A 56794-nucleotide genomic window follows, 5' to 3' on the forward strand; every position below is an offset into this window, starting at 1 on the left:
TAACGGCATTTTTGATCAGCAGCTGATTGGCCTCGGACGACAAAATCATCGCCTGCCAGGCTTTATCACTCTGCTTTTTCTGTGGCGTACAGGTTTTCTTAATATCTTTAAGGACCTGCTGCTTTATTTGCGCCTCTTTCGCGGGGTCATCCTTTTCCTGAGCATGGACAAACGCGGCGAAGAGCAGACAAACCAGCAGGCAGACCAGGTGCGCAGCTTTCATCGAAACCCCCTTTAAGAGACACATGCTTCCCATGAAATATATCGTTACATTCAGTGTGGCGACGCCAGCCGAAAGTATGAATTTTCTCTTCACCGTCTGTCATGATCGCCCCAGTAAGCGCTACTGAATACCGCCGCCCAGCGACTGCCACAGCGTGATGCGGTTTTCCAGGTCGGTTTGCTGCAGCGCGATCAGCGATTCCTGCGCCGACCACAGCGACCGCTGCGCGGTCAGAACCGTCAGATAATCCCCCGCGCCCGCCTTATAGCTGCGCGTCGCCACGTCCAGCGTTTTTTGCTCCGCCGCGACGTATTCGCGCTGGGCTTCGAGCTGCTCGCTGAGGGTTTCTCGTCGCGCCAGCGCGTCGGCCACGTCCTTAAACGCGTTCTGGATGACTTTCTCATAGGTGGCGATCAGCCCCTTCTTCTCCGCTTCCGCGTAGCGCAGCTGCGCCAGGTTGTTTCCGCCGCTAAACAGCGGCAGGGTGATGGACGGCGCAAACGACCAAACCTTCATCCCGTGGCTGAACAGGGAGGAGAGCGAATCGCTGCCGACGCCCGCGCTGGCGGTGAGTGAAATGGTCGGAAAGAAGTTGGCGCGTGCCGCGCCGATGTTGGCGTTGGCGCTCAGCAGGTTATGCTCGGCCTCCTGAATGTCCGGGCGGCGCAGCAGCGCGCTGGAGCTGACGCCCGCCGGGATCAGCGTGATGGCGTTATCGCTCAGGCTCTCCAGCGTGCCGGGCAGCAGGTTGTCCGGCACCGTATTGCCCGCCAGCAGATTAAGGGCGTTTTTGTCCTGCATCACCAGCGTCCGGTAGCTCGCCACGCTGGCGCGCGCCTGCTGATACACCGCCATCGCTTCACTGACGTCCGTCGCCGCCGCCACGCCCACTTCCTGCTGGCGCTTCACAATCTTCAGCGAGTTCGCGGCGCTCTCCATCGTGGATTTCGCCAGCGCCAGGTTGCTGTTATCCGCCGCCAGCGTCACCCAGGCCGTGGTCAGCTCGCTGACCATCGTCAGGCGCGTGTTCTGCGCGGTGAACTCGCTGGCAAGCCAGGTTTCACGCGCGGCGCGGGAGAGGCTCTGGTTGCGGCCAAACAGATCCAGCTCGAAGCTTGAGACCGCGCCGTTGGCTTCGTCGCTTGTCGCGACGCCGCTTGCCAGCGTGCGGCTGCGGGTATGGCTCAGCTCGGCGTCCACCGTCGGGAACAGGGACGAGCGCGTTTCACCGTACTGGGCGCGGGCGGCGTCGATATCGGCAATCGCTTTTTGCACGTCGCGGTTGCTGTTAAGCGCCATCGTCACCACGCTTTTCAGCCGCGCGTCGTTCATTACCTGCTGCCACTGGCTCACCACGGCGGTGGCTTCGCCGTGCGCGCCGGGCAAGGTTGCCGGGATGGGGGCGTCCGGGCGTTGATACGTTGGGTCTAACGACACACAGCCTGCGCTCAGCAGGGCTAACGCTAAAACAGATACACGAAACATTATGACCTCCGGTTCGCGTGTTTACCGGAGAACAGACGTTTCACCAGTACAAAGAATAAGGGAACGAAGAAGATCGCCAGCAGCGTCGCGGCCAGCGTTCCGCCGATAATGCCGGTACCAATCGCCACGCGGCTGTTTGCGCCTGCCCCGGTTGCCACGGCCAGCGGCGTAACCCCTGCGATAAACGCCAGCGAGGTCATGATGATCGGACGCAGGCGCGTCTGGGCGGCACGCAGGGCGGCACGCGTCAGAGAGTACCCTTCAGCGACTTTGGCTTCGGCAAACTCGACAATCAGGATCGCGTTCTTCGACGACAGGCCGATAGTGGTGAGCAGCGCCACCTGGAAGTAGACGTCGTTGTTCAGGCCGCGCAGGGAGGCGGCGACGGCCGCGCCTAGCACGCCAAGCGGGATCACCAGAATGACCGAAATCGGCACCGACCAGCTCTCATACAGCGCCGCCAGGCACAGGAACACGACCAGGATCGAGAGGGCATAGAGGGTCATCGCCTGACCGCTCGCCAGTTTTTCCTGCAACGACAAACCGCTCCACGCCCAGGTGCTGCCGGACGGCAGGCTGTTTGCCAGCTGCTCCATTTTGCTCATCGCCGTGCCGGAGCTGGCGCCGCTGGCGTTTTCGCCCTGTATCTCATACGCCGCCGAGCCGTTGTAGCGCACCAGGCTTTCCGGGCCGTACTCCCAGCGGGTGGTGGCGAAGGCGGAGAACGGCGTCATGGTGCTGTCGCTGCCGCGCACAAACCATTTGTTGAGATCCGACGGTACGGCGCGGGTGTCGCTGTCGCCCTGGATGTAGACCTTTTTCACGCGGCCGCGGTCGATAAAATCGTTCACGTAGGTCCCGCCCCAGGCGCTGGAGAGGGTGTTGGTAACGTCGCTCAGGGACAGCCCCAGCGACACGGCCTTGTTGTTATCGATATCTACCTGAAGCTGCGGCATCTGCGGCAGATCATTGGCGCGCACGGCGTGCAGCGAGCTGTCCTGGTTGGCCTCGCCAATCAGCTGGTTACGCAGCTTCAGCAGCGCGTCGCGGTCGGTGCCGCCGCTCGCCATCAGCTCAAAGGTAAAGCCGTTGCTCTGGCCCAGGCCGTCCACCGCGGGCGGCGTCATGGCAAAGATGGTCGCATCGCGGATGGTGCTCAGCTCCTGCGTGGCGCGCAGGGCAATGGCCTGCGCGGTATTCTCATCGCCTTTACGTTCGGACCAGTTTTTCAGGGAGACAAACGCCATCCCGGCGTTCTGACCGCTGCCGCTGAAGCTGAAGCCTTCAATGGTGAAGATCACGTTGGTGTTGGCTTTCTCTTTCGTGAGGAACCACTCGCGCACCTGGCGGCTGACTTCGGCGGTACGTACCGTCGTCGCGCCGGCGGGCAGGGTGTACTGCACCATGATTTCGCCCTGATCTTCCGTTGGCAGGAAGCTGCCCGGCAGCTTAAGCATGGCGAAGCCCATCGCGCCGCAGAGCAGGGCATAGATGACCAGCATGCCGCCGGAGCGGCGCAGGGCGCGCAGCACCTTGTTCTGATACCCGCGCTCGGTCCTGCTGTAGAAGCGGTTAAATGCGCCGAAGAAGCCCTTTTTGTGCGGCGCCGTGTGGCTCAGAATCGAGCCGCAGAGCGCGGGCGTCAGGGTCAACGCCACCACCACGGAGAGGAACATCGCTGAAATGATGGTGACCGAGAACTGACGGTAAATCACCCCGGTGGAGCCGCCGAAGAAGGCCATCGGCAGGAATACGGCAGAGAGCACCAGCGCAATGGCGACCAGCGCGCCGGAGATTTCGCCCATCGATTTCTCCGTAGCTTCCCGGGCGGGCAGGCCTTCGTCGCGCATAATACGCTCGACGTTTTCCACCACCACGATCGCGTCATCCACCAGGAGCCCTATCGCCAGCACCATCGCAAACAGCGTCAGGGTATTGATGGAGTAGCCGAACAGCGCCAGCACGCCGAAGGTGCCCAGCAGAACGACAGGCACCGCCAGCGCCGGGATCAGCGTCGCGCGGATGTTTTGCAGGAACAGGTACATCACCACCACCACGAGGATAATGGCTTCGAACAGGGTCTGAATCACGTCCTCAACGGAGATCTTGATGAACTCGGTGCTGTCTTTCGGGTAGGCCACGTCGTAGCCTTCCGGCATCGACTTTTTGAACTCGGCGATCTTGTCTTTTACCGCCGTCGCAGTGTTGAGCGCGTTCGCACCCGGTGAGAGCATGACCGCCATACCCGCCGCCGGGTGGCCGTTGAGCTTCGCGGTGGCGGTGTAGTCTTCGCTGCCCATCTCCACGCGGGCGACGTCGCTGATGCGCACCACCGCGCCGCTGGACTGGCTCTTCACGATGATGTTTTTAAACTGATCGACCGTCTGCAGGCGCGACTGGGCGCGCACGGTGGCGGTCAGCTGCTGGGCGTTCGACGAGGGCAGCGCGCCGATTTTACCGGCGGAGACCTGCACGTTCTGGGCTTCAATCGCGCTCTGCACGTCGGACGGCATCAGCGAGTAGGACGCCAGCTTCGCCGGGTCGAGCCAGATGCGCATGGCGTATTCCGCCCCGAACACCTGCAGGCTCCCGACACCCTCGACGCGCGCCAGCGGGTCCTGCATATTGCTCACCAGCCAGTCGGCGATATCCGAGCTGCTGGCGGTGTCGGTTTTGTCGTACACGCCCATGATCAGCAGGAAGTTGCTCTGCGATTTCTCGACGGTAATGCCGGACTGCTGCACCTCGGTCGGCAGGCGCGATTCCGCCTGCTGAACCTTGTTCTGCACCTGTACCTGCGCGGTGTCCGGGTCGGTTCCCTGCTCGAAGGTGACGGTAATGCTCACCGACCCGTCCGAGCTGCTGGTGGAGGTGAAGTAGAGCAGGTTATCCAGCCCGGTCAGCTGCTGCTCGATCACCTGCGTCACGCTGTTTTCCAGCGTCTGCGCGGAGGCACCGGTGTAGGTGGCCGAGATTTTGATCGACGGCGGAGCGACGTCCGGGTACTGCGCCACCGGCAGCGTGCGGATCGCCAGCATCCCGGCGAGCATGATGAGAATGGCGATAACCCAGGCAAACACTGGGCGTCGCACGAAGAAACGGGAAAACATCAGACATTTCCTCCGCTGGCTTTCATCTCTTCGGCTTTCACTTCCTGCCCGGCGGTCACTTTGTCGGTGCCTTCCACAATCAGCTTATCGCCCGCCTTGAGGCCGCTCAGCACCAGCCATTTGTCGCCGTAGGTGTCGCCCGTCTCCAGCTGACGCTGCTCAACCTTGTTGCTGGCATTGACCACCAACGCGGTGGCGGTGCCTTTGGCATCGCGGGAGATGCCCTGCTGCGGCGCGAGGATCGCGTTGTTCATGATACCTTCATCCACCCTGGCGCGAACGAACATCCCCGGCAGGAGCTGGTGCTGCGGGTTCGGGAAGACGGCGCGCAGCGTGACCGAGCCGGTTGATTCATCCACCGCCACTTCGGTTAACGCCAGACGGCCTTTCTCGCTGTAGGTGCTGCCGTCTTCGAGGATTAGCGACACACTTAGCGTATCGCTATTGGTGGCGAGGGTTTGCCTGCGTAAACGCAGCAGATCGGCGCTGGAACGCGTGAGATCGACGTACATGCTGTCCAGTCCGCGAACGGTGGCGAGCGTGGTATCCTGCTGGGCGGTCACCAGCGCGCCGGGCGTGACGGAGGAGATGCCGATGCGTCCGGCAATCGGCGCGGTCACGGTGGTCCAGTTAAGGTTAATGCGCGCGCTCTCCTGCGCGGCCTTCTTTGACTCGACGCTGGCCTTGTCCTGCGCGCAGGTGGACTTCGCGTCCTCTGCGTCCTGGCGCGACACGCCGTCGTCTTTCACCAGCTGCGCATAGCGCTGGGCCTTCTGGCAGTCGGCTGCTACCAGCGCCTGCGCCTGCTTCAGCGCCGCTGCGGCTTCATCAAACGCCGCGCGGTAGCTGGAAGGGTCAATTTGATACAACGCCTGTCCGGCCTTGACCGTATCGCCTTCGGTGAATAGGCGCTTCTGGATAATGCCGCCCACCTGCGGGCGCACTTCGGCGCTCATGGCGGCGGCGGTGCGGCCGGTCAGTTCGCTGACGACGGAAACAGGCTGGCTCATGAGAGTGACAATCCCCACTTCCGGAAGAGGACGCTGGGGAGCAGATGTTTGCACATTATCGCACCCGGTCAGGAGAAATAATGCCGCGATGGAGGTTGTTATGTTTTTCATAATCTTTTTCCAGGGTGAACGACGCCTGCCCCGTTAATGGCTTAACAGGGAGGAGGGCTATTTAAAGGCACAGCGATACCGCATCTCTGGCAGAGCCAGAAATGTAAAAAAGGGGAATTACTTATTCCCGCTAATTATTCATATGCGATTACTTCGCAGAGAAAAGCATATTTAAAATATCCTGATAAAGGGGTTCTAATTGTTCTGACGGGACTTTTAACGGCGTGAGTCGTCGATAAATCGTCCCCTCAATCATCACGGCGGTAATCTCCACGCAGCAGCGAATATGCTCGTCGCTCAGGTGGGGAAACTGCTTTTTCAGGTGCTCGCAGGCGTTGGCGAACATGCGCGATTCGGCTTCGATCAGCATCGTCGCCACCTGCGGATTACGCGTGGCCTCCGCGGACATTTCCAGCATCAGTGCATCGTCATCTTCGTTGAGGGTCTGTCGCCAGGCGAGCGCCTGCGGCATACCTTCCACCAGGGTTTTACCCTGCATCTCCTCGATGCGCGAGTCGATGATGCGGCGGATCATCTCTTCGATAATCGCGTCTTTGTTGCTGAAATAACGGTAAATTTGCCCGACGCTAAGCTTCGCCTCGCTGGCTATCTGCGACATGCTGGCGGCGTGAAATCCGCTGGCGCGAAAGCAACGACGCGCGGCGGTGATGATTTCGTCCTGACGTTGTTTTTGTCGTTCTTCCAGCTTTGTGCTCATCGTCGGCTATCGTGTAAAAGTGAGAATGATCGTTCTCAGTATACGTTTTGGGTGCGTATTGGAAAGGCCTTTTTTATTTAGATATTGAGGGAATGTTTCCGTATTTAAAAAATGGAGGGAATGAGGAGTTTTTGTGGAGGTTAAGCTGTGAGATATTCAGATTGCATAGAAAATATGGAGAGAAAAATGCACCTGAGCATAACAAATAATGTAACGCCCGCTGAAAAAGAAGAGTTATTTGTGGGGTTAAGAGCCTATAACGGGCAATTTTTGGATATGACGACCTTTAGCGGCGACATTGGCGTTTACGTACGAGACGATAAAGGCGTCATGCTCGGCGGGCTAATTGGGGTGCGTAAAGGCGACTGGCTGAATATCGACTATCTCTGGGTCAGCGAGACCGTGCGCGGATCCGGCGTGGGCAGCCAGCTCATCAAAACGGCCGAAGAGGAAGCCAGGCGCAAAGGCTGCAAGCACGCGCTGGTCGATACCGCCAGCTTCCAGGCGCGCCCGTTCTATGAAAAACAGGGGTACCGGCTGCAAATGTCTTTGCAGGATTATCCTTATCCGGGCATGCAGCGGCATTATCTCGCGAAAGCCCTTTAAGCTCTGAATCCGTAGGCCGGGTAAGCGCACCGCTACCCGGCAATACCCGCATATAACTTATCCTTCTTATTGATTCTTTTTCGGTTTTTATTTCACCGCCTCGTTGTCGATATAGTCACTACAACATTTAGCAAAAGGAACTGTCTTGTGAAACGTCGATTGGGTGCTCTGGTACTTGCTGGCCTGCTGCTGGCAGGGTGCGATCAAAGTGGCAGCGATGCCAAACACATTAAAGTGGGCGTCATCAACGGCGCCGAGCAGGACGTGGCGGAAGTCGCCAAAAAGGTGGCGAAAGAGAAATATGGCCTGGACGTGGAGCTGGTGGGCTTCAGCGGCTCGCTGTTGCCTAACGATGCCACCAACCAGGGCGAGCTGGATGCTAACGTCTTTCAGCATCGCCCGTTCCTCGCTGAGGATAACAAGGCGCATGGCTACAGGCTGGTCGCCGTGGCGAACACCTTCGTGTTCCCGATGGCCGGTTATTCACGCAAAATCAAATCCGTCTCGGATCTGAAGGACGGCGCGACCATTGCCATTCCAAACGACCCGACCAACCTTGGCCGCGCGCTGTTGCTGCTGCAAAAAGAGAAGCTCATCACCCTGAAGCCGGACACCGGCCTGCTGCCGACGGCGCTGGATATTACCGCCAACCCTAAAAAGCTGAACATCATGGAGCTGGAAGGGGCGCAGCTGCCGCGCGTGCTGGACGACCCGAAAGTGGATGTTGCCATTATCAGCACCACCTATATCCAGCAAACCGGACTGTCGCCGGTGCATGACAGCGTCTTCATTGAAGATAAAAATTCGCCGTACGTGAACATCGTGGTGACGCGCGAAGACAACAAAGACGCGGAAAACGTGAAGGAATTTATCCAGTCGTATCAGTCACCGGAAGTGGCGAAAGCGGCGGAGACGATCTTTAACGGCGGAGCGGTTCCGGGCTGGTAAATTCTGCCTGAAAACGCCGGTTTTAAATTGGCCCGATTCCATCGGTAATCGCCCTTTAACCCACAGCGTGACCTGCGACGTCGGGCTATCCTCCTTATCACACCAACCGGAGGATAGCCCATGAACATTACCCACATTCGCAACGCCACCCAGCTGATTACCTACGCCGGCAAACGTCTTTTAATCGACCCAATGCTGGCGCCAAAGGGCGCTTATCCGGGCTTCCCCGGTACGGCGCATGCCGAACGCCGCAACCCGACGGTCGAACTCCCCGTTGACGTCAACACGCTGCTGGACGCCGACGCGGTGATTGTCACCCACACCCATGACGATCACTGGGATCGCGCAGCGGTAGAGCTGATCGCCAAAGACAAACCGATCTACGTGCAAAACGATCGTGACGCCGCGCTGCTGCGCAGCCAGGGGTTTAGCAACCTGACGGTCATGACCGACGCGACCTTCTTCGGCGATATTCAGATTACGAAAACCCACGGCGGCCAGCACGGTACCGATCGCGCTTACGCCGTGCCCGAACTGGCGGAGCGGCTGGGCGAGGCCTGCGGCGTGGTGCTGCGTCATACCGATGAGAAGACGCTCTATCTTGCAGGAGATACGATCTGGCGCGATGAGGTGGCGGCCGATATGCAAAAACATCAGCCGGATGTTGTGGTGCTGAACGCGGGCTATGCCCACGTCATTGGTTTTGGGCCCATCATTATGGGCCAGGAGGATGTGCTCAACGTCCATTTCCTGCTGCCGCAGGCCAACATTGTGGCGAGCCATATGGAGGCGATTAACCACTGCCTGCTGACCCGTAGCGCGCTGCGTGAGTACGTTGAAGCCAATCAGGTGAGTGACGCGGTGAGCATTCCCCAGGATGGCGAAACCGTTATATTCTGAGTGCGTTAAAGGGAAAGGAGAGACAGATGTCGCTAATCAACGTCGCGATTGTCGCGGTAGACGGGTTCAGCCCGTTCCACTACTCCGTTCCCTGCATTCTGTTTGGCGATTCCGTCTCCGGCGAAAAGCGCTTTAACGTAACGATCTGCGCCGAAAAGCCAGGCTTGTTGACCTCAAAAGACGGGTTCGCGCTCATCGCCACGCAGGATTATTCTGCCCTCGGGCAGGCCGATATCGTTGTCGTGCCTTACTGGCAGCACGTCCTGGAACGGCCGCCTCAGGCGCTGCTCGACGGCCTGGTGCAGGCAAGAGACAGCGGCGCGGAGATCGTCGGGCTATGCCTGGGGTCGTTTGTGCTGGCCTATGCGGGGATCCTCGACGGCAAACGAGCAGCCACCCACTGGGAATTCGAACATCAGTTCCAGTCGCTCTTCCCAAACGTTCGGCTGGATATCAACGCTCTCTACGTGGATGACGGCAATATCATCACCTCTGCCGGTACCGCCGCCGCGCTGGACTGCTGCCTGTACATCATTCGCCAGCGCTTTGGCAGCGTAGTCGCCAACCAGATTGCCCGGCGGATGATTGTGCCGCCGCACCGCGAGGGCGGTCAGGCGCAGTTCATTGCTCAGCCGGTACCGAAAGATACCCGGGACGGACGCATTAACTGCCTGATCGACTACCTGCAGCAGCACATTACCGAACCGCATAGCCTGGACTCGCTGGCGGAAGTCGTTTCGATGAGCCGCCGCACGCTGACCCGTCATTTTGTTAAAGCCACGGGGATGAGCGTTGCCGACTGGCTTACCGCTGAACGCCTGCGGCGCAGCCAGATCCTGCTTGAAGCCGGAAATATGCCCATCGAGAGCGTGGCGGAGCTGGTGGGATATCATTCCGCCGTGACCTGGAGGCAGCAGTTTAAGGCGCGTTTTGGGGTAAGTCCTGCGGAGTGGCGAAAGACGTTTCGGGCTCGATTGTAGGCCGGGAAAGCGTAGCGCCACCCGGCATTTACCCCAGCCTCTCCACCTTCGTCTCCCCCTCCGCCATCGACAGCTGGTACAGCGAAAACGATCGCTGCTTCTCAATCAACTTCGCCAGCTCCGGCGAGTGGCTGGTGAGCCAGATCTGCGAGTAGCGGCTGGCCTCGGCGATTAAGCTCGCCAGCGCGGGCAGCATCTGCGGGTGCAGGCTGTTTTCCGGTTCGTTCAACGCGATAAACGCCGGTGGGCGCGGGCTGAGCAAGGCCACCGCCAGGCACAGAAAGCGCAGGGTGCCGTCGGAGAACTCCGCCGGTTCCAGCGGCCTGCTCAGCCCCTCGCGCTGCATCATCATGCGAAAACGCCCGCCGGTGTTGTCGCTGTAAAACACGCAGCCGGGGAAGGCCTGGTCAAGGATGCGCATCAGCAGCAGCTCGTCGCCAATCTCAACGATGGTCTGAAACGCCGCCGCCAGGTTGGCACCGTCGCTGGCCAGCACCGGGGAACGGAACCCGACCTGCGGGGCACGCATCGCCGAGCCGGATGAGACGGAAAACTCATGATAAAAGCGCCAGTTACGCAGGGACTCGCGCATCTGCGACACTTCCGGGTAAAGATGCGGTTCGCCGAGCTGTCCGAATACCGATTCGTTCTCGTACAGCGTGCCGCTGTGGGTCACCTTCTCGTGATGCACGTTATTCAGAAACACGGCCTGATTCTTACGCTTCATCAGCTGTGACGACGGGCGTCGATGCTGGCCGCTCAGCCAGATGGACTCCTCTTTGATCACCGGGTCGAGCTGAAACTGCGAGGGATAGGGCAGCCTCTCTACAAACCCGACCTGCAGCTCGTATTCATAGGTCTCTGTTTCCACCGCCAGATTCATCCGCCGCAGCTGGTCGCTGCGGGTTTTGCCCGCCCAGAACACCTTCAGGATGCCGCCCTCGTTCGCCAGCGCCTGGGAGAACTGCCCCTGGGCGGCGCTGTGCATCAGGTGTATCGCCTTGTAAATATTGGATTTCCCGGTGCCGTTTGGGCCGAAGACGATGTTGAGCTGCTCCAGCTCCAGCGACATCTCGCGGATGGATCGGTAGTTTTGAATGTGCAGGGTGTTGATCACGGGCAGGCCCCTTTTTGCAGAATAAGCCTGTATATAATCACAGTCTTTGAGGTTAAATGCAAAAAAGAGACGACAGTGAGGATGTCGTCTAAACGGGGTACTGCTTTGGGCCTCTAAGGGTCAATGGGGCCTTCGCATTTTTATCATCACTTGACTGCCAGACGCAGACCCAAATCATCAGGATAGGGATCAAAGTAGTTTTGCGTCATCAGATACCGGTCGGGGTATTCGGCCAGGTAGTGCTTCAGCAGCGTGATCGGGGCAAGGATAGGCAACTGTCCGTTGCGATAGTGCAGGATCACGTCGCGCAGCTCGCCGCGCTGGCGGGTGTTCAGCTGGTTACGGAAGTATCCTTGAATATGCATCAGCACGTTGGTGTGGTTCTTCCGCGAAGCCGGTTTTTTCAGAATGGTCATCAGCTTTTCCCGGTACGCCACGAAGAAGGCGTCCAGATCTTCCCACTCGTGCAGCGTGGCAACGAACGGGCCGATTTCGCGGTAGCCCGCCTGATGGTGCGCCAGCAGCTGAAGCTTGTAGCGGCTGTGAAAGTCCAGCAGCGCGCGGCGGGTCAGGCCGTTGGCGCGAATCGTGTTCAGCTCATGCAGCGCAAAAACGCGCTCGACGAAGTTTTCCCGCAGCACCGGGTCGTGCAGGCGTCCATCCTCCTCCACGGGTAGCCACGGCCAGGTTTCAAGAAGGGCGGCGGTGAACAGCCCGACCCCCTCCTTGCGGCCCCGGTTGCCGTTTTCATCATACAGCCGCACGCGTTCCATGCCGCAGCTTGGGGATTTTGCGCAGACGATAAAACCGGCGAGATCGCCGATTTTCGGCAAGAAGTCTGCGGTAAAGTCCGCCATCTTCTGCGTAACGTCCTCGTGAGGCGCGTGGCTGAACCGCATCTGGGTTTCACCGCGGTCCGTCACGATCAGACGCAGCGCCGGGCGAGGCGTCGGCAGACCTATCGCCATTTCCGGGCAGACGGGGCGGAAATTCACCCACTGGGCCAGCTCATCCATGACGAAGCCCATACGCTTGTGTCCGCCGTCAAAGCGTACGGCGGATCCGGTCAAACATCCGCTAATACCGAGCACAGGTTTCGTTGTCATGGTGTGGTCCTCCCGTTCATATAATTAAAACTTACACAACATGACTAATTTGTCCAAGTATTCGCAGAACTATTTTTTTTATTCCTTTAAAATCAATGCGGCTTAACTGCCCTTATAGGTTGAGTAACCGTACTGGCTCAGCAGAAGCGGGATGTGCAGCTTTTCGTTGGTGCGGGTAACGGTAAACAGCACCGGGATCTCCGGGAAGAAGGTCTCCAGCTTTTTGCCGTGGAAGTACTCTGCGGTTTTGAAGGTCACTTTATACACGCCGGGCTGCATGTCCTGGTCCTGCGGATAGAGCGATTTGATGCGTCCGTCGCGGTCGGTTTTGCCGCTGGCAACCGGGGTCCATTTATCCTGCTGTTGCTTCTCCAGCGTAACGGTCACGTCGGATGGCGGCATCCCGGTTTGCTGGTCGAGAATGTGGACGCTTAGCGTGCCGACAGGGGCGCTAAAGGCAGCAGGGGCAAAGGCCATCGAGGCCAGGAACAGCAGAGGGGCAGTTTTTTTCATGGTGTTTTCCTGTGGAGTTGTTCGTCACAGGAAAACGTTAGCATCTGCGGCGCGGGAAAATATTCAACTTTTCGTGAAGATTCCCACAGCAGAAAATGATCAGAGGATAATCACTTCAAGCGATACCTGCTGCTGCCACTGCTCAAGCTGTTTTTTCCGCCCGGCGGTGAGCTTGCCGCTGGTGACCAAAAGCCATTTACGCTCCGGGAAAATTTCCGGTGCCAGCGCGTCGGGGGGAACCGGCAGGATGTCGATTCGGTGGCCCTGCCCGGTGCGCGCTAAGGCTTCGAGCCAGATCTCGCACGGGTCGTTGAGGTGCCAGCCGCTGAGGAGAATGTTGTCGCCCGGCGCTTTTTTATCGCCCTCAAGGCAAAACGAGGTGTAGGCGATGATGATGCCGTCGAGGATCGCGCGCAGGGTCATGGCGGCGGCGACGTTAGCCGAGACCTGGCTGCGCAGCGGACGCAGCACGTTCGCGACCAGCTCCGGCCTTGGGTACTCGCGTCCGGCGTCGTAAATCATCTGGCGCAGGGACTCGACTTTGCCGTCCTGCAGGCGTTGCAGCATGTTCTGCTGCAGGGTTTGCCAGTTGTTGGTCCGCCCCGGCATAGGGCGTTCCAGCAGCGGTTTAACCTGGCCAATCGGGACGCCTTTTTTGACCCAGTCGAGGATTTTCAGCGCCTGCTGGACGTCCGCATCGCTGTACTGGCGGTGGCCGCCTTCCGTGCGCTGTGGCTTGAGTAAACCATAGCGACGCTGCCACGCCCGAAGGGTGGTGGCGGTAATGCCGCTGAGTCTGGCGAATTCGCCGATGGAGTAAGCCATGTCCGTGTCCAGAGTGGAGGAATACTCTCAATATACTACGAATTTTCCCGAACGGGATGAAGCGCCGAAACGGTGCACTACACTTAACATCCAACCGTGCAAATGAAAGGAATTCTCATGAAGCTATGGCCTGTTGTGACCGGTGTTGCCATTGCCCTGACGCTGGTCGCCTGTAAATCCCCTACGCCGCCGAAAGGCGTGCAGCCGATATCCGGTTTTGACGCCAGCCGCTATCTCGGCAAATGGTACGAAGTCGCGCGCCTGGAAAACCGCTTTGAACGCGGTCTGGAGCAGGTGACCGCCACCTACGGCAAGCGCAGCGACGGCGGGATCAGCGTGCTGAACCGGGGCTTCGATCCGGTGAAAAACAAGTGGAACGAGAGCGAGGGGAAAGCGTACTTCACCGGCGAGCCGACCACGGCCGCGCTGAAGGTCTCCTTCTTCGGCCCGTTCTACGGCGGGTATAACGTGATCAGGCTGGACGACAAGTACCAGTACGCGCTGGTCAGCGGCCCGAACCGCGATTACCTGTGGATTTTGTCACGCACGCCGACCATCCCGGACGCGGTGAAGCAGGATTACCTGAACACCGCCCGCAGCCTGGGCTTCCGGGTTGACCAGCTGGTGTGGGTGAAGCAGTAAAGATCGTGCTTTCTTCGTAGGGTATTACGGGCTCGCCTGGATAGACTTCCGTTAAAAGCCCTACGGAGGGAAGACGACATGAACTGGCAGCCATTTCGCGGCAATACACCGGAAAATATGACGATTTTCAGCGCGTCCTTTCCCGACGTCAGCGACCAGTGGCCGATGAAAGACGATGCTGCCCGTGAAATCGCTGCGATCGATCGGGCGCTGAAAGCCGAGCCCGGACTCCGCCCTCCGCTGGTTGAGTACGAAGAAGGGGGGCAGGCCGTGCTCGTCCCGCAGAACCGCTATTCCGAACAGGCCTTTCGCAACCGTCCGGCGCTTGCCGCATGGCGCACCCGGCTGGTGCCCTCCGCGCTGGCGCTGTTTGTGGTGCAAAACCCGCTGGAGGATCGCCTGCCGGACGGCACAAAGATGGACAGCGACAGCCGCCAGTGGTTTATCCACGCGAACGATGCCATCGGCGTGCGTTCCCGCGCCCGGGTACTGGCCGCGCTGGTGGAGAAGTACATTCACAACGAAAGCGAGAACAACTGGGTCAGCCTCGCGAGCGGCGCCGCCATCCCGGTGCTGGAGGCGCTGCGCGAAGCAAAGCTCGATGGCCAGCAGGTCTATCTGACGCTGGTGGATAAAGACCCCGTGGCGCTCAGCTGGGCCGAAACCATGGCGGCGCAGGAAGGCATTGTGGTGGGCGAACAGCTGACGTTGCTCCGGCGCAACCTGGTGCACACGCTGGTGCGTAACGAGGACCTGCTGCTGGAGCTGGGCGAGCATCAGGCCGAGCTGGTCGACGCGCTGGGGATTTTCGAATACTTCAACGATGCCGATGCGGTGATTTTTCTCCAGCGCGCGCTGCGGCTGGTCAAGCCCGGCGGGGCGGTGATTGTCTCCAACATGCTGACCAGCAGCCCGCAGATTGACTTTGTGCTGCGCGGTATCGGCTGGGAGGATATCCACCCGAGGACGCTACAGCAGCTGCAGGATATTCATTTGGCGGCAGGCGTGCCGGTGGAAAACGTCACCGTGGTCGTGCCGAAGGACGGGGTGTATGCGGTGATGGAGATCAGGGTAGGGTATGAAAAACCGCACGGTCAGTTCCCTCTCCCTGAGGGAGAGGGCTAGGGTGAGGGGGAACAGAGCGCAAGGAGTGACTTGAATTAACGTCCTAAACCGCACATGATCCCCCCATGAAAATAGAAACCGCACTCCCCACACACTTCGAACGTCTGGTTGCGATCTGGGAATCCTCCGTCCGTGCCACCCATCACTTTTTACAGGAAAGCGATATCGCGGCGCTGCGCCCGCTATTGCTCAATGCCTATCTGCCTAATCTCAAGATCGTGATTGCTCGCGATGATGCAGGCATTATTCACGGCTTTTTAGGTGTGGATGAAAACCGCATTGAAATGCTGTTTGTTGACGATGCGAGCCGGGGTAAGGGCGTCGGGAAATTGCTGCTGCAACACGCCATCGCAGCGTTCGGCGCGAACGAAGTGGACGTGAATGAGCAGAATCCGCAGGGCGTCGCGTTTTATCGCCATATGGGGTTTGAGCAGGTCGGGCGCTCGGAAGTGGACGGGCAGGGGAATCCGTTTCCGTTATTGCATATGCGGTTGAATCGGGATTAGCGCTTAGCCTGCTTATCCCATTTTAATAAGCCGATGATATCTTTCTCACCTTCGGCTTCTTTTATCAGGCGCTGCTTCTTTTCATACTCAATGTATTCTGAGCACGCCTTTTCATCAGCCGCTTTCTTGCTGATTTTTCCTGCGCCTTCTAAAACGTCCCGGTCGTTAAATTGCAGGAACTGATCGAGCTTGGTTTGCCAGTCTCGTAAAAATACCTGCTTGCGGCGTTTGGCCTGATCTTCGGCAAAGTCGAGCCACATATTAACGACGCGATTAAGCTCGCTGACCTCATCCTGAGACAGATAATTTTTTGCAGTGGTGACATCGCTTTTACGGACTTCTTCGCCTTTATAGCTGGTCAGCCCCATATGCGGTTGCGTGGCGTCCGCACGCTGGTGAATCAACTCAGCAGCGGTAAGACCCGTGCAGGCAAAATGCAGTTTATTCTGGATGGTCTGGAAGAATTGCGTGGTTTCTTTGAGTGATGGCTGATAATCAGCGGCTAATGCAAAAATCTCCCTTACGCGGAGATAGACCCGGCGTTCGCTGGCCCGTATATCGCGAATGCGTTCCAGCATTTCATCGAAATAGTCAGGTACGGCAGACGATCCGACAGGCGGGTTTTTAAGTCGCTCGTCGTCCATAACGAAGCCTTTAACCAGGTATTCTTGCAGCGTTTGGGTGGCCCACTGACGGAACTGTGTACCTCGCGTGGAGCGGACTCGATAGCCGATGGCGAGAATGACGGGCAGGCTAAAATATTGAACGTTATATACTTTACCATCGCTGGCAGTTGTTCGGTAAAACCGAACAACTGAATTTTCAACCAGCTCACCCTCATCAAAAATATTCTTGATATGCCCGCTGATCGTTGCTTTGGCTTTGCCATATAACTCACAGATTGTTGCCTGTGACAGCCACAACGTATCGCTTTCGAAGCGGCATTCAATGCGAACTTTTCCATCCTTGCTGGCAAACATGACAAACTCACCGGCTGGTGAATTAATTAATTCTTCATATGTCATGCTGCCTCCGCGTCATAAGGTTGATGTCGTAGTATGCCAGAAACAGCCGCTAAGCCAGGTGATTTGTATTTGATTTTACGAGGCGCTTTCCAGGATGCTGAATTTGAATCGCTGCGAGTGCATTCTCTATCTCAACGAGCTTTGCTTTCGTCCGTTTATAATCGTCCTGCAACCGCTGCTCTTGCTCGTTATACGCCACCAGAACGATGCAACCCTTCATCACCTTGACCGTGACCTGCTGTCCGGTATCAAAGCCCGCGGCGCGCAGCCACTTGCCGGACAGAATGATATTGGGCGTGGATTTGTCGAAAACATTCGGGCGGTATCCCACAATTAACGAACGCTCGGTTCCGGATTGGTCAGTGTCTGGGGTAGAATGCGAATCAGCCATAATCAACTCCTTGATAGTTGGTGAGGTTAGACGCTCCGGTTGTGTTCCCGCACATCGGGGCGTTGCTAGTACAGGAGGTTTAGGTGGCCTCCTATATGTGTATGAGATTAAATGGATAGGTGGCCTCATGTCAATCATTTCGCGCGAAAAAAAACCAAAAGGCGGTGGGCAGTCTCCGCAGTTTAAGATGCGTATTGATCCGGCATTGAAAGAACAGCTGGATGCTGTGGCGGCAGAAGAAGGGGTGAGTCTCGCCAGCTGGTTGAAAGAGCTGGCGAGGGAGGCTTTGCGAGCTAAGGGTATCTCACCGAAAGCATGAACATATCAGCGTGTTTCTGTATTGAAATCAGTTGTAGTTTCAGGAACGACCTCATCATTCTGGTTAGCTTTATTTAGGGGGGCATTAGTTATAAACATCGGTAAGGCTGTATCGCCAGAGAAAACTTTTTCTAGCCCTTTTAAGATATTTGCTTGTGTTGTTTCTAAATCGCCATGAGCAATTGGCCTATAACAGTCTCTTTGTAATTGTACTTTATCAAAATCGTAATTCATCGCTTGAGAAAGAGCGTACAGTAAATCAGTAAAGAGATCATCGGATTTGGATACCCAAATGTTAATATCTGGATAGTCATGTATTTTGTTTAGATGGCTGTTATAACTTTTCCAGGCATGAGTTACAGTTTGTTCTTTCTTGGTTTGATATCTAATTTTTATTATTGGGATTTTTCTTCCATAGAATTCCAAATCGATCATATTTAATGCTTGCACATGTTCTCTATGTAATCTTTGAGCTCTGGTAGACATTAGAGTTCTAAAAATTGATAAGCGGCTTTGTTTTCTTTCTCTGAATTGCTCTAATGTTTTTTGTATTTGAACAGCAAGAACAGGGCCGACTATAACTGCTGCTGTCATAATTATATCTTTTGTTTCCATGCCAAATAATATGTTCATATAACACTTCCTAAGAGATAGTTATAAATATATTATATGCTTTAAGAAAGAATAATTGGGAAATTTAATTATATGAATTTTTGGCGGAGATCACAGGAGTAAGAAGGTTAAGGTAACATTATGTTTTTAAATGATTTATCTTTTTTGGAAAATAATTCTATACACATAGCTATACACATTGGCGAAAGCGTTCAAATTTCGCTCATCTCATCGTACATTGAAAACAGTTTTTCTTGAGAAAACCACTCACACTGTTCACCACCTGATTTTCTCATTAATTATCAGTAATATATATAAGAACACCAAATGAATAGTGAACGGTAAACTGTACACTATCTCACGGAAATTCAAAAACCATCATTTAGCAGAGCATTTTGTCAACTAACTGCGTGACTTGACTGATAAAATTGACTAAGTTCACACTTCTGATCGAGACTAGTTCTGGCAGGGCATCTTCATAAAAAATTTAGGGAATTCATCCTCATTTTACTGTATCACTACATACAGATTGGCAGTTTTAGAATCTCATTGCGGGACAAAAATGCGACTTTATATTATTGGAAATGGTTTTGATATAAGACACAACCTGCCTACTGGATATAAACATTTTAAAATTTATGTTCAAAAAAATGATAGGGACCTATTTAATGCAATTGAAAGTTATCTACCAGTAGGCGATCTATGGAATGAACTTGAAAGCGCATTAGGCGATATTGATTATGAACAAGTACTTGATGAAAATTCGATGTTTTTAGTTTCACCCGGCTCAGATGAATGGACAGATGCAAGTAATCATGATTTTCAGTATGAGGTTGAACAAACCACAGAGTTACTGTCCGAGCGACTTAAAGAAAAATTCGCAGACTGGATTAAAAGTATTGATTTAACTCCAGCACTAAAACCAAGCGAATTTATACCACCAATTCCTACAGAAAGTTTATATTTTACATTTAATTACACAAATACATTGCAACAAATATATCATATTAAAGACATTAACATTAAACATATTCATGGTAATTGCCTACATGATGATTTTCTAGAACTCGGTCATGCCTTTACCCCCGCCGGACCAATTAACAAGGGTGCAGGCCCTGACCAAGACATTAGGATAGCGGAAGCATATAGCTATATTGATAGATATTTCGGTGCTACATTCAAACCAGTAAACGAAATAATCTCCGATGAAAGTGATTATTTCTTATCACTAAGAAATGTCAATGAGGTGCATGTCTATGGGCATTCACTTTCTGAAGTTGATGGTGAATACTTTAAGAAAATATCACAAAGCATTTTACCTGATGCAAAATGGCTAGTTGCTCTATATAGTAACGAAAAGAAATGCGGTAATTTAGAAAACTACGGAATTGATGCTAGGAACATAAAGTCAATTCTTTATGAAAATATTTAAAGTAATATATAGTCAGTAACTAAACAAGGCCCGAAACTCGGGCCTTGTATCTACTTGAGTTATTCCCACCTAGCTAACTTGTTGTCTTACCATCACATTTAGGTAACCAGTCTGCATTACTTTCCTCTTTGAGAGTAAGGTTTGTCTGCATTCCTTGATTGGTCCGCCGCTTCTCGTAATGAAGCCCATACTCTTTCAGCATCAACGGCAACCCCTTGCCAAACATGGTCAGACTCAGCGTGTTTTTATAGCCATTGGCTTCCATGTATACGAGATAGGCATGGTAAAGGTACGTACGTTGCTGGCGTGGGACAATATTGGCGTTCCCCATAAACATGCCGTTGGTGTCAGGTAATGCCTCAAGATAGCCACAAAAATCAAATGCTGGATCAGCATCACGCTTGATGGTGAGAGCCTCATCAGAATTCTGCTGCGACTGAAGCAATGTTCTGGCGCTCATCGGATCGCTGAAACGCTGCATGAGCTGGCGAACAATCACAGCAAGTTCTCGTGCAATTTTATCTTTTAGCTGCGGATCGCGTTCTTCCGGTGCTATCTGCTCAGGAAAATGAAGAATAACTCTCCGGCGGGACACACCACCACTGCGATCAGTGAAGCGCATAGGATTATTATTTACGGCCAGGATAACCGCCGGAATATGTGTTGAATAAGCATTCTGATATTTGGGGTCCACAGATACTGCATCGCCACCGGTTATAGCCTTAAGCCCGGCGCCATCGCCGCTCCACTTCTCCTGATCAGGCAGGCGAATAAGAGAAAAACCGATCAGAGCCGCACGTTCTCGCGGGGACTCCAGAGTTTCAATTGTCGCTGAGGTGGCGTTATCCTCTCCTGCAAGCATGGTTGCAATTTCAGCCAGGATACTTTTACCACTTCCGCCAGGGCCAGTCACTTCAAGAAAGAGCTGCCAGTCATAGCGGTTCGCCAGCACCATAAATAGCGCTGCGAGAATAATGTCGCGTTTTGCTGGGTTGTGCCCGGCGGCCCTGTCCAGCCAGCGCCAGAATGCCGGGGCATGAGTTTCAAGCGTTTCCCCATTTACCGGTGGCGTGAAATCGACTTCACACAGGGTACGCAGCCAGTTCTCTTTACAGTGCGGACTAAACAGCCCTGTTCGCGTATCGAGGACGCCATTACGAAAACCGATCAGATGACGTGCCGGATTTTGCTGCTGCGGAACAATTAACTTTAATGTTTCCACCAGTGAGGCAATCTTTCCTGAGGAAAACGGTGCACCGAGGCGCTGGAAAAGGACTGCGATATCTCGGGCAAAATCAGACTGAGAAATCACTTTCCACGCTCCAGACTCATAGCGGGATAAAAGCTGCCCGTTCGGATCAACCGCCAGTGCATCCCTGTAATGCTCCCGAACCCTCTGAGCTTTTTCGCTGACACTCATCGCTGTGAATTCTGCTTCACTCATCGTGTCGAAAGGACTGGCATTATGTGGCTTCAAAGCCTCAAGAATTGCCTTCCGGGTGGATTCCTCTCCGTAATGGACAAGCGCATCATTCCAGTCACCAAAAACCGGTGGCAGCACAATGTCACACTGACACGCTTTTGCAGCAGTTTCAGCCCTGTTCTGGCCTGAACCATTCAGATCGCGGTCCGCTGCAATAATTAGCTGATACCCCGGATACTTATTATGGGCAACGCTGGTCAGAGAAAGAAAGTTGACCGCCGAAAATGCCACCATGACGGCTTCTCCTGTCAGATGATGAATGGTAAGCGCCGTGGCGTAGCCTTCCGCAATCCACATCCTTCTTACTGAACTTCCGCCCCCTTCTATCAGATGATAGGCCTCCTTAACCTGACCTCCTTTAAGAAAACACTTGCTACCATTGCCACTGATAAGCTGAATATTCACCAGCTCCCCGTCAGCGTTATAGAGCGGGACGATCAAATCACCGGGGCGGAACATCACCCCACCGGTTTTATGGCCTGAAGTCAGCTCATGGCAAATATGCTCCGGGAAACCTTTATGTGTAAGATAAGTGTTTCCGGCAGATTCACGCGAGGCTTGCAGCAGTCGCGCGGCAAGTGCTGCCGCTGCATCTTTCCCACTATCGGTATCGGCGGTTAACGTCCTGACTTCGGAAGTAGCTATAGACAGACTATGTGTCAGTCCATGTATCCTGTCAGCTGCTTCACTGATATCCACATTCAGTGCCTTGGTGACAAGCGCTAAACCATCCCCGGCTCCACACTGATTGCAGAACCATGTTCCGCGTCCTTCCTGATCGTCGAAGCGAAAACGATCTTTACCGCCACAGACCGGACAAGGCTGATGGCGATTTTTCAATATATTCACACCCAGCGCTGGCAGAAGCTGAGCCCAGTGACCGCGGGCAGCCTTCACGGCCTGACTGACTTTCATTCCTGACATGATGCAGTTCTCCCTCAGTGTAAAACCGGCTTTTTGATGTGACGGACGCATAACTCATCCATTACGGCTATTCCGAGTTGGGAGAGTGCGGGACAGGACATTAGAGGGCCGGATTCCATCAGGTCTGAAAGCAGGGCGCAGGCGATTTCCATGCCTTTTGTTTGCCCGTGTTGTCGCAGATAAAATCCTTCAAGCTCATGGGCAATAGCGGTTTCAATTTCCTCCAGAGTGAGCTGCAGGTGGTGGTTTTGCTGATGGCAGACACTCAGCCAGGCGCAGGCAACCGCACGGCGATATAAAGCCACCCGAAGTGAAAGGGAAAGAGTGCGTGATTTCATTGCACCACCTCCATGTTCATCAGGTCATCCTGGCAACGCTGTACCACGCCATCAAGCTGCTCTGTCATCAGATAAATCAGGGAAACCAGTTGCTCACATTGAGCACCGGCAGGTTTTTCGTAGCAATCCTGAAGAACAGCCATTCCGGTGACAAACTCACCCACGTTACGAAGATGCTTCAGGCGGACAATATCGTCATAAGAGATTTCGGCGTGATTCATCACATCACCTCCCGGACAGGCAGGCGAGCAGCAAGGCAAAGCACATATTCATGGACCAGTGAAAGACGCGCATGATACTCATCGCTGGCGACAATACGCAGCATACTGATACGTGGTTTACGTTCTGCACGACGAACGGCGGCAAAAACAAAGATAAATTGAGGATGTGATGGGGCGAGGATCGTAGCCATAAGGGCAATCTCCAATAAGTAGCGGTTATTGCCACCACCAGAGCTGCAAATCTCATGGGTGATGGCCCGGACGGGGTTTGCAGTACCGGCCTTATTGGAAACCGGCCAGCCCGAAGGCTGCCCCGCCCGGACCACCATTATCTGACAGGAGCCACGGTGTAAGCACCGCAGCCCGAAAAATAGGTGTGCCTGAGCAACGACATAAAAAAACACGCTCGACGCGTGCTGTGTCGCCAATAAGTTACACGGGCTGCAAATCCCGGCTGCCGATTTTGCGGCAGCGGAAAAACTATACCTGGAAAAGATATCAGGACGCAAGCCAGAAAAAAGGAGATGAGACTGCAAAGCCAGTTTCACGCATGGCCTCCTTGCTCGCGGGCAGCAATTCGCGCCGCCATCCATGCACTGACCTCCGACTGTACCCAGGCCACATTTTTTCCACCTAGGGATATCTGCTGCGGGAAGGCATCGCGGCTGATAAGGTCGTAGATGGTTGAACGGGATAGCCCGCAAAGGTGCATCACTTCAGGTAATCGTATGAAGCGCTCCTGCTGAGCCGGAACCGGGAGCACCGGAGCAGCTGGTGCCGGGGTGGAAACGGAAATACTATTCATCTGGCTACCTCTCTAATATGTTTACAACAGTCCGGGCAATTCCATCCGGATTCAGGTAGCTCCTTATTATGTTTATATAAGCGGCTCGCGCATGCTTTATTTATTTGGAGTGAAGTATTGATTTCTCAAAAAATAAAACAGCTAAAAACCGTATGAAACGGACAAAAACAAAACATTCTTTTATGGAATATAATAAGGAGCATCAAAAATAAAAAAGTCTATTACACCAGGCAGGATCACAACTCAATTATGAACCAGACCATATCATTCCGGGCGTTACATCATAAGTACGAAGACAATACCTGATGAATAAAAGAGCCAAAAACGACCAAAAAATAAACAGCTCATCATATGTATCAATCAAGCCAATGACTAAAGAAATTAAATTACCCTCTTCCTTCCGCATGTATCCGGATGTGTTTAATGAGCATCAGATAGATTCATTTTTATGAATATTTTCCTGAAATGCAACAGAGTGTAGAGAGGTTAAATGTTGAATTTTCAAATAGACATAAAACAAATTTTATCCTGTATATTGAATAGTGTTGAATACTTGTGAATAGTGGTGAGGAGAAAAAATCCAGTAATAAACTGAAATAAATATCGCGATTTATATGAAAAACAAATATAAGTTTAAATTTATCTCTGTGAACAGTCATGAACAGTAGATGACCACCTTGATTAAAACACTACACCACTTAACGACATGTATTTACTATATTTTTATTGAAGTGAACAGTAGTGAATAGTATGTATTAAAGGAAGCGTGTAGATCAGACATGACACCTTTCTCTGGCTAGCCAGAACAAGATCATTGTTCAGTCACTGACACAATCCTCCTCGGTAGTGCGCTTGTATGGGCCCCGGCACAATTGACACAACAACAAAACACTACCGGAGCAGCCATGACAACTGTTAACCAGATCTCTGATGCAAACACTACCCCCTCCCTGCCGCCGAAAATTCGCGAAGCGGTGGAAAAAGTTAAGGCAGCAAAAGCTGTCTAGCAGGAAGAACGGCGAAAACAAACCGAAGCCGCTGCAATGACTGAAACTATCCGTAAACGTCAGGAAGATACAAAAACGGAGACGCAGGCGCTTAATGATGAATGGCGAAACCTGTTTCGTGAGAATCAGGGGAATATGACGCCACGAATGAAAAAACTGCGGGCAGAAATCACACTGGGACGCGAAACGCTGGATGAGTTCGAAGAATTGATTGCAGCTCACGCCGCAGAAAATGAATTCCTGCCCTGGAAAACTGCGGATGCTGCAAACCGTTACATCAGCGAACATAACCGGCTGATTGAAACTCATGCAGTGTGGCTCTGGAATGAGTTTATGAAGGAACACGGCCAGAAACTTATTCAGATCCTTGGGTTGCTGAAAATGACTCTGGGGCGAAGCGCTTCTTCCGTTATCGGCGTAGTTCATACCGTAAACGACCCCGAAAGTGTGCTGAAGCAATTTATCAGCGAGCAACTCACCGCTCCGGCACTGTCCTATAACGTATCTTCAACGGATGATATGGCCCTACCGGGGATTAGCATTTATGCGGACGATAAAGCCCTCCAGGATGCCAGACAATCACCCAGCCCTGCAGCGCGTTCCCGGATGCTTAAACAGCGTGACATGGTTAAAGGGGGTGAGAAGGGATGAATACCGGAACCATTACTCAGGAAGCTCTCAACGACTACCGAGCGGCGATAAAAAGCTGGCTGACACTACGTAATGTGCAAAGTACCAGCCAGCTTCGTCTGGCGGCTCTGCTGGATACTGAAGAAAAACCTGCAGCACATGCCAGCAAGCTTGAGAATCTTCGTGAGCGTCTTGCACTCCTCGAATGGCAGATTAACTGCGCCGCCCGGGACGGTCTTTATGCTCACCAGATCGTGCTGGAAAGCTGTGTTACAAGCGCAACTGAAAACTTCATGAGCGAGCATGGTGATGCACTCACTGACGCTCTGGCTCCTTTTCTTTGCGCACCATACGGGCTTGAGGCGGCAATGAAAATATTACGCACAGCTGTAGTCCGACAAACCGAAGTCCGTACTCCTGTAATTCCAGCAGCATATAAGAGCATTATCGACGAAACAGGATTAAAGGTGGATGCATCAATGCGAGCTGATGCTTCAGCCACTTTCACTCCGGCAAAACATAAAGTTTTCCTGGCCCGCCTCAACAGGCTTAATGAAAAAGGAGAGTATTGATATGGCCCTGAAGTGTCCTGAATGTGGCACGGTCGCACACGCCAGAACCAGCGCCTATGAAGCTCCATCGGTTAAACGCTCATGGTATCAGTGCCAGAATCTTGAATGCTCCTGCACATTTACTGCCCTGGAAAGTGTGGACACGATAATTATGAAGCCCCATAAACCAGTGGCGCTTGAGCCTGAATCACAGAGCGATTCTCTTGTTCGTCAGCCGCATACACTGGGCCGCTACGGTTCAGCCTGTACCCTTAAAGACCGTCATGCAAAATAAAATGAGGAGGAACAACGATATGGCAGAACAACAATTGACTGAAAACCAGATTCAGGCCGCAACCGGACACGTAGTAACACTCCTCGCGAGGGCAAAAAAACCGCTTCAGGATGCGGATTGGCTCATGAATTTGCCTGCAAATGAAATAGCCCGGGAGACGGAAAAACTGACAAAAAGCCTTTCCTCCGACTGGCAGTCACGAATAATCGACCTTTACCAAAAAATGCAGGCCTGGGCGGAGGCCAGACAGGCCGAAGAAGCAGCCATTGAGAACCTCAGGGCTCTGCGCCAGCATCAGACCGAAACTGAGCAGGCCAGCAAAGACAATAGGGCGCAGTTCAGGGAATTGCTTAACCAGAGCGGCGGCATCGTAACACCGGAGATGAAAGCTCTTCGGGCTGAGTATCTGGAACAACAGGAAACAGCCACAGAACTGGCCGGGCTGATTACTGAAAAAGAAGAGCTACTGCCGGTACTGGCTGACGCGACCGCACGTAAGGCAAACGCCTATGTGAACTGCCATCATGGCATCACTGAGGAGCGTATCGATGAGCTTTTACGAGACTTTTTTATTTTCCACGGTGCCGAATTGAGCAGCCTGCTCAGGATGAAGTACAGACAATTTGAGCGGAATAGCTCAGCGCATATACCGGGCATTATTGAAGGGACAAATGATGCAGATACGTTATATCGTGAATTTATCCTGAATCTAATGCTGAAGTGGACGAATGAAATATTGCCGTTGAGATTCCGGGACGACGTGATGAGTCTGACCGGTTCAGCACCGGTATCAGGATCACATGACGCCAGAAAAAAAAGAAAGCTGTTCTGACCTGAACAGAAAAGCTCACTTAAGCCCGGCCAGTGCCGGGTTTTTTGATGTCTGTAGCCTGAGTGCATGTCTATACTGCATGAAATCGCATGACTTTATGCACTTGCATTTTTACTTCCCAGGCCAGATACGGCGCGGTTGAGAGCCTATCATGCACCTGCATGAAAACCACTCCATAAAGCGGGCAGGCGTGGCGGGGCTACGAGTGCGCGCTGTGGGGTCAAATGATGCCGAACGTACAAATCTCAAGAAGCAGGCTGGGTCAAGACAGGGGGAAATCACGCCTCATAGGTACGCTGTTGAAACGTAAGGCATGAGGGAGAAGAATAGCAGGTCAGAGTAGAACAACGCGGTAGAAAGCATTACATGCTTGATGCTGTTTAGTGGGTGAAAAATTTTGAAAAATTCATCGCTGAAGAGCGTAATTTACCTCTGTCAACGCACTGAACATGACGTGGGTAGTCGGTCAAAATACCACTTAAATCCATCATTTTCCCCGTTAAAGCATGCATCCTAAGGGTGCATCGTTTTGCACGCACTTTCCCGTTCCTGTACTACCTACCAGCACCAGTTCCAGCGAGTTTTGAGTCCACCTTTGCACAAGAGTTAAAAGAGCCTCCTTAAGCGGGCAGGCGTGGCGGGGAGAGTATTGTGCGCCGCGGTGGTGTTTATTATTGTTTGAGTGCGTTGTAACGGCGCGGGCGCGGTTGATATTGGTTTATTAGTGGTTGGTTGTAATCGTACGCGCGTGGTTCGTCTGAGGTGCGATTGTGGCGGGGTATGAAAAAGCCGCCTGCTGGCGGCTTTGATATGAAGGAACAGGACTATCAGGCAACTTTTAAAACTGGATAAAAAATAGTTTTAAAATCATCAGGAATCGCCTCTCTAAGTTGGCTGATAATCGAACTGTTCTTAGGCAACTGCGATGCCAAGTTACTGAGTAGTGCATCAAGCTTTTCACTGCGATCCCATTGGATTTTATAGCTTGAGGAATCAATTTTTTGAGCAATCGATAGTAATTGCTGTCTATCGTTATAGATATATTTCATTTTAATTAAATTGACACCATCATCATGAATGTCTGAATATGTTAAAATGAAATGAACTAGATCACCTTTCTTATAAGTTTCGATGTGTTGATATTCACGCTCAAAAATAGATGTAACTAACTCATGAGGCTGCACCCCTTTTACCATGCAAAAAGAAATTATTTTATTAATCTCTTTCATGATTTGAGTATAGCTTGTCATTTAATCATCCTCTCAACTTCTGCGAGAACCTTATCTAAATCATTAATCGACTGGAGAAGGGCTTTGTTATCTCGCTTATCAACTGGGCCATAAGCTTTGGCTAGCTTTATAAAAACATATCGCACTAATATAGCATCATTAGCCTCATTTGTCTTTAAATATGGTATGTAACGGCTAAAAATCGGATAAAGCTCTGAGCTTTTCTCACCAATACCATTATCAATCAGTAGATTAGATACCGCATCTTGAGTGCGTGTTTTCAGAATATCTCTCATTAATTTTCTTGCTTGATGAGGTCTTTTCTCAATTAACTCAGGATCAATGTACTCAGCAGCTTTCTGAACTTCTTTTTCAGCCAATTTCTGGCGTAACTCTTCTAATGTATCCTCTGGAAGGTCTAGGCCAGCCAGTCTGATTTTTTCTATTTGCTGATTTACCGAATCGCTTATCTCATGGCGTTTTTGTTCGAATAACGCATTGAAGTCAATGTCATTTAAGTAAGAATCTTTATCGCTGACATAAGCACTTTCACTTTCGACTCCTGCTAATTCGTTGCCTCTTTCGACATAGTCTCTGTCAGTAAAGGTATACTCGCGTACAGTCGCTCTACGTGCTTTTTCTACCTCATTTTGGAAATTCTCCCACATTACATTTAGGCCTATTTCCTCATGAAATATCACTATGCCATTATTATCAATTTCGAAATGTGTGATTTCAGATTCAGGAATAACTCGTAAAATACGACCAACTACTTGAGCAAAAGCATTAAGGCTTCTATATGGCCTGAATATCGCTAGAACAGTTAAGTATTTATGGTCGTAGCCTTCCATTAACATATTTACGGAAATGACAACATCACACTGATGATGTTCAACTTTCATTAATGCATCAGCTAATTCACTTTGTTCCATTTCACTATGTACTATTACAGAAGTCATACCTCTGTCTTTATACCAAATAAGTAAATCTTCAGCATGAGCGATACTACAACCCACAGCTAAAATTTTGTGAGGAACGCTTGGCGAGGCCTCTTTAAGTTCTCTGAGTTTGCTAATACTGTGGTCTATAACATCTAAAGAGCACTCTTTAGATAATGCGATACTTTTTTCAATCCATTCTTTATCTTTGAGCATTAATATTTGCTCTTTAGATAATTTTACACCGGGTTGTTCTGGTGTTGAGAAAAATAACTCATGCGCATTCACTGTTTCTTTTCTTAACCATTTTACATATTTATCTCTCATGACCTCAGATAAAGGTGTTTCGTGGATTCTTACTCCCGGAATTTCTTGATTATCTCCCCGATAGGGAGTTCCTGTTACATGAAGTATTTTCGCATTAGAGAAATAACGGAGCGTATCACGCCAGCTCTGAGCAGGTGCATGATGAGCCTCATCAATGATAATTAAATCAAAGAAATCAGAAGGAACTCTATTGATTAATGCATTATCACGAGTAGATGCAACCTTTTGTATATTAGAGTAAACAATATGACTCCCTAAAAGATGCTCGTCGGATAACTCGGCAGAATATTCATTAACAATAGGTATGTCTTTACTGTTAAATACAATGTCGTAGTTTACCCAAAAATTATCAGCGAGAACTTCTTGGGTTTTTCTTATACTATCTTTTGTGATGAGTCCGGGGGTGATGATTAAAACTTTTTTTTGTGCCACGCCAAACGGAGCTATTGAGATAAGACCACTCTTTCCTGTACCTGTAGGCAATACGACTAGAGCCTCTTTATTCTCTTCATCACTGAAGAAATCTTTTATTTTTATATAGGCTTCGATCTGCGGAGCTCTAAGTTTGGTATTACCTTCGATATTTACTGCTGTGTCAAAAAAATAAGACATTTCAGTCGCCCTTAATTAGTTAGCTAATAATTACTTTTGGGGGTATAGTTTGTCGGCATAAAATTGAAGCATGCGGGCCCTGCCGTCAAGATACTGAGCATGGTTATAGATACCACGAATGCTATTCTTATCCACATGGGCAAGCTGCGTTTCGATCCATGCACTATCGAAGCCCTCTTCATGCAGTATCGTTGACATTGTGTGTCTGAAACCATGTCCAGTGGCTCTCCCTTTATAGCCCAACAGCTCAATCACTTGGTTGACGCTTTCCTTACTTATAGGCTTTTTACGGTTATTACGTCCAATAAAAATGTAGGGATAGTGACCAGTGATGGGTTTTAGCTGTTGAAACAAATCTATTACCTGTACTGAAAGCGGTACTAAATGAGGTCGGCGCATCTTCATTCGTTCTGCTGGTATCTCCCATACCCTCTTATCAAAATCTATTTCACACCATGTAGCAAAACGCATTTCTTGTGTCCTAACACCGGTAAGCATGACAATTTTTGTCGCGTTTTTAGTAATGATGCTTCCAGTGTACGCCTCTAAATCCTGAACAAAATGAGGCAGTTCTTCTGCAGATAGGAACGGGTGGTGTTTTTGCTTGGGAACGGCCAATGCGATAGCCAAATCAGGTGCAGGATTGTATTCAGCACGCCCTGTTATGATGGCATAGCGAAACACCTCTCCACACCTCTGTCGCACCTTTCTAGTTTTCTCTAAGGCCCCACGTTTTTCAATGCGTCGCAGCACTTCAAGCAACTCTAGTGGCTTAATCTCACCAATAGGTCGTTTACCAATGAAAGGGAAAACATCCTGCTCAAATGTTTTGATGATTTCCTCACGATAAGCAACTGTCCAACGATCGGCTTTAGTTGAGTGCCACTCACGGCTTACTGATTCGAAAGAGTTTTCTGTTGATAGCTTTTGAGCGAGTTTAAATGCCTTGCGTTCCTCTACTGGGTCAATGCCATTAGCAACTTGCTTACGGGCGGTGTCACGCTTCTCACGTGCTTCTGCAAGGCTCACCAAATCGTAGCTACCAAATGACATTAACCGCGCTTTCCCGGCAAAGCGGAAACGAAAACGCCAGCCCTTCGATCCATCAGGATTGATAAGCAATGACAGGCCTTGCCCGTCGTTCAATGTGTATGGCTTGTCTTGGGGCTTTGCTCGTTTGATTTGTATATCTGTAAGTGCCATGTGTATAAGCCAAAATGTGTATAAAAAATCTATACACATCACTATACATATTTTTCATGGATTCAGGGAGATCTTGTCGGATTACTACGGATGATTAACCCAAGATTATTATTGAAAATAAAGGGTTTTTAATACTTTCTCGGATAGGTGAGGAAGAGCTTTGGCGGAAGATCACAGGAGTCGAACCTGCCCGGGAACGCTGGCGTCCCCAACTGGATTTGAAGTCCAGCCACCTCACCGGAGATGACGATCTTCCGCGCCTCGATTGCTACATGGAGGCGGGGCGCATTATAGCTACTTTCAGGCATTTACCACATACCCCGACACACTTTTTTCACCCCTCTTTTGACCTGTACCCCCCTGTTTCAGTTAATTCTTAAGAAAATCCTCAGGTTAGCATTTCGTGCTCATCAACTTTTATCCCGATCACAAAAAACAAGAAACGTAATGTTCTAACCAGAAAACGCAATACCCGCTCATGAAACAATGGTTTAAAACCAATGCAACCGGTCTCAGCGCCCCCTACCGCGTGAAGGATGAATAAAATATGAGCGAAGTACTATCAGTAAAAGAGAAGATTGGCTACGGCATGGGAGACGCCGCCAGCCACATCATTTTTGATAACGTCATGTTGTATATGATGTTTTTCTACACCGATATTTTCGGTATTCCCGCCGGGTTTGTCGGCACCATGTTCCTGCTGGCCCGTGCGCTGGATGCAATCTCAGACCCGTGCATGGGGCTGATTGCCGACCGCACCCGCAGCCGCTGGGGCAAGTTCCGCCCGTGGATTTTGTTCGGCGCCATCCCGTTCGGCATCGTCTGCGTGCTGGCCTACACCACGCCGGACCTCAGCCTCAACGGCAAAATGGTTTACGCCGCTATTACCTACACCCTGCTGACCCTGCTCTACACCGTGGTCAACATCCCGTACTGCGCATTGGGCGGGGTGATCACCAACGACCCGACGCAGCGTATCTCCCTGCAATCCTGGCGCTTCGTGCTGGCGACGGCGGGCGGCATGCTTTCCACGGTGCTGATGATGCCGCTGGTGAACCTGATTGGCGGCGACGATAAGGCGTTCGGCTTCCAGGGCGGCATCGCCGTCCTGTCGGTGGTCGCGTTCCTGATGCTGGCGTTCTGCTTCTTTACCACCAAAGAGCGCATCCAGGTGCCGCCGAGCACCACTTCGATGCGGGAAGATCTACGCGACATCTGGCACAACGACCAGTGGCGCATCGTTGGCGTACTCACCATCCTCAACATCCTCGCCGTCTGCGTGCGCGGTGGCGCAATGATGTACTACTGCACCTGGATCATGGGCTCGCCGGAGGTGTTCGTCGCGTTCCTCACCACCTATTGCGTCGGCAACCTGATCGGCTCCGCGCTGGCGAAACCGCTCACCGACTGGAAGTGTAAGGTCAGCATCTTCTGGTGGACCAACGCCGCGCTGGCGGTGGTGAGCGTGGCGATGTTCTTCGTGCCGATGCACGCCACGGTGCTGATGTTCGCCTTTATCTTCGTTATCGGCGTGCTGCACCAGCTGGTGACGCCGATCCAGTGGGTAATGATGTCCGATACCGTCGACTACGGCGAATGGACCAACGGCAAGCGCCTGACCGGGATCAGCTTTGCGGGCACGCTGTTCGTGCTGAAGCTTGGCCTGGCGCTGGGCGGGGCGATGATCGGCTGGATGCTGGCTGGCGGCGGCTACGACGCGGCAGCCAAAACCCAGAACAGCGCGACCATCAGCATCATTATCGGCCTGTTTACCCTGGCCCCGGCGGTCTGCTACGTGCTTAGCGCCATTATCGCCAAACGCTACTACACGCTGAAAACCCCTTTCCTGACCAAAATCCTGGGCGAGCTGGCGCAGGGCGCGCGCCGCAATCAGCAGGAGTTTGAAAACCTGCCGGTCAGCAAAGAATTACAGAACTAAGAGGACGAAAGCATGAAAATCAGTGATGGAAACTGGCTTATTCAACCGGGCCTGAACGTAACCTATCCGGTTCAGGTGTTTGACGTGGAGCAGCAGGGAAATGACCTGGTGGTGTTTGTTGCCCCGCGCGACGTGCGCGAGCGCACCTGGCAGCTCGACACGCTCATGTTCACGGTGCGCCTGTTTGCCCCGCAGGAGGGGATTGTCGGGGTGCGCATCGAGCACTTCCAGGGCGCGCTGAATAACGGCCCGCACTATCCGCTGAACGTGCAGAAAGACGTGAAGGTCGAGATTGAAAACAACGCCGAATTTGCCGAGCTGAAAAGCGGCAGCGTCAGCGTGCGCGTCACCAAAGGCGAGTTCTGGGCGCTGGACTTCCTGCGCAACGGCCAGCGCATTACCGGCAGCCAGCTGAAAAACAACGGCTACGTGCAGGATACCAACACCGACCGCAACTATGTGTTTGAACGTCTTGACCTCGGCGTGGGCGAAACGGTCTACGGCCTGGGCGAGCGTTTCACCGCCCTGGTGCGCAACGGCCAGACGGTCGAAACGTGGAACCGCGACGGCGGCACCAGCACCGAGCAGTCTTACAAAAACATCCCGTTCTACCTGACCAACCGCGGCTACGGCGTGCTGGTCAACCATCCGGAAAACGTCTCGTTCGAAGTGGGGTCCGAGAAAGTCTCCAAAGTGCAGTTCAGCGTCGAGGGGGAGTACCTGGAGTACTTCGTGATCGACGGCCCGACGCCGAAAGAGGTGCTCAACCGCTATACGCGGTTTACCGGACGTCCGGCGCTGCCGCCCGCGTGGTCGTTCGGCCTGTGGCTCACCACCTCGTTCACCACCAACTACGATGAAGCGACGGTTAACAGCTTTATCGACGGCATGGCCGAGCGCGATCTGCCGCTGCACGTCTTCCACTTCGACTGCTTCTGGATGAAGGCCTTCCAGTGGTGTGATTTTGAGTGGGACCCGGTGACCTTCCCGGATCCGGAAGGAATGATCCGCCGCCTGAAGGAGAAAGGGCTGAAGGTCTGCGTGTGGATTAACCCGTACATCGGCCAGAAGTCGCCGGTATTCCAGGAGCTGAAAGAGAAGGGCTACCTGCTCAAGCGCCCGGACGGCTCTCTGTGGCAGTGGGACAAGTGGCAGCCGGGGCTGGCAATTTATGACTTCACAAACCCGGAAGCGTGCCGGTGGTATGCCGACAAGCTGAAAGGCCTGGTGGACATGGGCGTCGACTGCTTTAAGACCGACTTTGGCGAGCGCATCCCGACGGACGTGCAGTGGTTTGACGGATCCGATCCGCAGAAGATGCACAACCACTACGCCTACATCTATAACGAGCTGGTGTGGAACGTGCTGAAAGAGACGGTGGGCGAAGAAGAGGCGGTGCTGTTTGCCCGCTCGGCGTCCGTGGGCGCGCAGCAGTTCCCGGTGCACTGGGGCGGCGACTGCTACGCCAACTACGAGTCGATGGCCGAAAGCCTGCGCGGCGGGCTGTCGATTGGCCTCTCCGGATTCGGATTCTGGAGCCACGATATCGGTGGATTCGAAAACACCGCCCCGGCGCACGTTTACAAGCGCTGGTGCGCGTTCGGGCTTTTATCCAGCCATAGCCGCCTGCACGGCAGTAAATCCTACCGCGTGCCGTGGGCGTACGATGACGAGTCCTGCGACGTGGTGCGCCACTTTACGCAGCTGAAGTGCCGGATGATGCCGTATCTGTACCGTCAGGCGGCGCTGGCGCGCGAGTGCGGTACGCCGATGCTGCGGGCGATGATGCTGGAGTTCCCGGACGATCCGGCGTGCGATTATCTCGACCGCCAGTACATGCTGGGGGATGCGGTGATGGTCGCGCCGGTGTTCTCCGAGGCGGGCGACGTGCAGTTCTGGCTGCCGGAAGGCCGCTGGACGCACCTGTGGCATAACGACGAAATCCAGGGCAGCCGCTGGCATAAGCAACAGCATGATTTCCGGAGCCTGCCGGTCTATGTGCGCGATAACACCCTGCTTGCGCTGGGCAATAACAGCCAGAAACCAGACTATGCTTGGAACGAGGGCACGGCCTTCCAGCTGTTTAAACTTGAGGATGGCGCAACGGCGGTGAGCGAGGTGCCTGCGGCGGACGGTTCAGTGGCGTTTACGCTGAAGGCGTCGCGTCAGGGCGACGTTGTGACCCTGACCGGCGCGGGCGAGGCGCGAAACTGGTCGGTGTGCTTGCGCAACGTGCAGAAGGTGAGCGGCGTGAAAGGCGGTTCACACGCGGGCAGCGAGTGGGGCGTGGTGGTGAAAGCGGAGGGGAATGAGGTGGTGGTTCACTTCTGAGCTTGAAAAATGCCCGGTGGCGCTTCGCTTACCGGGCCTACGGTAATTAGTCGGTCTGTCTTCTACGGGGAGAGGGAACCAAAACCTCGTAGGCCGGGTAAGGCGAAGCCGCCACCCGGCTTTTTACTGTGCCGGCGCCATCGCCGACACCACCCCGCCCGTCATGGTCTGCTCTACCTGCTGTTTATCCATATTCACCGCGCTCAGCTTGCCGTTTACCGTCGGCTTCAGCGGTGCATTCGCCTGCATGCTGCCGCTGGCGGTGAGCTGAATATTGCCATCGCCCGTCACCGGTAGCGATGGCCAGCCCCACTGCTGCAGCACGTTGAGCGGCACGCCGCGCCCGTTCAGGCTTACGGTGGTTTGCCGCTGCGGCAGCTGCGAAACCGTCGCCGTCGCTTCCAGAATGCCTTTTTCGGTAAACGCGCTCAGGTCAGTAATATTCACCGTGGCAGCGTTGGCATTCAGCGCCAGCGACGGACGGCGCACGTCCACGCGGTTGAAGGTTGCCGCCGCGCCGTTCAGGGTTGCGCTGCCGCCCCACACGCCCCACTGGCGATCTTTCGCCAGCTGCAGGTTAGCGCCGTAGCCGTCCAGGGAGGTGATCTGCCACGGGAAGGCGGGATCGATGTCGATGACCAAGTTGCGGCTCAGGCCAAATTTTTGCAGCGTAACGCTGTTCAGCCATTCCGGCAGCGGCTCCATCCACAGCGTTTTCCAGTTCTGCGGCAGGGTGTACTCCAGACCGGCGATGGCGACATCGTCCAGCACCAGCGCTTTACCGTCGCGCAGCCAGTTACCGGAGGTGCGCACCATGCCGCCCTCCCAGCGGGAGGTGAACTGGCGCAGCGCCATACCCTGCGGGGAAAACTCCGCGTTCAGGATCGGGTCAAACAGATGCAGCGAGCCGTAGATAAACTCGCTGGCGTTCATGGACAGGCGACCCTCCTGGCTCTGCCAGTCGCCTTTGCTCAGCGTCAGGTTGCGCAGGCTTAAATCAAGATCGGTCACCGCCCAGTCCGGCCCCTGCAGCCGGGCGTCGGTCACGTCCAGACGGCCTATTTGCAGTGAAGGAAGGGTGGCCAGCGGCGCAAAGAAGTCTCTCAGGGTTTTATCGCTCTGCAGGCGAATCTCGTTCAGGCGCATCGTGTCGATAATCCAGCTTCCGTCGGCGTTGCGCAGGGCGGAGCCGGTGAGTGAGCCGCGAGCCATATCGGCACCGATGGTGTTAAGCACCACTTCCTTGCCGTTCAGCTGGCCCTCGATCAGCACGTTGGTGGCCGGTACGCCGTTGAGGGTCAGCGAGCCTGCGCTCATCTGAATCTGCGCGCTTTTCCCCAGTACGTTGCCTGCTTCCGGCTGCCATGGGCTGACGCCGCCCGTCACCTTCTGCGCGCTCAGGTCCCATTCGGTATTCGGGCTGTTAAAGGCCATGTTGTTCAGCTGCAGGCGATCCGCCAGGAAAGGCAGCGGCGCGGTCTGTGGGGAGAGATTCAGCGTGCCGTCGAACAGGGTAATGGTGTCCATGTGCAGCGGGTCGGTTATCTGACGGCTGCTCAGGCCAATATCGACTTTTTTGGCTACCAGCGTGGCGGGTTTACCGTCCCGACCAAAGGTGACGTTTTCCAGAATGATGTGGGAAGGCGACGAAAAGCGGTGATTCATCTTGTCGAAACTGAGTTCGTAGTCGGTATTCACCGTTACCCAGCTGCTGACCTGAGACGCGCCCCAGCGGGTCTGGAGCAGAATGTAGAACGCCAGCAACACAATGAGCAGGGCTACCAGAAGATAGACGAGCAGCTTTCCAATAAATTTCATGGTCTTCCATCCCGCAAAACGCACATAAGGGAGTTATGCACGATTTATGCGCAATCCTCAAGGCGGGAATGGTGTAATTAGATGTCACGGCAGGCATTGACTGCCTGCCGTGAAGGGGATCAGTTCTTTTCAGGCGGGAAAACGAGGTTCAGCACGATAGCGGTAATACCGCCTGCGGCAATGCCGGAAGAGAGCAGGTTTTTCACCCAGTCCGGCGCAAACTGCAGGATCAGCGGCTGCTGGGAAACGCCCAGCCCCACGGCCAGCGACAGCGCGATAATCATGATCGCGCGGCGGTTCAGCGGCTCGCGGGAAACGATACGCACGCCGGAGGCCGCGATAGTCCCGAACATGACCAGGGTTGCGCCGCCTAACACCGGCTCAGGGATGTGCTGAACAAAGCCGCTCACCGCCGGGAAGAGGCCGAGGACGATCAGCATCAGCGCCACCACAAAACCGACGTAGCGGCTGGCGACGCCGGTCAGCTGGATCACGCCGTTGTTCTGGCCGAAGCAGGAGTTCGGGAAGGTATTGAATACCGCAGAAACAAACGAGTTCAGGCCGTTCGCCAGCACGCCGCCTTTCAGGCGCTTCATGTACAGCGGGCCGGAAACGGGCTGCTCGGAGACGTCCGAGGTGGCGGTGATATCGCCGATGGTTTCGAGAGAGGTGATCATAAAGACCAGCATCAGCGGCAGGAGCAGGCCCCAGTCAATGCCCAGACCGTAGTACAGCGGCGTGGGGACGGTAATAAGCGCGCTGTTGGTCGGCGCGGTGTTCTCCGGCAGCATGCCCAGCGCCCACGCCAGCAGGTAGCCCGCCGCCATGGCGATCACCAGCGAGGCCACGCGCAGGTAAGGGTTACGCTGGCGGTTAAGCAGAATAATGATCGCCAGCACCACGCCCGCCAGCAGCAGGTTTTTCGGCGCGCCGAAGGTGTGGTCGCTCATGGCGGCATAGCCGCCGCCGATGGAGGTGAGGCCCACCTGGATCAGCGACAGGCCGATAATCATCACCACCACGCCGGAAACCAGCGGGGTGATGACGCGGCGCGCCAGATGCAGGACGCGGGAGATGACCATCTCCGTGCAGCTGGCCAGCATCAGCGTGCCGAACAGCGCCGCCATCATGGTTGGGACATCCGCACCGCCGGTTTTCAGCGCCGTACCGCCCATGATCAGCGGTGCCACGAAGTTAAAGCTGGTCCCCTGAATCGACAATAATCCCGACCCCACCGGACCCCACGCTTTAATTTGAATAATCGAGGCCACGCCGGAGGCGAAGAGGGACATGCTGATGATGTGCTGCGTGTCCTGCGCCGGTAAGCCGAGCGCCTGGCAGATCAGCAGCGCCGGGGTGATCACCGCGACAAACATCGCCAGAAGGTGCTGGCAGGCGGCGAAAAGCGTCTGCGGCAGCGGCGGGCGATCCTCAAGGCGGTAGATCAGTTCGCTATTTTGCTTCTGCGCAATCGGTTGCGCATCTGGCGACTCTATGGTGTTAACGGACATCGGCGGCAATCCCACGGTGGAAAAGCGGGCATTTTATCTGACCACCTGGTAAAAGCAAACGATTGCCAGCAAAAAAAGGGAAGAAAATCTGCCGCTGTGAGCAGGTTTTCTACAACGCCTCGGAAAAAAAAATTACACTTTTTCGCGCCGGGGCTCATGAAGAGCACAAACCGGCCCAGGATAACGCCGCGTGTGTATGGAACACGCGCAAAACAGGAGCCTTCTATGATTCATCTCGATACGTTGTCGACCCTTGTTGCCGCAACGCTGGTCTTACTGCTTGGCCGTAAGCTGGTACACAGCGTTTCCCTTCTTAAGAAATACACTATTCCTGAACCTGTCGCCGGCGGCCTGCTGGTGGCGCTGGCCCTGCTTATACTGAAAAAAAGCATGGGCTGGGAAATCGATTTTGATATGTCCCTGAAAGATCCGCTCATGCTGGCCTTCTTTGCCACCATCGGCCTGAACGCCAACCTGGCGAGCCTGCGTGCGGGCGGTAAGGTACTCGGGGTATTCCTGATTGTGGTGGTGGGGCTGCTGCTGATGCAAAACGCGATTGGCATCGGCATGGCAACGCTGCTGGGGCTGGATCCGCTGATGGGTCTGCTGGCGGGGTCAATTACCCTTTCGGGTGGTCACGGTACCGGCGCGGCGTGGAGCAAGCTGTTTATTGAGCGTTACGGCTTTGAAAACGCAACGGAAGTGGCGATGGCGTGCGCCACCTTTGGCCTGGTGCTGGGCGGCCTGATTGGCGGCCCGGTGGCCCGTTATCTGGTCAAACACTCCACCACGCCGGACGGCAGGCCGGACGATGAGCTGGTGCCGACCGCGTTTGAAAAGCCGGACGTCGGGCGCAGCATTACCTCCCTGGTATTGATTGAAACCATTGCGATGATCGCCATTTGCCTGACCGTGGGTAAAGTGGTTGCGCAATGGCTGGCAGGGTCCGCGTTTGAGCTACCGACCTTTGTCTGCGTGCTGTTTATCGGGGTCATTCTAAGCAACGGTCTGGCGCTGATGGGCTTCTACCGCGTGTTTGAGCGAGCGGTGTCGGTGCTCGGCAACGTCTGTCTGTCGCTGTTCCTGGCGATGGCGCTGATGAGCCTCAAACTATGGGAGCTGGCCTCGCTGGCGCTGCCGATGGTGGCGATTCTGGCGGTGCAGACCCTGTTTATGGCGCTGTACGCCATGTTCGTAACCTGGCGCATGATGGGCAAAAACTATGATGCGGCGGTGCTGGCGGCGGGTCACTGCGGGTTTGGCCTGGGGGCAACGCCAACGGCTATTGCCAACATGCAGGCGATCACCGAACGGTTCGGGCCGTCGCACATGGCGTTCCTGGTGGTGCCGATGGTCGGAGCGTTCTTTATTGATATCGTCAACGCGCTGGTGATCAAGCTTTACCTGATGCTGCCGATGTTCGCCTGAATCAGGCGTTGGAGTAGCGCTCGGTTTCCGGCATCCAGCGCTCAATTAACGCTGCCGCCTGTTCGGGGTAGCGTTCATGAATATGGCGGGCAAGGCGCTGAACTTCCGGGATCATGGCCTGATCGCGCAGCAAATCCGCCACTTTGAATTCGGCATTCCCCGTCTGACGCGTGCCCAGCAGTTCCCCCGGGCCGCGGATCTCCAGGTCTTTTTGCGCAATCACAAAACCGTCGTTGCTGTCGCGCAGCACCTGCAAACGCATCTGGGCGGTTTTTGAGAGCGGCGCTTTGTAGAGCAGCACGCAGTGGGACGCTACCGCACCGCGGCCAACGCGCCCGCGCAGCTGGTGGAGCTGGGCAAGGCCGAGACGCTCCGGGTTCTCGATGATCATCAGGCTGGAGTTGGGGACGTCCACGCCCACTTCAATCACCGTCGTCGCGACCAGCAAATGCAGTTCCCCCTGCTTAAACGACTGCATCACCGCCTGTTTTTCAGCAGGCTTCATGCGGCCGTGCACCAGGCCCACGTTCAGCTCCGGCAGCGCCAGCTTAAGCTCTTCCCACGTGGCTTCGGCAGCCTGCGCTTCCAGCAGTTCAGATTCCTCGATCAGCGTACAAACCCAGTAGGCCTGGCGCCCTTCGTGGGTGCAGGCGTTGCGCACGCGGTCGATGATATCGCTGCGGCGCGTGTCAGGAATGGCGACCGTGGTGACCGGCGTACGGCCCGGGGGCAGTTCGTCGATGGTGGAAGTATCCAGATCGGCGTAGGCGGTCATCGCCAGGGTGCGCGGAATCGGCGTGGCGGTCATGATTAGCTGATGCGGATGGAAGCCCTGCTGCAGGCCTTTTTCCCACAGCGCCAGGCGCTGGTGCACGCCGAAGCGGTGCTGTTCGTCGATAATCACCAGCGCAAGGCCGTTAAACTGCACCTGCTCCTGGAAGATAGCGTGCGTGCCGACAATCATCTGCACCTGGCCGCTGGCGATGGCCTCCTGCTGCGCAAGACGCGCTTTGCCTTTTTGCTTCCCGGCAAGCCAGCCCACTTCAATCCCGAGCGGCGCGAACCAGGCGCGGAAATTGTTGGCGTGCTGTTCAGCCAGCAGCTCGGTCGGCGCCATGAGCGCGACCTGTTTACCGTGGGCAATTGCGCGCAGGGCGGCCAGCGCGGCAACCAGCGTTTTACCGGACCCCACGTCGCCCTGCACCAGGCGCATCATCGGCACGTCGAGCGCCATATCGCGTTCGATCTCGGCCGTCACGCGCGCCTGCGCGCCGGTTGGCTTAAACGGCAGCGAGGCCAGCAGCTTATCCTTGAGCGCATCATTCTGGCTTAACGGCTGCGCGTGGAAACGCTGCGCGCCCGCGCGTAGCGCCAGCATGCTCAGGTTATGGGCCAGTAATTCCTCAAGGATAAGACGCCGTTGGGCGGGGTGTTTGCCACTTTCTAAGTCGCTGAGCTGCAGCGTTGGCGGCGGGCGGTGCAGGGTGCGCAGCGCCTCGGGCAGGCTCATCATGCCCTGCGCCAGCTCGGATGGCAGAAGTTCGGTAATGGCGCAGGTATCAAGCAGCTCCAGCGCCTGATCGGTGAGCTTGCGCAGCGTTGCCTGCTTGATGCCTTCCGTCGTCGGGTAAACCGGGGTGAGCGTCTCCTGCAGCTCCGGCGTGCTGAGATCGCCCTGCACGCGGTATTCCGGGTGGATCATCTCTGCGCCGTATTTCCCGCGTTTGGCTTCGCCATAGGCCAGTACCCTGCGGCCCGTCGCCAGGCTATTTTTCATCGCCGCGCTGAAGTTGAAAAAACGCATGGTGAGAATGCCGGTGCCGTCACTGATCTGGCAGGTCATCATCCGGCGTCCGCCGAAGGTGATGCTGCAGTTCAGGACTTCACCTTCAACGGTGGCGTAAATAGCGGGAAGGAGATCGCCAATCTTATAGAGCTGGGTGCGGTCTTCGTAGCGCAGGGGGAGGTGAAGCAGAAGATCCTGCACCGTGTGCAGGCCAATTTTTGCCAGCTTGTTGCTTTGCGCCGCGCCCACGCCCGTCAGGCTGTTCAGTGGGATCGCATCCAGCAGGCGGCCTTTCATCGCTTACCCGGCGTACTGCATGGTGGCCCACCACTCGGCATCGGCTTCAATTTCGCCCTGCGCGTTGACGTGGGGGTAAGGCAATTTTTTCTGCTTCGCAACGCGAGCCAGCACCGGATAGCCGCCTTCGAACAGCAGGCGCTGCTGTTCCTCTTCCGGCAGCATGCTGTTGCTGCGCTCGTACATGCCGGCGTTCTGACGCTGGCGCTGCGCTTCATACAGAATGAGCGCGGAAGCCACGGAGACGTTGAGAGACTGGACCATGCCGATCATTGGAATGATGATGTCCCGATCCGCCAGATCCAGCGCTTCCTGAGTGATCCCGGTTTTCTCCTGGCCCATCAAAATGCAGGTCGGGCGGGTGTAGTCGATCTCGCGGAAATCTACGGCTTTAGCGGAAAGGTTGGTCGCGAGGATCTGCATCCCGCGTCCTTTCAGCTGCGATACGGCTTCGCCAATGGTGTGATGATGTTTGACAGACACCCAGCTGTTGCTGCCTGCCGCCGCTGAGACCGTATTGCGCATACGGCCATCCGGCCAGACGGCGTGCACTTCATGCACGCCGACGGCATCTGCGGTACGGACGATAGCAGAGACGTTATGCGGTTTATGAACCTGTTCCATGCAGACCGTCAGGTCAGGCTGACGCCTGGCGAGCATTTCGCATATCCGCGCGTAGCGTTGTAAATTCATACCGCTAGTTTCGGTTACGGGTGACTTTAATCACATCCGGCATGACGCGGATCTTGCGCATAATGTTCGCCAGATGCACGCGGTCGCGGGCGGTCAGACGAATAAAGGCGCTGTACACGCGGCCATCTTTTTCTTCCGTATTCAGGCTCTGAATGTTGGACGAGGCCGTGTTGATCGCTGCCGTCAGGTTCGCCAGAGCACCCTGGTGGTTGAACATATCCACCTTAATTTCGGTGATAAATTCCTGCGCCGTCTCTTTATCCCACTCGACCGCCATAAACTTCTCGGCTTCTTTCTGATAGCCGCGAATGTTACGACAGGATTCGTGGTGGATAACCAGCCCTTTGCCAGGGCTGACGTGCGCAATAATCGGGTCGCCTGGGATTGGACGGCAACATTTTGCGAAGGTGATCAGCACCCCGTCCGCGCCTTTGATCGGCAGATGCGCATGGCCAGATGCGCCTGGAGCAGAAGGTATCGCTTCGCCCTGCTGCAGGTTTTTCGCTACCACGACGCTCATGGCGTTACCCAGGCCAATTTCCGCCAGCAGATCGTCCAGCGACGTGAGTTTCATGCGGTCGAGTTCGCGCTGAATATGCTCAGGTGGAATCTCGGCCAGCTTGCGGCTGCCGCCCAACGCGTGGTTGAGCAGACGACGCCCCAGGCTGACGGAATCATCACGCTTGAGGTTTTTCAGCAGCTGGCGAATTTTGGCGCGCGCTTTGGAGCTCACGACAAAGTTCAGCCAGGCCGCGTTCGGACGTGCGCCCGGCGCGGTGATAATCTCTACCGTCTGGCCGCTGGAGAGCGGCTGAGACAGCGGATAAGGCTGTCTGTCGACGCGTGCGCCGACGCAGGCATGCCCGATATCGGTATGCACGGCGTAAGCGAAGTCGACCGGCGTTGCGCCCGCAGGCAGTTCGACAATGCGGCCTTCCGGGGTGAAAACGTAAATCTCATCCGGGAAGAGATCGGATTTCACGCTCTCGATAAATTCAAACGAGCTACCCGCACTCTGCTGAAGTTCCAGCAGGCTTTGCATCCAGCGCTGGGCGCGGATTTGTGCGGTTGTGCTGCTTTCGCCACCGTGCTCTTTATAGGCCCAGTGCGCGGCGACCCCCATTTCTGCCATCTGGTCCATGTCTTCGGTGCGAATTTGCACCTCAACAGGGACGCCGTGCGGACCGATCATCGAGGTATGCAAAGATTGATAGCCGTTCGCTTTTGGAATGGCGATGTAATCTTTCATGCGCCCCGGACGCGGTTTGTAGAGGCTGTGCATTTGCCCCAGCACGCGATAGCAGGTGTCCGAGTCGTGGACGATTACGCGGAAGGCGTAGATGTCCATGATCGAGTGAAAACGCTGCTCTTTGAGCACCATTTTGCAGTAGATGGAGTACAAATGTTTCTCGCGACCGCTGACGCGGCACGGAATCCCCGCTTCCTGTAAGCGCCCTTCAATTTCCGAGAGGATCTTTTGAATCATCTCTTTACGGTTACCGCGTGCGGCTTTCACCACCTCTTTAATCACGCGATAGCGGTTCGGGTACAACGCTTCAAAACCCAGCTCTTCCAGCTCGGTTTTAATGTGGTGAATACCTAAACGGTGCGCCAGCGGACTGTAAATTTCGAGGGTTTCACGGGCAATGCGGCGACGTTTATCCGGGCGAAGCGAGCCCAGCGTGCGCATGTTGTGGGTACGGTCAGCGAGTTTGATGAGAATGACGCGGATATCCTGCACCATCGCCATAATCATCTTGCGGAAGTTTTCGGCTTGCGCCTCTTTCTTGTCGCGGAAATTCAGCTTATCAAGCTTAGAGACCCCTTCCACCAGTTCGGCAACGCTTTTGCCAAACAGCTGTTCCATGTCCTGGTAAGTGGCAGGGGTGTCTTCGATCACGTCGTGCAGCAGGGCGGCCATCAGCGTTTCGTAGTCGAGTTTCATCTCGGCCAGAATACAGGCCACCGCTACCGGGTGCGTGATATAGGGTTCACCGCTTGAACGTGTCTGGCCCTCGTGAGCGTCACGTGCAACGAGATACGCCTGCTGAAGACGCTTAATCTGGTCTTCAGGCAGGTAGGTTTGAATCAGTTGATTCAGGCTTTCAAACAGATACAAGGGCGACCCGCAGGTTTAATTAACGACGACCTTCAGCAATAGCGGTAACGGCCTGCAGTTCTGCGGCTTCCTGCTCTTGCTGCTCCTGGCGCTCACGTACGTCGAGGATCTGGTTGTTGATCAGACCTTCTTCGATTTCGCGAAGTGCAATAACGGTGGTTTTATCGTTTTCTTCCGGTACCAGCGGATCTTTACCGCCTACCTGCATCTGACGAGCGCGACGCGCGGCGACCAGCACCAGGTCAAAACGGTTACCAATTTTCTCTACAGCGTCCTGAACAGTTACGCGTGCCATACTTAAAATGCTCCACAGGTGAAGAAATGACTGGGCATGATACTGAAAGTGGGTTCAGTCTGCCAACAGTTTGGTGATTAATGCGTCATGTCGCTGCTTCTGGCGGCTCATACGCAGGCGTTCTGCTCGAAGGATGGTTTTGAGATCGCTCAGCGCGGCATCAAAATCATCATTCACAATAAGGTAATCATATTCCGCGTAATGGCTCATTTCTGCAACTGCCTGTTCCATACGCTTTGCGATCACGTCTTCGCTGTCCTGGCCGCGGCCACGCAGGCGGCGATCCAGCTCATCTTTCGATGGCGGTAAAATAAAGATACTGCGCGAGTCAGGCATTTTCTTGCGAATTTGCTGTGCACCCTGCCAGTCGATATCCAGGAACACATTCACGCCCGTGGCCAGAACCTGCTCAATGGTTTCACGCGAGGTACCGTAGTAGTTACCGAATACTTCAGCGTGTTCAAGAAACGCGTCTCTGCCGATCATCGCTCTGAATTCGTCGTGATCCACAAAGAAATAGTGTTCGCCGTGCACTTCACCCGGACGCGGCGCTCGCGTGGTGTGAGAAACAGAAACCTGTGTGTCGTACAGCGGTTGGGTTTTTAACAGTGCCTGAATAAGGCTGGATTTACCCGCGCCACTAGGGGCAGAAACAATATAAAGCGTGCCTTGAGCCATGAGAGTCTTTTGTATGTGTTAACGAAGAAGTCCTACATACGGGCTTATTATACACGTCACCGCCGTGTGACGTAGCCTTTGTCACACTTTTTCCCCTCGATTATTGAATTTTGCGTGCCGTTTTCAGGTTTTATCCGTGGTTTTCAGCAATCAAAAGAAATACCGGATAGCGTCTCGCATTGTGAAGCGTTGCCGTTAGCCTTGCTTCAGGCATCCGGGTATACCTTCTGCAATGCAAAGGAGGGGTGGCGATGTGGCAATGGATTAGCGGGTTAGTAATGCTGTGGTGTGGCTATAGCGCAGCGGTGTGTCCGGTGTGGTCACAGGCAAAAGCAGAGAAAGAGATGGCGTCGTTAAGTGCGCAAATCAAGCGCTGGGATGAGGCTTACTGGAAGCAGGGCGTGAGTGAGATCAACGATGAGGTCTACGACCAGCTTCACGGGCGGTTAACGCAGTGGCAGCGCTGCTTTGGCAGTGAGCCTTTAGAGGAGAAACTCCCCTCGCTGGCGGGAAGCGTAAAACATCCTGTTGCCCATACGGGCGTACATAAAGTGGCCAGCAAAGAGGAGTTGAGGCAGTGGATGGGTGCCCGACAGCACCTGTGGCTGCAGCCCAAAGTTGACGGAGTGGCGGTAACGCTGGTGTATCGTGACGGGAAGCTAGCTCAGGCCATCAGTCGCGGTGATGGCCTGAAAGGGGAAGACTGGACCGGAAAGGTGCGTTTAATCCCGTCTATTCCACAAACGCTCACCGGCGCGCTGGCGAACAGCGTCTTACAGGGCGAGCTTTTTTGGTTAAGCGACAACCACATTCAGCAACAGATGGGCGGAATGAACGCGCGCGCAAAGGTGGCGGGAGCGATGATGCGGCAAAAGGATGACGCGCTATTGAGCAAGATCAGCGTATTCATCTGGGCCTGGCCGGACGGACCGAAAGATATGCGAACTTCCTTAGCTGAACTGTCTCAGGCCGGTTTTACGCTCTCTGCACGGTATTCGCTTCCCGCCGAATCTGTAGATGTCGTTGAGAAACAGCGCGAGACCTGGCACGTGACCGCATTACCCTTTGCCACGGATGGCATTGTGGTGCGTTCGGAGGATGAACCTGCGGGCGAAGGCTGGTTACCGGGAGAAGGTCACTGGGTTGTTGCGTGGAAATATTCTCCTGCAGCCAAGGTTGCTGAGGTGAGCGGCATTCATTTTTCCGTGGGGCGAACGGGTAAAATTTCCGTTGTAGCAGCGCTGGAACCGGTGCAACTGGATGATAAACAGGTGCAGCGGGTGAGTCTGGGCTCGGTTGAGCGCTGGCAGAGGCTGGATATTGCCCCGGGGGATCAAATACAGATCAGCCTCGCCGGTCAGGGTATTCCCCGGTTTGATAAGGTGCTCTGGCGCGGGACTGACAGGCATAAGCCGGAGCCGCCGGCCACGCGTTATCATGCGCTTAGCTGTTTCTATGCTTCACCGGAATGTATGGAGCAGTTCTTTGCCCGGCTGACGTGGCTCAGCTCAAAGCAGGTATTCGATATCGAAGGATTAGGCGAGTCAGGGTGGCGAACCCTCTGGCAGGCGCATCATTTTGACCATCTCTTTTCATGGCTGTTATTAACTCAGGAACAGCTGCAGGCTACGCCGGGTTTTTCCTCTGCGCGCGGGCTCGCGCTCTGGCATCGATTTAATCTGGTGCGCGAGAAGCCGTTTACCCGCTGGCTTATGGCTTTGGGTGTTCCATTGACCCAGGCTTCGCTGAAGGCGATGGGAGACGTATCGTGGCAGACGATGATCGGACGTAACGTAAAGGACTGGCAGACCCTGCCGGGAACGGGCGAGGAGAAAGCGCGACAAATCGTTAACTGGATGCACGCACCTCAGATTGATGTGCTGGCGAAATGGCTCGCTGCACAGCACATCAACGGGTTCGGAAGCTAGTGTGCGCTGTGTTTGTAATGAAAAACGGGCAGCCCGAGCTTCAGACGCAGCGCCAGCATGCGGGCCGTAAAGCCAAACAATAGCGTGGAGATAACCACTACATCGTGGTTAGAAACGTAATGCTGCAGGGCGATATAGAGCACCGCTGCGGCGAAGGAGATCCCGGCATACAGCTCTTTTTGAAAGACCAGGGGAATGCGTTTGCAGAGCATATCGCGCAGTACGCCGCCGAACACCCCCGTGACCACCGCAGCAATGGTGGCGATAACCGGCCCTTCACCCATATCGAGCGCGATTTGCGCGCCGATGATAGAAAAGACGATCAGCCCCAGCGCATCCAGCACCAGGAAAAGGCGGCGCAGGTGGGGCATAACGGGGGCAACGATGGTAGTAAGTACGGCAGCCGTCGCCACGATAATCACGTACTCGGGGTGTTTAACCCAGCCGAGCGGGTAATGGCCAAGCAGGATATCGCGTACGGAACCGCCGCCCAGCGCGGTCGCGGTAGCAATAATGATGACGCCGAAGGTGTCCATACGGCGACGTCCGGCAGCAAGTGCGCCGGTCATGGCTTCTGCGGTGATGCCAATAAGATAAAGAATGTGAAGCAGCATAGACCCTCCGGTGTGAACGCGTGGAGGTTAGCGATTTGTGCGCAAGATCACGATTGAGATTTTCTAAGGCGAGTCGGTTTGCCTTATAAATTTTTATCACATTTTACTGTGTATGCTTGATGAAATAGGGCAGGGCGGAAAAGTGATAGCAGGGAAGGATTAGAAATAGTAATGGGTGGTGCGGCCGACACCACCCGAAAGGCATCACGTGGATCTGAACATAGAGTTAAGTCATAACATATTGTTATTATGTTGTTTTTATTTTCATAGCGAAAATTATGTTCACACTTAAGTACATGGAATTCCTGGGCTAATCTTCAGCTAAGGACTAATTTTAGGGAAGCAATAGTGGTGATTGGTTGCTCTTTTAAGTTCATTTATATTGCTGATCAACCCTTCAATAACAGATTCTTTACTGTTTTTAACACTGCGACCAAATATTATACTAAGTCCGGTATCGACATCATTTCTGCAACGAATTTTATTTGAGATTACATCAAAAGGATGGGAGTGAAGCATAGTTAGTATGGCTTCCTCAAGAGTTAGTACCCGTAACCATATGTCAAAACTCGAAATACTTATGAGGGATGATAAGGCCTTTATAGCTCGTTTATCACCAGTAATGAGTTTTTTATTAATGTCTAAAATAATAGCTGTGAAAAGAGTCGCCTCACCAGAGTCAATATCAGGAGCATTTAAAGTAGTTAGGACTTTATTGGTGAAGTCAGAGCTAGATATATTTATTTCGCGGCATTCCATAATCATTTTTCTAGCCGAATTATATGCTTCCTCACTACCCAATAATTTTATGGATTTCACAGAATCATTGATTTTTAGCTGAAACCTAAGCTGCGGAAGGATAAAAAAGTTACTCAGAGGCATCTCAGTGGATTTTGAAAGCTCATCTAAGATACCATATTGGCATATCTTCCTTGCAACATCACTGTCAAGTATGAACACAAAGCCCCCTCTTAGTTCGTGGCATAACCTTGTGCGGAAATGAGGAAGTCCCTATTTTCATCACTTATCTTACTTAAATCAGAGTTTGAGAAAAAATATTGTTCCATTAAATCAAGGGCTTTGTCTTGATTTGGAAGGAAGTTCATTGCGAGGCCTGCCTTAGGCCAATCATCATAGAGTTTCGCGTATGAAGTAATTAGATGCCCAGCATCAATTTTGAGTGTTTGTGATTTTATAATAGCTGTTGCAGCAAGCTCAGTGGAATTTATGTTTGCATCAAATTCTGACAAGGGATTGATTATGCCTCCTCTAATTAATTTTAATGCGAAAGAATCAGCTTCTTTTTCATCTTGATCTCTCTTAATGAGAGGGATGTCTTGAATGGTTTCATTTACTTCATTGATACTTTCATCAACTAATATTCCATTTTTAGAAATATGTCCACAAGCAATGTGGCCAATTTCATGAGCGAGAACAAATAATTGACGTGATATTTGTTTATTTTTAAAACCTAAAACAATGATAGGTCTGCTATCGACACATAATGCCATTCCGGTCATTCTTTTAGTCGACCGTGGCAAATCATCTAAGAAAAGAACTGGTATACCAGATTCCCAACAGAAACCTAAGAGCAACTCAAAATCGATGATCCCATTGTTACTTTTTTTTAAAATTTTATTACGTAATTGAATTGGGTCTGGATCAAGACGAATGTAATCCTTTTTTATACAGAACAAAGCATGATTGGAAAGCGCTTTTCCAATGTTTGCCGAAATATTTAACTCGCTAGCTTTTGTGTTTTTGGAGTGTTTAAATCTGAATAACTCGTTATTTTCTTCAATCATAAGTTCGCCATCTTCTGCAAAGAAGACGGTTATACCGAGTTTTTGGTTAAGAATTAAAGCGAATTGAAAAGCCCCAGCGCTTGTTTTAATAAGGCTATTATCCCACCACTCAGGTAATAATCGCTGTATGAATGACTTAGGATACCCTGCATCTTTTAATTTTGCATAAATTGTTTTTGCTGTTAATGATGGGGAATTATTTTTCTCCATGTTACACCCCTAAGATCAGACAAATATCTTTTTTAATATTACCATAAGTTGACTAAAATGGCAATGATGGTTATAATGAAAAGTTGTTTTCAGGCTGAGTTTTAGAGAGCATTGATTATGATCAGAGAAGCTGAAATAAAAAAAGCGTTATCAAATTATATCAAAGAAAAAAATAATTACACTGATAGTTGCATTGTTGAAGAGTTAAGGTTGAATGGTGGGGAAATTCGGGCAGATATAGTGGATTTGAATGAGATGCACTGCTATGAAATTAAAAGTGAGGGTGATTCGCTAAATAGATTAATCAGGCAAGGTACTCAATATGGGAAAACTTTTGATAAAGTTACTATTGTTGCTGCGCGCTGTCATCTGGAAAAAGTGATCGAAATTGTCCCTAGTTGGTGGGGGATTATTGTTATCAATGAGAAAGAAGAAAAATTTCTTAAAAGCTTTAGGCAAGCAAAAATCAATAAAAGAGTTCTATCTCCAGAAGATATAGCAACTTTATTCTCAAAGGAAGAAGCATTAAGCGTATTAGATAATTTCGACACATCAAAGGGATGGAAAAGCAAAAGTCTCTACAAAATCCAGTCGCACATTGCTGGCTTGCTTTCCCTCGATGAGCTAAAACACTCGGTGAAGGAAAGCCTACTTAAGAGATTAAATTCAGAATGTATTATTTAAATCAATACTGTTCTTTTACTACAAAGGCCATATGATGGCTCCATGCCTCCGTGAATTGGTAATGGCCGCATTTTTTATTTTTTAATGGAATATTAGTATTCGCTCTGTCATCGATCAAATCATCTCCATATGAATAGCCATGACCTTTAAAATCAGCTTTATGGATTGTCGTTAGTATTACGCTTAATGAAATAGAATCATTCGTTTTGTTACCCGCGGCACGAAGAACAAGCCAATCTTTATCTCGTGTATATTTTATAGCAACTCTTGAGCCTCTTCTTGTCAGTATCTTCTCAGTCCATGTTGGCGCAAGAATCCCATAATCGGCATAGCCAATTTTTGCATTAGCTGCAAGACTAGCTACCTTTTGCCATAATTCCCAATCATGGCGGATAAAATTACCAGAACCTGTTGCTATGCTCGCTATACTATCGGGAAATGCTCCTGAAAGTAACCTAACAGACATGAATCCAATCTTACTTATTGAGACTAATTTTTGGCTGAATACATTCAATGAATTTTGGTTTACATTAATTGGTGTCACACGCAGATCAATAATTAACTCTACATTGAACTGATGATCATGTGCAACCTTTAATATTTTTGTCAAATCAGTTATGTGATTTTCGCCAATCTCTAGCGAACTTAATCTTAATCTGAATGCAAGATTTCTACATTTTTTCAGTTGAATTAAATCTGCTTGATTTAATTTCGCGAACTCTTGAGGGCTTAGAGTAGGGGTAATTTGTTTGGAATTATGATAAGTGTTAACGAATACTAGTAACTCATTAAGGCGTGTTCTTACTAATAAACCATTATCTATTTTTGTTAACTTACCATCTGGATCTGAATAATCAACGTAGCATTTGTTACTCCATACAGATAAGAGTGAAGTTAAAATATCTGTATGTTGCTGTGAAGTTCTAATTTCTATACAAGGTGCGACACGAGGAATTATTGTGCTGTGTACATTCTCAAGCGCTTTTTTTTCCCACTTTTGCCATTTGATTACTGGCATGTAAGGAGGGTATTCGGAATACTTACTCTGCATAAGAAATCCTTCTTCAAAAGATAGAAAACCAATAGATTATCACGTAAATAGTTTCTTAGCGTTATGACTCATAGAGTAAACTGTAAAGCAAGGCGCGATTCTCAACGGTTCCATTAGTGCTGGGTCATGTTTAGTAGCACTCAGCATGTTCTATAGCGCTTTTCTGAGTGTTTTTCAATACATTATTGCTTTTTTTTAACGTCTATGAAGTAACGTATGATTTATAGTACGTTTTAAACTATTCCTTAGTGAAAAAGACCAGCTAAGCCGTTAACACAAACCATTCAAAAGATCGCCTAGATGCTGGTGGCATTTGCACCATTGACTCCATACAAGTGATTTATCGAACAAAGGGACTTCATATGCCTGTATTAATCTTTGATTACTCCTTGATATCCTAGACAATCTATCTTTTTGGAGAAATTGTTCTTGTGAAGCTATTATTAAAGATGGTGATGACAGATTAATAGAATATTCTTGGAGTTTAACAATCAATGATGGAGAATATGCAGTTAATCCGATAAAAGGATTTTTTATATTTGCAATGTCTTTAAGGAAAATTGTGTTATGATTCTTTTTATTAGGCTTGTCATTTGGCCTAATACGAGCTTCAATTCTTAAAAATGAATCAATATTTTTGTTTTTTATTTCAACATGGTTATCATTCACTTTGAAATTTTTCCCTACAAGATCCAACTTTTCATAGCATAAAAAATTAAGTTTAGATGTATGGCTACCTATCCTTAATCCAGGTAGTCCCTGTGGCTTTTCAAACTTTTTATGTGAGCTTGCATTTTTTAATCCCCATACATTATCTTTCAGTTTTTTGTTGTATATGTCTAATGCAATATCAAGTTGCGTTATCCATGATTTCTTTAATATCTTCAGGAAAATTTTCCCCGTATTTATATTTAACCAAGTAAGTAATTCATCAAACTGTCTATGGTTAAAATGTTGTGGCCTAAATTCTAACCTTATGAATCCTGTATTCTTTCTTAAAGGATGAAAATCGATGCGAAGAAGCATGTTTTTCTCTTTATTTTTCTCTCGAAAAATTAGAGATCTTGTATAGGGATGTTTTTTCTTGATGAAGACATGGTTTATGGTAAAAAAATTCTCCTTATCAGATTTAATATTCTGGATAGCATCAATGAAACTATTTTTATTTTTACGATTATTTAGATCACTAACAACCGTAAGTTTATCGATCCTCATTTTCATTACATCTCCATCCTTGCTTTTACCAATGTAAATGGACTTTCTATATTCGATATTGTTTTTGTTAATTAAGAGCATAATTAAACCTGGATATATTAAATACAAGTTAGGCATTAGAGTGTATATAAATGACTATTAGATAGTGTGTGTATAACTGGCTATTAGAGGAAACATATTATTCACATTGCAATGACAGAACATCTGGTGCGGCTTGCTATCCACTCCAAAACCTCTTCTTCTCGCCATGCAACTGCTCGTGCACCGGTTAGGCTGACTTGACGAGGAAATGCATTTGCTTCGATTAGTCGGTAGAGCGTTGCACGAGAAATTGCGCATAGTTCCAGAACAGTTTTCACCTTGATTAGACGTTGATTCGGCATCGTTTGAATCCACAAGAAAGCGCATCGGATTGATACCTCTACGATTTACAGTTTTGTAGATTGAAAGAGTGATAAACTTGTAACATATTGAATTACATGGTGTTTTATAGGGCTTCAAGGTGTTTGAAACTTTCGAAAGTTTCAAACGCCGAAAAGTTTCGGAATTTCTGGGTTTCAAAACAAAAGTTCAGCGGCGGAAAATTTCAGATTTCCATGTGAAAAGTTTCGCACCTACTGAGCAAAATAGGTGAGCTTGGTAGATCTTGAGAACAGCCTTTTTGGGCTGCTCTCAGCGAATACTATGATAAAAAGAATGACTATTTTTACTACATTAGATTGGTTTTTAAGGAGTGATTATTAATCAATTAACTCGAAATGATATAAATGTTATGGAATTAAAATAAGGAGATTTCATGGCATAGACATATTTATGTCTAAAAAGCTTCTTGAAAGATAGATTAATTATGTGTATTCATCTAGGAACATGATTAGAACCCTGCGTTGTTCATGTGTTAAACGAGGCCAAATTTGTTCAAATCTATTCTTTAAGTCTACATCTTTCACTGGAACAAATTCTGGTTGTTCGTTATTACCAGAGGAGTTCTCATCAAAGCAATCAATGAAAAACCAACCAATTGGCGTATTCATTTTTATGGCAATATTTACAAGATGTGCGACATTAATTTTATTGGCTCCTCTTTCATAACGTGAAAGTTGTTGCTGGGAAATATCCGCATACTCGGCTAATTGCTGTGCAGTCATGCCAAGTTCTTTTCTGCGCCTCTGGATACGTTGCCCTACCAACTTGTCTGTAGATTCAGATGAAAGCTTCGCCATTTTCCCGCCTCATTTCTAACGTATATGTCTATAAATGACATTTTGCGGGTGTTTTACTCTTGCATGAACATCAATAATGGACTATAAACTGATCTTTACTCCTTTATGGATGCTTTGATCTCAAGGACATCCATTTTTCTTTCTTTCAACCGCCATAAAGGGACTTAACTGAAATTTGTTCTTGCTCCATTAATCTAGCAAGTAACAGTTTTTTCTAATAACCTATCTTAAATGAGTGAAATATGAAAAATTTATCTGTCGCTAAAATGTTAAGTATATCTTTGTTTTTTTCTTGTAACATTGTTTATTCCTCTCCTAATAATATCCATTTACAGGAAACAGTAAGTTCAGTGTCAAATCAGCAAGATGGAGTGACAAATGATGATGTATTAAAACACTTGTCTGAAAAATACAGTAATGAAATCTCAAATTTGGGACTTACAGAAAATCAACTCAACTCTAATATTTATGTTCGCGCAAGTTTGAATGATAACTTTGTATTTTTCTCAAATCTGAAACAGTTTATCTCTGTTTTTTACGACCTTCCAAATCTTCAGTCGGTTAAAGTTGTTAAGTATAATAATTATATAGGTTTCAAAGTAAAACTTGCTGGCCGTCCTTCAGCTGGATTTGCACTCTATCAAGAGGGGAATGAGTTTTTCTTGAAGGGTGTTATAAATGAAAAAGGACTTATTGCGGCTGAGAATATAGAAGAGGAGGGGCTGGTATTTAACTCATATTATTCAGTCGCTTTTGTTGTATTTAATAAGAATGGTGTTAAATATTAATCTTATATATAGATGCAGATATGAAAATTTTGACGGCTCTACCACTGCTGATTTTGTGTTTTTCAGCCAAAGCGAGTGATTTTAAAAAAATAAATGGAACACTCTCTTTGTATCAAAGCAAAAATCACACTACCTTTAGTATTAATTCTTCACTTGGCACTACATCGGGAGTATGTGAAATAGGAGGTGAATTAACACTTATTGATGCACGTAAAGGGCAACGTAACCGTTGGGTTTATAGTGACCAGTCAAGCATGTGTGTTGTGTTGATTAGTGAATTAGATAATGGTGCCATGCAGGTTATCTCGAAGGATTGTGATAAACACTGTAGTGTAACATCTATAGGCTCTATAAACGGCACATATAAAAAATGAAAGATTACTTTAGCCTGAAACTAATCAGGCTAAAGTAAATATTAATAGATTAAAATATTACGCTATTTCTTTTCTTATTGGTTCTACGTTGTAATTATTACCCTTTTCCAATGTTGTAAGTAGCTCAGCCCATACAGTCAAAGCTTGCTTACGTTCTTCAAAGTATTGATAGCGATTATATATGCCTTCAACGCCTTTGATTTTATGATTTAAGCAGCGTTCTGCTATCACCGGATCTACCCCCAGCGCAGCTAAATGGGAGCGGGCTGTTCGCCGAAAATCATGAATCGTGAAATTTGGCACATCTGGCATATTTGATCTTATTTTAGCCAACGCTACTGGTAATGTACTTTCCTGAATATGAGGAATCATGCGGTGTTGCATTTTTCTTGCTGGGAGAACCCATTCACTGTTGCCGGCCATGATTTTTAATTCTTTAATCCAGCCAACAACGGGTACAGCCAGCGGGATATCAATCCCATCGCCGTTTTTAACGCGCTCAGCAGGTAAATGCCAGACGCCTTCATCCAGATCAAATTCTGACCATCTGGCACCACACAATTCCATCTTACGGCAGCATAGGGCTAAAATGAGCTTCATTGTTAGTTCATTTTGACGGGAAAACCCTTTGGTCAAAGGCATTACCTGAAAAAGCTGTACCAGCTCTTCTCGGCTTAACCAGCGTTCACGGCTTTGTTCTTGTCCTCCGGCATCAGAGATGTCAAATGCACTTGCTGGATTAGCAGCCAGCATGTGCCGCTTGATTCCATAATCAAAGATCCGTCGAGTCCATCTGAGGACGTCATTGGCAACGGTAGGCGCACCTCGTTGAAGGATCTTTTGCAACATATCATCAATATGATAGGGGCGAACGTCCTCTATTCGCAGGTTGCCTATGTTTGGATTTATATC

The 56794-nt window shown here is 51.7% G+C and carries 55 protein-coding genes and 1 tRNA gene (2 of these 56 running past the window's edge); 20 read left to right on the top strand and 36 right to left on the bottom strand.

The window, feature by feature from the left end:
• The 5 genes from FY206_RS00265 to FY206_RS00285 all read right to left on the bottom strand — a co-directional run.
• Positions 1 to 247, bottom strand: partial view of a YicS family protein gene (locus tag FY206_RS00265; RefSeq protein ID WP_341474259.1) — the 5' portion only. It extends 74 nt beyond the left edge of the window; the window shows 247 of its 321 coding nt (coding positions 1-247); the start codon lies at positions 245 to 247; its stop codon lies beyond the left edge, outside the window.
• 96 nt (positions 248 to 343) lie between these two features.
• On the bottom strand, positions 344 to 1708 hold the full coding sequence (locus tag FY206_RS00270) for an efflux transporter outer membrane subunit (protein WP_077064269.1): 1365 nt from the start codon (positions 1706 to 1708) through the stop codon (positions 344 to 346).
• Positions 1708 to 4818, bottom strand: a complete 3111-nt coding sequence (locus FY206_RS00275) for an efflux RND transporter permease subunit (protein WP_032644371.1) — start codon at positions 4816 to 4818, stop codon at positions 1708 to 1710. The genes FY206_RS00270 and FY206_RS00275 overlap by 1 nt, the downstream gene beginning before the upstream one ends.
• Positions 4818 to 5939: an efflux RND transporter periplasmic adaptor subunit gene (locus FY206_RS00280; RefSeq protein ID WP_032644372.1), complete on the bottom strand. Its 1122-nt coding sequence runs from the start codon at positions 5937 to 5939 to the stop codon at positions 4818 to 4820. The genes FY206_RS00275 and FY206_RS00280 overlap by 1 nt, the downstream gene beginning before the upstream one ends.
• Before the next feature lie 148 nt (positions 5940 to 6087).
• On the bottom strand, positions 6088 to 6657 hold the full coding sequence (locus FY206_RS00285) for a TetR/AcrR family transcriptional regulator (protein WP_032644373.1): 570 nt from the start codon (positions 6655 to 6657) through the stop codon (positions 6088 to 6090).
• Between the two features lie 186 nt (positions 6658 to 6843).
• On the opposite strand from FY206_RS00285, the gene FY206_RS00290 reads away from it, so the two are divergent.
• From FY206_RS00290 to FY206_RS00305, 4 genes are all read left to right on the top strand, one after another.
• On the top strand, positions 6844 to 7263 hold the full coding sequence (locus FY206_RS00290) for a GNAT family N-acetyltransferase (RefSeq protein ID WP_032644374.1): 420 nt from the start codon (positions 6844 to 6846) through the stop codon (positions 7261 to 7263).
• Positions 7264 to 7410: 147 nt separating this feature from the next.
• Entirely contained in the window at positions 7411 to 8211 is an 801-nt protein-coding gene (gene nlpA, locus FY206_RS00295; protein WP_032644375.1) for a lipoprotein NlpA, read from the top strand.
• Positions 8212 to 8331: 120 nt separating this feature from the next.
• Positions 8332 to 9111, top strand: coding sequence for an MBL fold metallo-hydrolase (locus tag FY206_RS00300; RefSeq protein WP_032644376.1), 780 nt, complete (start codon positions 8332 to 8334; stop codon positions 9109 to 9111).
• Between the two features lie 26 nt (positions 9112 to 9137).
• On the top strand, positions 9138 to 10091 hold the full coding sequence (locus tag FY206_RS00305) for a GlxA family transcriptional regulator (RefSeq protein ID WP_032644377.1): 954 nt from the start codon (positions 9138 to 9140) through the stop codon (positions 10089 to 10091).
• A 28-nt stretch (positions 10092 to 10119) separates the two neighbouring features.
• On the opposite strand, the gene FY206_RS00310 is transcribed toward FY206_RS00305, so the two are convergent.
• From FY206_RS00310 to FY206_RS00325, 4 genes are all read right to left on the bottom strand, one after another.
• On the bottom strand, positions 10120 to 11208 hold the full coding sequence (locus FY206_RS00310; protein ID WP_014881952.1) for an AAA family ATPase: 1089 nt from the start codon (positions 11206 to 11208) through the stop codon (positions 10120 to 10122).
• A gap of 146 nt (positions 11209 to 11354) precedes the next feature.
• Positions 11355 to 12314: a YbgA family protein gene (locus tag FY206_RS00315; RefSeq protein WP_032644378.1), complete on the bottom strand. Its 960-nt coding sequence runs from the start codon at positions 12312 to 12314 to the stop codon at positions 11355 to 11357.
• 102 nt (positions 12315 to 12416) lie between these two features.
• Positions 12417 to 12827: a hydroxyisourate hydrolase gene (uraH, locus tag FY206_RS00320; RefSeq protein ID WP_032644379.1), complete on the bottom strand. Its 411-nt coding sequence runs from the start codon at positions 12825 to 12827 to the stop codon at positions 12417 to 12419.
• Between the two features lie 99 nt (positions 12828 to 12926).
• Positions 12927 to 13652, bottom strand: coding sequence for a MerR family transcriptional regulator (locus FY206_RS00325; RefSeq protein WP_032644380.1), 726 nt, complete (start codon positions 13650 to 13652; stop codon positions 12927 to 12929).
• Between the two features lie 117 nt (positions 13653 to 13769).
• On the opposite strand from FY206_RS00325, the gene FY206_RS00330 reads away from it, so the two are divergent.
• From FY206_RS00330 to FY206_RS00340, 3 genes are all read left to right on the top strand, one after another.
• On the top strand, positions 13770 to 14294 hold the full coding sequence (locus FY206_RS00330; RefSeq protein ID WP_032644381.1) for a lipocalin family protein: 525 nt from the start codon (positions 13770 to 13772) through the stop codon (positions 14292 to 14294).
• Positions 14295 to 14372: 78 nt separating this feature from the next.
• Positions 14373 to 15419, top strand: a complete 1047-nt coding sequence (locus FY206_RS00335; protein ID WP_032644382.1) for a class I SAM-dependent methyltransferase — start codon at positions 14373 to 14375, stop codon at positions 15417 to 15419.
• A gap of 65 nt (positions 15420 to 15484) precedes the next feature.
• A complete protein-coding gene (locus tag FY206_RS00340; RefSeq protein WP_032644383.1) occupies positions 15485 to 15925 on the top strand; it encodes an acetyltransferase in 441 nt (146 codons plus the stop codon).
• Here the strand turns inward: FY206_RS00340 and FY206_RS00345 are convergent.
• Positions 15922 to 16950, bottom strand: a complete 1029-nt coding sequence (locus tag FY206_RS00345; protein ID WP_032644384.1) for a virulence RhuM family protein — start codon at positions 16948 to 16950, stop codon at positions 15922 to 15924. The two genes, FY206_RS00340 and FY206_RS00345, sit on opposite strands and share 4 nt — an antisense overlap.
• 49 nt (positions 16951 to 16999) lie before the next feature.
• Positions 17000 to 17341 carry a SymE family type I addiction module toxin gene (locus FY206_RS00350; RefSeq protein ID WP_032644385.1) on the bottom strand — a complete coding sequence of 114 codons (342 nt, stop codon included), beginning with the start codon at positions 17339 to 17341 and terminating at the stop codon, positions 17000 to 17002.
• 127 nt (positions 17342 to 17468) lie between these two features.
• Here FY206_RS00350 and FY206_RS00355 point away from each other — a divergent pair, with 127 nt between their 5' ends.
• Positions 17469 to 17660 carry a toxin-antitoxin system HicB family antitoxin gene (locus FY206_RS00355; RefSeq protein WP_032644386.1) on the top strand — a complete coding sequence of 64 codons (192 nt, stop codon included), beginning with the start codon at positions 17469 to 17471 and terminating at the stop codon, positions 17658 to 17660.
• A gap of 5 nt (positions 17661 to 17665) precedes the next feature.
• Here the strand turns inward: FY206_RS00355 and FY206_RS00360 are convergent, their stop codons facing one another.
• Positions 17666 to 18292 carry a DUF6680 family protein gene (locus FY206_RS00360; RefSeq protein ID WP_050488840.1) on the bottom strand — a complete coding sequence of 209 codons (627 nt, stop codon included), beginning with the start codon at positions 18290 to 18292 and terminating at the stop codon, positions 17666 to 17668.
• Positions 18293 to 18833: 541 nt separating this feature from the next.
• Between FY206_RS00360 and FY206_RS00365 the strand changes: the two genes are divergently transcribed.
• Positions 18834 to 19703: a bacteriophage abortive infection AbiH family protein gene (locus FY206_RS00365; RefSeq protein ID WP_077064267.1), complete on the top strand. Its 870-nt coding sequence runs from the start codon at positions 18834 to 18836 to the stop codon at positions 19701 to 19703.
• Positions 19704 to 19776: 73 nt separating this feature from the next.
• On the opposite strand, the gene FY206_RS00370 is transcribed toward FY206_RS00365, so the two are convergent.
• From FY206_RS00370 to FY206_RS00390, 5 genes are read right to left on the bottom strand one after another with little or no spacing between them, the layout of a single operon-like run.
• Positions 19777 to 22110, bottom strand: coding sequence for a primase-helicase zinc-binding domain-containing protein (locus FY206_RS00370; protein WP_077064266.1), 2334 nt, complete (start codon positions 22108 to 22110; stop codon positions 19777 to 19779).
• Positions 22111 to 22124: 14 nt separating this feature from the next.
• On the bottom strand, positions 22125 to 22448 hold the full coding sequence (locus FY206_RS00375) for a DUF5375 family protein (protein ID WP_063200568.1): 324 nt from the start codon (positions 22446 to 22448) through the stop codon (positions 22125 to 22127).
• Positions 22445 to 22669 (bottom strand): hypothetical protein, encoded by a 225-nt coding sequence (locus FY206_RS00380; RefSeq protein WP_063200565.1) that lies wholly within the window; start codon positions 22667 to 22669, stop codon positions 22445 to 22447. The genes FY206_RS00375 and FY206_RS00380 overlap by 4 nt, the downstream gene beginning before the upstream one ends.
• Entirely contained in the window at positions 22669 to 23217 is a 549-nt protein-coding gene (locus FY206_RS00385; RefSeq protein WP_077064265.1) for a host cell division inhibitor Icd-like protein, read from the bottom strand. The genes FY206_RS00380 and FY206_RS00385 overlap by 1 nt, the downstream gene beginning before the upstream one ends.
• Positions 23214 to 23474: a helix-turn-helix transcriptional regulator gene (locus FY206_RS00390; RefSeq protein ID WP_001084853.1), complete on the bottom strand. Its 261-nt coding sequence runs from the start codon at positions 23472 to 23474 to the stop codon at positions 23214 to 23216. The genes FY206_RS00385 and FY206_RS00390 overlap by 4 nt, the downstream gene beginning before the upstream one ends.
• 1043 nt (positions 23475 to 24517) lie before the next feature.
• On the opposite strand from FY206_RS00390, the gene FY206_RS00400 reads away from it, so the two are divergent.
• The 4 genes from FY206_RS00400 to FY206_RS00415 are packed head-to-tail and all read left to right on the top strand — an operon-like array spanning position 24518 to position 26789.
• On the top strand, positions 24518 to 25132 hold the full coding sequence (locus FY206_RS00400) for a phage polarity suppression protein (RefSeq protein WP_243144148.1): 615 nt from the start codon (positions 24518 to 24520) through the stop codon (positions 25130 to 25132).
• Entirely contained in the window at positions 25129 to 25683 is a 555-nt protein-coding gene (locus tag FY206_RS00405; protein WP_077064263.1) for a phage polarity suppression protein, read from the top strand. The genes FY206_RS00400 and FY206_RS00405 overlap by 4 nt, the downstream gene beginning before the upstream one ends.
• Before the next feature lies 1 nt (position 25684).
• The gene (locus FY206_RS00410) at positions 25685 to 25957 is read left to right on the top strand and encodes an ogr/Delta-like zinc finger family protein (RefSeq protein ID WP_077064262.1); all 273 of its coding nucleotides are present in this window, start codon (positions 25685 to 25687) and stop codon (positions 25955 to 25957) included.
• A 19-nt stretch (positions 25958 to 25976) separates the two neighbouring features.
• On the top strand, positions 25977 to 26789 hold the full coding sequence (locus FY206_RS00415; RefSeq protein WP_077064273.1) for a hypothetical protein: 813 nt from the start codon (positions 25977 to 25979) through the stop codon (positions 26787 to 26789).
• Between the two features lie 827 nt (positions 26790 to 27616).
• Here the strand turns inward: FY206_RS00415 and FY206_RS00420 are convergent.
• The 4 genes from FY206_RS00420 to FY206_RS00435 all read right to left on the bottom strand — a co-directional run bounded on the left by FY206_RS00420 (position 27617) and on the right by FY206_RS00435 (position 31354).
• Positions 27617 to 28039, bottom strand: coding sequence for a hypothetical protein (locus tag FY206_RS00420; protein ID WP_063200550.1), 423 nt, complete (start codon positions 28037 to 28039; stop codon positions 27617 to 27619).
• Positions 28036 to 29895, bottom strand: a complete 1860-nt coding sequence (locus FY206_RS00425; RefSeq protein ID WP_063200547.1) for a DEAD/DEAH box helicase — start codon at positions 29893 to 29895, stop codon at positions 28036 to 28038. Before FY206_RS00425 ends, FY206_RS00420 begins: the two co-directional genes overlap by 4 nt.
• 30 nt (positions 29896 to 29925) lie before the next feature.
• Positions 29926 to 31098: a tyrosine-type recombinase/integrase gene (locus FY206_RS00430; RefSeq protein ID WP_063200601.1), complete on the bottom strand. Its 1173-nt coding sequence runs from the start codon at positions 31096 to 31098 to the stop codon at positions 29926 to 29928.
• Positions 31099 to 31259: 161 nt separating this feature from the next.
• Positions 31260 to 31354, bottom strand: a tRNA-Sec gene (locus tag FY206_RS00435).
• A 291-nt stretch (positions 31355 to 31645) separates the two neighbouring features.
• Between FY206_RS00435 and FY206_RS00440 the strand changes: the two genes are divergently transcribed.
• Both FY206_RS00440 and yicI read left to right on the top strand, forming a co-directional pair.
• A complete protein-coding gene (locus FY206_RS00440) occupies positions 31646 to 33037 on the top strand; it encodes a glycoside-pentoside-hexuronide family transporter (protein ID WP_063957943.1) in 1392 nt (463 codons plus the stop codon).
• Between the two features lie 12 nt (positions 33038 to 33049).
• Positions 33050 to 35368 carry an alpha-xylosidase gene (yicI, locus tag FY206_RS00445; protein ID WP_077064261.1) on the top strand — a complete coding sequence of 773 codons (2319 nt, stop codon included), beginning with the start codon at positions 33050 to 33052 and terminating at the stop codon, positions 35366 to 35368.
• Positions 35369 to 35491: 123 nt separating this feature from the next.
• Here yicI and FY206_RS00450 read toward each other — a convergent pair whose 3' ends face one another.
• Together FY206_RS00450 and xanP are read right to left on the bottom strand one after the other, a co-directional pair.
• Positions 35492 to 37186 carry an AsmA family protein gene (locus FY206_RS00450; RefSeq protein WP_077064260.1) on the bottom strand — a complete coding sequence of 565 codons (1695 nt, stop codon included), beginning with the start codon at positions 37184 to 37186 and terminating at the stop codon, positions 35492 to 35494.
• 119 nt (positions 37187 to 37305) lie between these two features.
• Positions 37306 to 38697, bottom strand: coding sequence for a xanthine/proton symporter XanP (xanP, locus tag FY206_RS00455; protein ID WP_014881972.1), 1392 nt, complete (start codon positions 38695 to 38697; stop codon positions 37306 to 37308).
• Positions 38698 to 38922: 225 nt separating this feature from the next.
• Here xanP and gltS point away from each other — a divergent pair, with 225 nt between their 5' ends.
• The gene (gene gltS / locus FY206_RS00460; protein WP_032644390.1) at positions 38923 to 40125 is read left to right on the top strand and encodes a sodium/glutamate symporter; all 1203 of its coding nucleotides are present in this window, start codon (positions 38923 to 38925) and stop codon (positions 40123 to 40125) included.
• Position 40126: 1 nt separating this feature from the next.
• On the opposite strand, the gene recG is transcribed toward gltS, so the two are convergent.
• From recG to gmk, 5 genes are read right to left on the bottom strand one after another with little or no spacing between them, the layout of a single operon-like run.
• Positions 40127 to 42208, bottom strand: coding sequence for an ATP-dependent DNA helicase RecG (recG, locus tag FY206_RS00465; protein ID WP_032644391.1), 2082 nt, complete (start codon positions 42206 to 42208; stop codon positions 40127 to 40129).
• 3 nt (positions 42209 to 42211) lie between these two features.
• Entirely contained in the window at positions 42212 to 42901 is a 690-nt protein-coding gene (gene trmH / locus FY206_RS00470; protein ID WP_032644392.1) for a tRNA (guanosine(18)-2'-O)-methyltransferase TrmH, read from the bottom strand.
• Between the two features lie 4 nt (positions 42902 to 42905).
• The gene (gene spoT, locus FY206_RS00475) at positions 42906 to 45020 is read right to left on the bottom strand and encodes a bifunctional GTP diphosphokinase/guanosine-3',5'-bis pyrophosphate 3'-pyrophosphohydrolase (protein WP_032644393.1); all 2115 of its coding nucleotides are present in this window, start codon (positions 45018 to 45020) and stop codon (positions 42906 to 42908) included.
• Positions 45021 to 45039: 19 nt separating this feature from the next.
• Positions 45040 to 45315, bottom strand: coding sequence for a DNA-directed RNA polymerase subunit omega (gene rpoZ, locus FY206_RS00480; protein ID WP_000135058.1), 276 nt, complete (start codon positions 45313 to 45315; stop codon positions 45040 to 45042).
• Between the two features lie 54 nt (positions 45316 to 45369).
• Entirely contained in the window at positions 45370 to 45993 is a 624-nt protein-coding gene (gene gmk, locus FY206_RS00485; RefSeq protein WP_032644394.1) for a guanylate kinase, read from the bottom strand.
• Between the two features lie 251 nt (positions 45994 to 46244).
• Here gmk and ligB point away from each other — a divergent pair, with 251 nt between their 5' ends.
• On the top strand, positions 46245 to 47921 hold the full coding sequence (gene ligB, locus FY206_RS00490) for an NAD-dependent DNA ligase LigB (protein WP_032644395.1): 1677 nt from the start codon (positions 46245 to 46247) through the stop codon (positions 47919 to 47921).
• On the opposite strand, the gene FY206_RS00495 is transcribed toward ligB, so the two are convergent.
• From FY206_RS00495 to FY206_RS00505, 3 genes are all read right to left on the bottom strand, one after another.
• A complete protein-coding gene (locus FY206_RS00495; protein ID WP_032644396.1) occupies positions 47918 to 48535 on the bottom strand; it encodes a trimeric intracellular cation channel family protein in 618 nt (205 codons plus the stop codon). The genes ligB and FY206_RS00495 overlap by 4 nt on opposite strands.
• A 321-nt stretch (positions 48536 to 48856) precedes the next feature.
• Positions 48857 to 49495 carry a hypothetical protein gene (locus FY206_RS00500; protein WP_032644397.1) on the bottom strand — a complete coding sequence of 213 codons (639 nt, stop codon included), beginning with the start codon at positions 49493 to 49495 and terminating at the stop codon, positions 48857 to 48859.
• 11 nt (positions 49496 to 49506) lie between these two features.
• A complete protein-coding gene (locus FY206_RS00505) occupies positions 49507 to 50550 on the bottom strand; it encodes a M48 family metalloprotease (protein ID WP_032644398.1) in 1044 nt (347 codons plus the stop codon).
• Between the two features lie 117 nt (positions 50551 to 50667).
• On the opposite strand from FY206_RS00505, the gene FY206_RS00510 reads away from it, so the two are divergent.
• Complete coding sequence (locus tag FY206_RS00510; protein ID WP_032644399.1) at positions 50668 to 51234, top strand: sce7726 family protein; 567 nt, start codon at positions 50668 to 50670, stop codon at positions 51232 to 51234.
• Between the two features lies 1 nt (position 51235).
• Here the strand turns inward: FY206_RS00510 and FY206_RS00515 are convergent, their stop codons facing one another.
• The 4 genes from FY206_RS00515 to FY206_RS00530 all read right to left on the bottom strand — a co-directional run bounded on the left by FY206_RS00515 (position 51236) and on the right by FY206_RS00530 (position 54720).
• Positions 51236 to 52285 carry a beta family protein gene (locus tag FY206_RS00515; RefSeq protein ID WP_072001251.1) on the bottom strand — a complete coding sequence of 350 codons (1050 nt, stop codon included), beginning with the start codon at positions 52283 to 52285 and terminating at the stop codon, positions 51236 to 51238.
• A gap of 270 nt (positions 52286 to 52555) precedes the next feature.
• A complete protein-coding gene (locus FY206_RS00520) occupies positions 52556 to 53581 on the bottom strand; it encodes a hypothetical protein (RefSeq protein WP_045890249.1) in 1026 nt (341 codons plus the stop codon).
• A 101-nt stretch (positions 53582 to 53682) separates the two neighbouring features.
• Complete coding sequence (locus tag FY206_RS00525) at positions 53683 to 53883, bottom strand: helix-turn-helix transcriptional regulator (RefSeq protein ID WP_072001252.1); 201 nt, start codon at positions 53881 to 53883, stop codon at positions 53683 to 53685.
• A gap of 462 nt (positions 53884 to 54345) precedes the next feature.
• Complete coding sequence (locus FY206_RS00530; protein ID WP_032644401.1) at positions 54346 to 54720, bottom strand: helix-turn-helix domain-containing protein; 375 nt, start codon at positions 54718 to 54720, stop codon at positions 54346 to 54348.
• 242 nt (positions 54721 to 54962) lie between these two features.
• Between FY206_RS00530 and FY206_RS00535 the strand changes: the two genes are divergently transcribed.
• Both FY206_RS00535 and FY206_RS00540 read left to right on the top strand, forming a co-directional pair.
• Positions 54963 to 55508 (top strand): hypothetical protein, encoded by a 546-nt coding sequence (locus FY206_RS00535; RefSeq protein WP_131657970.1) that lies wholly within the window; start codon positions 54963 to 54965, stop codon positions 55506 to 55508.
• A 20-nt stretch (positions 55509 to 55528) separates the two neighbouring features.
• On the top strand, positions 55529 to 55882 hold the full coding sequence (locus tag FY206_RS00540) for a hypothetical protein (protein ID WP_071994445.1): 354 nt from the start codon (positions 55529 to 55531) through the stop codon (positions 55880 to 55882).
• Between the two features lie 57 nt (positions 55883 to 55939).
• Here the strand turns inward: FY206_RS00540 and FY206_RS00545 are convergent, their stop codons facing one another.
• Positions 55940 to 56794, bottom strand: the 3' portion of a protein-coding gene (locus FY206_RS00545; RefSeq protein ID WP_032644403.1) for a tyrosine-type recombinase/integrase. Its footprint extends 408 nt past the window's final position; only the last 855 of its 1263 coding nucleotides appear in the window; the start codon falls outside the window, past its right edge; the stop codon is at positions 55940 to 55942.

Source organism: Enterobacter chengduensis (assembly GCF_001984825.2).
GTDB classification, from domain to species: Bacteria; Pseudomonadota; Gammaproteobacteria; order Enterobacterales; family Enterobacteriaceae; genus Enterobacter; species Enterobacter chengduensis.

Bases quoted from the DNA above. Each gene is read 5' to 3' on its own strand.
- uraH (WP_032644379.1), bottom strand. From the start codon at position 12,827: ATGAAAAAAACTGCCCCTCTGCTGTTCCTGGCCTCGATGGCCTTTGCC.
- FY206_RS00380 (WP_063200565.1), bottom strand. From the start codon at position 22,669: ATGAATCACGCCGAAATCTCTTATGACGATATTGTCCGCCTGAAGCAT.
- ligB (WP_032644395.1), top strand. From the start codon at position 46,245: ATGTGGCAATGGATTAGCGGGTTAGTAATGCTGTGGTGTGGCTATAGC.
- FY206_RS00360 (WP_050488840.1), bottom strand. From the start codon at position 18,292: ATGAACATATTATTTGGCATGGAAACAAAAGATATAATTATGACAGCA.
- FY206_RS00345 (WP_032644384.1), bottom strand. From the start codon at position 16,950: ATGACATATGAAGAATTAATTAATTCACCAGCCGGTGAGTTTGTCATG.
- rpoZ (WP_000135058.1), bottom strand. From the start codon at position 45,315: ATGGCACGCGTAACTGTTCAGGACGCTGTAGAGAAAATTGGTAACCGT.
- FY206_RS00340 (WP_032644383.1), top strand. From the start codon at position 15,485: ATGAAAATAGAAACCGCACTCCCCACACACTTCGAACGTCTGGTTGCG.
- FY206_RS00315 (WP_032644378.1), bottom strand. From the start codon at position 12,314: ATGACAACGAAACCTGTGCTCGGTATTAGCGGATGTTTGACCGGATCC.
- FY206_RS00285 (WP_032644373.1), bottom strand. From the start codon at position 6,657: ATGAGCACAAAGCTGGAAGAACGACAAAAACAACGTCAGGACGAAATC.
- FY206_RS00515 (WP_072001251.1), bottom strand. From the start codon at position 52,285: ATGCAGAGTAAGTATTCCGAATACCCTCCTTACATGCCAGTAATCAAA.
- FY206_RS00270 (WP_077064269.1), bottom strand. From the start codon at position 1,708: ATGTTTCGTGTATCTGTTTTAGCGTTAGCCCTGCTGAGCGCAGGCTGT.
- FY206_RS00420 (WP_063200550.1), bottom strand. From the start codon at position 28,039: ATGACAAGCTATACTCAAATCATGAAAGAGATTAATAAAATAATTTCT.
- FY206_RS00410 (WP_077064262.1), top strand. From the start codon at position 25,685: ATGGCCCTGAAGTGTCCTGAATGTGGCACGGTCGCACACGCCAGAACC.
- FY206_RS00450 (WP_077064260.1), bottom strand. From the start codon at position 37,186: ATGAAATTTATTGGAAAGCTGCTCGTCTATCTTCTGGTAGCCCTGCTC.
- FY206_RS00540 (WP_071994445.1), top strand. From the start codon at position 55,529: ATGAAAATTTTGACGGCTCTACCACTGCTGATTTTGTGTTTTTCAGCC.
- FY206_RS00530 (WP_032644401.1), bottom strand. From the start codon at position 54,720: ATGGCGAAGCTTTCATCTGAATCTACAGACAAGTTGGTAGGGCAACGT.
- FY206_RS00535 (WP_131657970.1), top strand. From the start codon at position 54,963: ATGAAAAATTTATCTGTCGCTAAAATGTTAAGTATATCTTTGTTTTTT.
- FY206_RS00365 (WP_077064267.1), top strand. From the start codon at position 18,834: ATGCGACTTTATATTATTGGAAATGGTTTTGATATAAGACACAACCTG.
- FY206_RS00440 (WP_063957943.1), top strand. From the start codon at position 31,646: ATGAGCGAAGTACTATCAGTAAAAGAGAAGATTGGCTACGGCATGGGA.
- FY206_RS00510 (WP_032644399.1), top strand. From the start codon at position 50,668: ATGATCAGAGAAGCTGAAATAAAAAAAGCGTTATCAAATTATATCAAA.
- FY206_RS00305 (WP_032644377.1), top strand. From the start codon at position 9,138: ATGTCGCTAATCAACGTCGCGATTGTCGCGGTAGACGGGTTCAGCCCG.
- FY206_RS00280 (WP_032644372.1), bottom strand. From the start codon at position 5,939: ATGAAAAACATAACAACCTCCATCGCGGCATTATTTCTCCTGACCGGG.
- FY206_RS00375 (WP_063200568.1), bottom strand. From the start codon at position 22,448: ATGAAATCACGCACTCTTTCCCTTTCACTTCGGGTGGCTTTATATCGC.
- FY206_RS00370 (WP_077064266.1), bottom strand. From the start codon at position 22,110: ATGTCAGGAATGAAAGTCAGTCAGGCCGTGAAGGCTGCCCGCGGTCAC.
- yicI (WP_077064261.1), top strand. From the start codon at position 33,050: ATGAAAATCAGTGATGGAAACTGGCTTATTCAACCGGGCCTGAACGTA.
- trmH (WP_032644392.1), bottom strand. From the start codon at position 42,901: ATGAATTTACAACGCTACGCGCGGATATGCGAAATGCTCGCCAGGCGT.
- FY206_RS00525 (WP_072001252.1), bottom strand. From the start codon at position 53,883: ATGCCGAATCAACGTCTAATCAAGGTGAAAACTGTTCTGGAACTATGC.
- FY206_RS00275 (WP_032644371.1), bottom strand. From the start codon at position 4,818: ATGTTTTCCCGTTTCTTCGTGCGACGCCCAGTGTTTGCCTGGGTTATC.
- FY206_RS00505 (WP_032644398.1), bottom strand. From the start codon at position 50,550: ATGGAGAAAAATAATTCCCCATCATTAACAGCAAAAACAATTTATGCA.
- FY206_RS00415 (WP_077064273.1), top strand. From the start codon at position 25,977: ATGGCAGAACAACAATTGACTGAAAACCAGATTCAGGCCGCAACCGGA.
- xanP (WP_014881972.1), bottom strand. From the start codon at position 38,697: ATGTCCGTTAACACCATAGAGTCGCCAGATGCGCAACCGATTGCGCAG.
- FY206_RS00335 (WP_032644382.1), top strand. From the start codon at position 14,373: ATGAACTGGCAGCCATTTCGCGGCAATACACCGGAAAATATGACGATT.
- gltS (WP_032644390.1), top strand. From the start codon at position 38,923: ATGATTCATCTCGATACGTTGTCGACCCTTGTTGCCGCAACGCTGGTC.
- FY206_RS00400 (WP_243144148.1), top strand. From the start codon at position 24,518: ATGACTGAAACTATCCGTAAACGTCAGGAAGATACAAAAACGGAGACG.
- FY206_RS00405 (WP_077064263.1), top strand. From the start codon at position 25,129: ATGAATACCGGAACCATTACTCAGGAAGCTCTCAACGACTACCGAGCG.
- FY206_RS00425 (WP_063200547.1), bottom strand. From the start codon at position 29,895: ATGTCTTATTTTTTTGACACAGCAGTAAATATCGAAGGTAATACCAAA.
- FY206_RS00520 (WP_045890249.1), bottom strand. From the start codon at position 53,581: ATGCTCTTAATTAACAAAAACAATATCGAATATAGAAAGTCCATTTAC.
- FY206_RS00290 (WP_032644374.1), top strand. From the start codon at position 6,844: ATGCACCTGAGCATAACAAATAATGTAACGCCCGCTGAAAAAGAAGAG.
- FY206_RS00390 (WP_001084853.1), bottom strand. From the start codon at position 23,474: ATGAATAGTATTTCCGTTTCCACCCCGGCACCAGCTGCTCCGGTGCTC.
- FY206_RS00495 (WP_032644396.1), bottom strand. From the start codon at position 48,535: ATGCTGCTTCACATTCTTTATCTTATTGGCATCACCGCAGAAGCCATG.
- recG (WP_032644391.1), bottom strand. From the start codon at position 42,208: ATGAAAGGCCGCCTGCTGGATGCGATCCCACTGAACAGCCTGACGGGC.
- FY206_RS00430 (WP_063200601.1), bottom strand. From the start codon at position 31,098: ATGGCACTTACAGATATACAAATCAAACGAGCAAAGCCCCAAGACAAG.
- FY206_RS00330 (WP_032644381.1), top strand. From the start codon at position 13,770: ATGAAGCTATGGCCTGTTGTGACCGGTGTTGCCATTGCCCTGACGCTG.
- gmk (WP_032644394.1), bottom strand. From the start codon at position 45,993: ATGGCTCAAGGCACGCTTTATATTGTTTCTGCCCCTAGTGGCGCGGGT.
- FY206_RS00355 (WP_032644386.1), top strand. From the start codon at position 17,469: ATGTCAATCATTTCGCGCGAAAAAAAACCAAAAGGCGGTGGGCAGTCT.
- FY206_RS00325 (WP_032644380.1), bottom strand. From the start codon at position 13,652: ATGGCTTACTCCATCGGCGAATTCGCCAGACTCAGCGGCATTACCGCC.
- FY206_RS00300 (WP_032644376.1), top strand. From the start codon at position 8,332: ATGAACATTACCCACATTCGCAACGCCACCCAGCTGATTACCTACGCC.
- FY206_RS00350 (WP_032644385.1), bottom strand. From the start codon at position 17,341: ATGGCTGATTCGCATTCTACCCCAGACACTGACCAATCCGGAACCGAG.